Below are 57,671 nucleotides of genomic sequence, written 5' to 3' on the forward strand. Positions count from 1 at the left end.
GAAAGGGAAACATTGCTCCCTTTCATGGGATATGCCACTTACCAATCTTATTTGAAAGCCCTGCGGCTTCGTGCAGGCATCTCGTTTCCTTTTACCACACATACGGCAAGGCACACATTTGCCACGCTCATCACGCTTGAACAGGGTGTACCGATTGAGACCGTTAGTAAGATGCTGGGACATTCCAACGTGAGCATGACCGAGCGTTATGCAAAGGTAACACCGCAGAAACTCTTTGAGGAATTTGACCGTTTCCTTTCTTTCACCGAAGAGATGCAGTTGGCTATCTAATCCTTATTAAGTCATTTGATTTCTTATCTATTCATTTAATTAACTTCAAACCACCAAGACAATGAGAAGTACATTCAAGATACTGTTCTATATCAACAGACAGAAGACAAAGGCAGACGGCAATACTGCCATTCTCTGCCGTATCACCATTGACGGAAAGAATACCGCCATTACCACAGGAGAAGAGTGTAAATTCTCCGAGTGGAACACCAAGCAGGGTTTGACAACCAACAAGAAGACCAATCAAAGAATTAATGAGTTCAGGGATTTGGTGGAAAAGACTTATCGGGATATTCTTGTAAAGGATGGAGTGGTAAGTGTGGAGCTTGTAAAGAACTGTTTATAGGGTATTGCCACCAATCCGACCACGCTCCTTGCCATGAGCAGGGCGGAACTCCAAACAGTCAAGGAAAGTGTTGGCAGATCAAGGGCAGAGGGAACTTATCTGAACCTGTTCTATTCTGACAGAAATCTCCGTGAATTTGTAGAAAACAAAGGAGTACAGGACATACCCATCGGAACAATTACAGAGGACTTGTTTGAGGAATACCGCTTCTTTCTCAAAAAGCGTGGACTGAAAGCATCTACCGTCAACAGCAACCTCTGCTGGTTGAGCCGATTGATGTTCCGTGCGGTCAGCAAGAGGATTATCCGCTGCAATCCGTTTGAGAATGCCAAGTATGAGAAAGAGGAAAAGAAGATACGCTTTTTGCAAAAGAGCGATGTGATGAAACTTATGGCAATGAAGATGAACGACAAGGAAGCGGAGTTGGCAAGACTGATGTTTGTCTTTTCCTGCTTCACAGGCTTAGCTATCTCAGATATGGAGAATTTGGAATACAAGCATATCCAAACGGCAGCGGACGGACAGATGTACATAAGAAAGGAACGTCAGAAGACCAAGGTTGAGTTCATCGTGCCGTTACATCCCATAGCGGAAACCATCATCAGTCATTGCCGGAAAGAGCCGGAAAGAAGCGAGGTACAGCAGACGGTGAAAGAAAAAGATGACCACCTTGTCTTTCACCGTGATTGCAGCCGCAGTGTCATGGATACCAAACTGAGTATTGTGGGAAAGGCTTGCGGTATCTGCCAAAGACTTTCCTACCACATGGCAAGACATATATTCGGCACGATGAGCCTAAGCGCAGGAATACCTATTGAGAGCATAGCCAAGATGATGGGACACGCCTCCATATCAAGCACTCAAGTCTATGCGCAGGTAACGGACAGGAAGATATCAGAGGATATGGACAGGCTTATTGCCAAGTACAAGGCAAAGGACAAAAATTCTGGAAATGCAGATGTGGAAGCAGCAACGGACACAAAGACAATCCCATTGGTTGTCAATTCAAATGGCAGAAAGGAGGAAAGGGCATGAAGGTAAACAATAGCTGTCAAAGAAAGGCAGGCGTAACCAATCAGCGTAGTTATTTTGATTGGGGCAGCAATATGCAAGTCATTCGCAAAGGAAACGGAGAGATAGCCATGACAGGGAGTGAACTTGTGAGGTTCTTCGGGGTAACATGGAGGAAACTCAACCACAGGTTGCAAACGATAGTAAAATCCTCCAACCTGCACCCCGATGAGAGGGTTGCAGGTGAAGAGCCAGTTTTCATCAGCGGACAGTTGAAAGGCTGTGCACCACTCTATCCGCTTCCTGTCATCATCGCCCTGTCCTTCCTGCTGGACAGCACCGAAGCTCATCTATTCAGAAAGTACGTCTGTCGAACTTTGCAGAAACTGACTATCACTGTAATGCCAATCTTCTTGTTAGGCAATACTAAGAACTGATGGATATATTTCCTTTTTCTTTCACCGATTATATCTTACTACATGACTACAATAGGAGTTAAATCGGTGAAAGAGAAAGGATTGCATTGTATTTGATAGCAGTTTAAATGTGTTGCTACGATATAACTACATACTACCTGCATGAGAATAAAAAGGATAGATCTTATATAGCTTTTTTTATAAGATATCATTGCTTACATATTGTAATTACTTACTTGATATTTTTCAAAAAAGTAACAAAGATGCAATTTCAATAAATCGCAAAAAAAATTACAGAATAATTGGAAATACATTTTTTTTTGTTTTACTTTGCAGTATCTAACTATAAAACATATTGAAAGTATAATCCTTCTAATTAGCAAAATAAGAAAGGATAAGAATTTATGGGAATGAATTTCTCATTTTTGTAAATCAGAAAAAACAACAATTTCATGAATAATAGATTCCTATTTTTAAGTATATCTGCTATAATGCTATTGACGGGTAACGTTTGCTCTGCGCAAGTTACAGGCACAATAGTTAATAAAGAGAAACAGCCAGTCGATGATGCCTCTGTTACACTGACCTGCAAGGGGAAACCAGCTAAGAGTATTTCTACTTCAAACAAGAAAGGATTTTTTAGTGTGGAAACAAAAATGCTCGAAGGGCAAGACTGTATTCTTGAAATTAAACATGCAGCCTATGCTCCCTACTTACTTTCTTTACAGAAAATACCGAAAGCGATAGAGCTTGATACAATACGATTGGAGGAGAACGTTCTCGAAGAAGTGACGGTCAAGGCTGATAGATTTATCAATAAAGTGGATAGAAAGCTATTGTTTCCATCCCAAGATGACATTAAGCGTTCAAACTCTGGCTATGATCTCATAGATAAAGTTAATTTACCCGGTATTTATGTAGATATGGCTAACAAAAAGATAGAGAAGCGTGGATCGGGAAGTGTCCCCATTTTTATCAACGAAAAGCGTGCTTCGCAAGCCGATGTCGTTGCCCTTCGGCCAGATGAGGTTGTACGTATAGAGTACATTGATAATCCCGGTGTTGAATTTGGACTGGAGACACATGCTGCCATTATCAATATTGTCGTTAAGCCTCGCATGAATGGTATGTCTATCGGTTTTAACCTGAATGATGCTGTAACTACTATGAATGGACAAAATTATATCTATGCTCAATATAATCACCGTCTGTCCAAATGGGGTATTTACTATCAGAATGATTTTTCAAAGTTAAGTCGAAGACACATTGACCAAATGGATACCTATACCTTAGCTGATGGAAACCTACACGAAATACGCCGTGAGGGAATCAATACAAAGCTGGCATACGCAAACCATGACTTCGGCATTACCTATGATTTGACAAAGAAGGGACAGTATAGCTTTATAACACAGGTAAGCTCTCACTTCTATAATAGCCCAAACAGAGGTCACCGTCAGCGAATTTTTGAAACGGGTAAGCCTACATATTACGCTTTGACTGAACCTACAGAACATTATTTCTCGCCTATAATAGATTTGTTCTTTAGACGCTATTTTAAGAATAATCGTACATTGACCTTCAATTTAGTAGGTACCATGTATGACACGAAATATGGATATAGCTTTAAGACCTTCGATAATGAAGATTTTGACTTGCCGACATCACAATACGGCTACGATACAGACGGCAAACGCTATTCTCTTATTGGCGATATCAAGTATAGTCAGCCTTTGGGCAAGTCCAACTGGACTTCTGGAATCAGTCATCTGCAGGGCTATACCAAAAATAAATATGCGGGAACTTCCGACATCATCAATGAAATGCACAACAGCAGTACCTATCTTTATTCCCAGATTTCAGGAAGATTCAGCCAGTTACGTTATATGCTTGGTGTAGGAGGCAGCTATCAATATTATTCGCAAGGGACAGAGAGTTATTATTACTTTCTTTTGCGCCCATCCCTAAGTCTCAGCTACCCTATATTGGGCAAAGGAAATATACGATACGTCTTCAACATATCTCCCAATGCACCGTCTTTGGCTAATCTGAGCAATAACAGACAACAGTCTAATGAATACGAATATCATGTAGGCAATCCTAACTTAAAATCCTACAGCAGATACACACAGACGCTAACCCTTTCTTACAAGCATAAATACTTCTATATTGAAAATACAACGGGGTACACGTATAGCCGAAAGCCTATCTTAGAAGAAATAACAAGAAACGGCAACACAAATGGGAGAACATGGTTTGATTTTGGCTATGAGCAGCAGAAATCAGCAGCCGACTTTTGGAATTATACAAATGTTCAGTTCTATGTCATACCCAATGTTCTGACGTTGGATGGTGGATTCTCGTACCTGCTATCTCGTTACGTAGGAAACAATTATACCCACAATTTCCATCGCCTATGGGGATATGTTGGCTCGAAACTGTTTTTAGGCAAATGGAACTTCAGAGCTTCTTGGTCTGCAAAGGAAAGAAACTTTAATGGAGAAAGTGAGAACACCACTGGTCAAAACATAGAAGCACAAGTGAATTATAAACTGACCCAAGACCTTTCCATCGGTCTTTATGGCTCTCATCTATTCATAAAAAATGGCTCTACTTTCGAGGAGGCTACGCACTCACAATTCATCAAGAAAGATTTGACTGTATATATTCCAGAATGGGGAAATATGATCTCCTTGAATCTAACATGGAATCTTTCACGCGGACGTAAATATCAATCAGATCAAAAGGGAGTATGGAATCGTGACAGCGAAACAGGAATATTTAGAGGTAAGTAACAATGTTTGTTACGAAGAGTCAGAATAAATGTTACCAATGTGATGCAATGGATTGCGGTTTTACTTTTTTGGGGGCACCGTAGGTCTCCCTACGATTGTGGTAACCATGTATAACCGCAAACAGGATTAAAGACTGGAAGACATGATGTATGCGTAAAGTTTCATACGCGCAAATTTCTATCGCACTCAGACGTTTCTTGAATCCAGTCAAGTTGTCTTCATTCATTCTTTGCTCCCCATTCTTGACTCTTCACTCCTTATCCTGCATTTTGTAAAATATAATTACTGTTTTTTGATCATTATTTTCGAGTCATCCAGAGCAAAAAGGGCTATCTTTTTTTGTCAAAACCAAGTTGAGCATTACCAAAAATCATAAGAGTGCCGCGATTAGTGCTTTCTCATAGCATGATTAGGCCTTATTGGCAGCGCGGAAGAGCCTCAATCACGCTGCGATTACAACCTTATCATCATGCCATTTGATACTCAACCGCAGACCACAAAATAGAAGAATAAAGGCTGTTTTTTAAAAGATGCTGAATGTCAGCTATTTACAAACTATCGCATATTTTGCGTATTTCGGACGAAGGCAAACTTATTTTTAAATAAGCGAATTTGAGAGGGTTGTTTGTTCAAATAATTGACTATTTCTATTTTTTCAAAAACTGTGTTCGGGACAAGCAGGTTTTTAAAGAGATAAAACCGAAAATGCGTAAACATTCTGTCGTCATCTTGAAGCGTACACACGCCCCATTCGCCCCCCTGTACATGGTGAGCATCTCTTCAAAAAACATACAAGCATTTATTGTACCAATGGATTAATCTCAATAGCAACATGAAACTCCATACTTTTTCTACTGAGCAAAAAAAATCTCCGCTACCCAAGAGGATAGCGGAGATAGATGTTTTTTGTTTTATAGTTCTGTCAAGTATTACTGAATGTACACTACTGCCAATCGGTTGGAGGTTGTGCCCTGCACGCCCTTGCCAGTGGCTTGGTCAACAATAACGCCCTTGTTGGTCAGATACTTGGCTACAACGTCGGCGCGAGCCTGCGACAATTTGTCGTTGATTTCCTTAGAACCCTCTGGAGATGCTGTTCCGACCACTTCCACGTGGCTACCGGCCTTCACGTTGTTAAGTGCTTTCTTGGCACTGTATGTCAAATCGGCCTTGCCCTGTGCGAATGTGACAAAGATAAGATTTTCCACTTTCACGGTCTTGGCTACAGGTTGGGAAACCTTTTTCACCACCTCTTTCACCACGGTCTTAGGCTTCTTGGCCAATTCGTTGCGAAGGTCGTTGATGGTGGCGTTCAAAGCGTCGATCTCGTTTTGGTCGCGCAATTTGGCGATGGTGAAGTTGTGTGTGCCGTTAGAGTTGGCGAACTTGTAAACGAAACCAGCGTTGAGTTGAACGAAAGATTTATTGATATTGTATTCCACGCCATCGTATCCGAAGCCATTAAGACCCCATATCACGGCTGGCTCAACATAGAACTGCCAAGCCTTGTTCTCGCCAAAATTGAAAGCTAAATCCAATCCAGCTTTTGAGGTCAGGCTGTTTGTCCTAACAATATTTTGGCTCTTGGCAAGCAAATTCTCTGTCTTGTTCTTTTTGAAGTCAGAGCCTACATATCCATCGTGGTGGCCAAACACGTGGCCCCAACCAAGCCCATATATACCGCTTATTTCAAAAGCGCGAGGCTCGCCGGTGTAACCACCGAACCAGTTGCTCAAGTTTACGGTTCCCAAGAGGCTTGTGTTGATAGCGCGAGCGACTGTACCTACAGACTCCCAAGGTTTGTTGGAGAAATACACGTTGCTCTCAACTGCAAGGCCAAAGACGGGGGTGAAATAGCGACCGAGACGAAGACCGGCATTGGGATTTAAGTCTTTCATCCATGCGTGTCCTGTGGACTTGGTTGCTACACCACCATTTATTCCAACATAAACGTTATCAAATGTCTTGCTTTCGTTGACTGTCTGTGCAGTCATAGATGCTGCCACCATTCCGGCAGCCATCAATGTAAATAATCTTTTCATAATCTTCTTTTTAAGATTTTGCTTTATAGTCAAATGTATGAACTGTTTGCAAAATAACGGAAAAACTATCTTAACGCCAAATATTTTGCCTTGTCAGGGGTGATTTATATTGTAATTTAAATAAAAAACTGTTACATTTTGCATTTATTAACAAAATAATGATGGTAACCGACACAAAGGCTTTCTATCACTATTTGCGAGTTGGGGAGGAGTGAATGTATAAAGATAGGGGATTAGGCGGTCTGGCTATATAGGGAGTGTTTGATGGTAAAATCATCTCCACGGCCCAAAGATATTCTTTGGACTGTGGTTATGTTTAGCGTTGTGGATACTTGGTGTTTTACGCTTCAAGCTCCTCTGGTTTTATGGGCTTTGGTGCCCCATATGGAATGGTATGACTTTTTGGTGTCCCTTTACAGCTCTATAATACGCACGGTGTAGGGTGGCAATGTCATGTTTGGACCATCTACTTTGCTTTTGCTGATTTTGGCGTGTTTTTCGTTTACTTTTCCAGACAGTTCCTCGTAAGTGGCTCCTGCCGGTATAGGCAGTCCCTCAATGTTGAGAGAGAGTTGGGCTGGCAGGGCGTTGATGAGCTTGAGATAAGTTTTGCCGAGCTTGGTGTTTTTGACAATCGATGCGGCTACTCGATATCTAAGGTTGTCTTTAATTTTGAAATCTGACGCTATGTATCGGTCACCCCAATAGTTGCCCCATAATCGCTGTACGTGATAGCTTGGTGTGAGGTGGGTGATACTGTCATTATTAAAATATATCAGGTCAGGGTTCCAATTGGAATAACGCTCTTTGCAAAGTAGGGGTGCGTAGCTTGACATGACAACTACGTCGCCATTGCGCTCGAGCGAGCAGAGGTGCATGGCCTCGACCAGCGCACTTTCGTGCGTGGTGGAGCGTGAAGCCCATTCGCCTAAATAGACTTTTGGCCCCGTGCGGTCGTAGCTGTCATAATAGTCTTGATGGTGCATGAACCATCCCGTAGACTCGTAATAGTGCTCGTCCACCATGTCGATGATGTCTTTGTGGGCGTTGGCAAACTTCCATCCCTCGATGTAGTCGGCCGAAGGCTCGTGGGACGGACCCACCGTGCCGCAAATGACAATATCGGGATATTTGGCCTTGATGGCTCTACATATCATTTCGCAGCGTTCCTCGAATACGGTGGAGATGATATCTTCATTGCCGATACCTATATATTTGAGGTTGAAAGGAGCTGGATGCCCAGCGTCTGCCCGCATCTTAGCCCATTTGGAGGTGCTCGGATCGCCGTTGGCCCATTCTATCATATTGATCAGTTCTTGGCAGTAAGCTGGTATGTCTGCCATTGGTATGCCACCCATTTGACCGCCATATCCATCAGCGTTTGGGCGTGAGTTTTGGCATGGAACGCCCGCTGCGAGCACTGGCAGCGGCTCGGCGCCAATGTCCTCACAAAACTGGAAATACTCCAAAAAGCCCAATCCACGTGTTTGATGGTAGCCCCAGATATTAGGCGCGGGTTTGCGATCTTGCCAAGTACCTACCGTTTCGTTCCATCTATAGATGTTGTCCAATCCTTGCCCATGAGTCATGCAGCCTCCCGGGAAGCGCACAAATTTGGGGTGCAACGCCGCGATTGCTTCGGCAAGATCTTTGCGAAGGCCGTGCCCTTTGAATGTTTCGGATGGAAAAAGACTTACCATGTCAATATCAACATTGCCTGTCTTTAATGGCGTAAGAGCCAGTCTGACGTTGCCTTTCATCGCTTTTTTGTCAACGATGAGCTTGGCAGAGTATCGGTTCCAGCCTTGTCCCTCAGTCTTTATCTTGGTTTGCGCCACCACGCCTCGGTCTCCAATGAGCGCGACGAGCACTTGGTTTTTATCCGTGTTCTCATTGCGTATGTAAACAGAAAAATCGAATTGTTGTTGGGGAGTGGCCGTGATGCCATCCCACCCTATATTATATAAGGTATCGCGCCGGGCTAAAGACACATAGTTGGGATTGTTCTTGCTAAGCGGTATGGCTCGTTCGACGCGTATGGGGCTGTTTGATTGCCAAGCCGTGGTGGCGCTCCAGCCGTGGCGGTCGGTCTCTGAGTATTCGAAATCTCGGTTTTGAATAAGCTCGGCGTAGAGACCTCCGTCGGCCGCATAGCTTATGTCCTCGAAGAAAACACCTGTGAGTTTATCGCTGATGCGTTTGATTTGGTTGGTTTTGACGACGAGAGTGGCGTTCACGTTGTTGCCAATGGACGCAAACCTTGACGCGTCGTTGAGCATGGTCTCGCCACTGATGGCTACATCGTGTGCCAAGGCCATTTGGTAGTTGAGGATATAATCCAAGTGCACTTTTGGCACATCGAAAAGGTTGCCTTGATGTGTATGTCCCGCCACGGTGGCCGTATCGCGCATCCAAGCCACCTCGTCAATGGTGCTAAGGCCGGGTGTCTCGGTGAATTTTCGGAATTGCTGGTTGGCTTGAACGTAGTGACGCGAGCCATCCTTGCCTTTGTAATAGATGTCAAAAGTGCCATCATCCATCTGAAAGATGATGGGCTTGAGAGCCCCTTTCTGCGACACGCGCGGATAATCTTGTGGGCGCCATGTTACCAAATCCTCGCTATATGCGGCGGCGAAGCATGGAGAATAGTTGTTGACGCTAAACACTAACCGCCATGTTCCGTCTGTAGCATGCAGCACATAGGGGTCGTGCATCTTTTTTTCCGCACCCCATTGGGCGTAGTCGGAACCGCAAACTTTGCCGGCGTCGCACCATGACTGAGTGTCGGTGAGATAGGCCACATGCAGTCCTGCCGTTTCGCCGGGAGAATAAACAAATATTTGGCAGGTGGTATCGTTACCCAAAATTTGATATGCTGGCTGTTGGAATTGCGCATCAACAGACATTGAGAGTGTAACGCACAATACCAATAAAAAGATTTTTTTCATACTTAGGAAGTTGTTGTTTGGATATGCAAAGATAGCCTTTTCTTAATAAAAGGCAAAAAGAAAAGTCTTGAAAACGCTTAAAACAAAATCCTTTGGCAAGATGCTTTTATGTGCCTATGGCCTGCGAGCGTGCGAGTAACTGCATGATGTGGGCACATGCGCTGGAAAATGGGGATGCCGTAGTTCAAAAGTTTCTTAAAACCACGACGTTTGACATCATTTTTAATATACTTTAGTAAGTATGTTTGCCTGCTTTTGATATAAAGTTGTATTTTTGCATCACAATAGAAATAAAGAAAAAACAAGATATTATGGCAGAATCAGTGGATATTCGCGAGTTAAACATTAGAATTGAGCGACAAAGCAGTTTCGTGACCAACTTGGTATCAGGAATGGATCAAGTGATAGTGGGTCAGAAACATTTGGTAGACATGTTGCTCATCTCCCTGCTTAGTGACGGGCACATCTTATTGGAGGGCGTGCCCGGATTGGCCAAGACTTTGGCCATAAAAACATTGGCACAGCTTATAGACGCAGATTTCAGTCGTGTGCAGTTCACGCCCGATTTGCTGCCGGCGGATGTCATAGGAACAATGATCTACTCGCAGAAAGAAGAGAAGTTTCAAGTGAAAAAAGGCCCGGTGTTTGCCAATTTCGTGCTTGCCGATGAGATAAACCGTGCCCCGGCCAAGGTGCAGAGTGCTCTTCTGGAGGCCATGCAAGAGCACCAAGTGACCATCGGCGAGACCACGTTCGGTTTGCCCAAGCCATTCTTGGTGATGGCTACGCAAAACCCCATCGAGCAAGAAGGCACCTATGAGTTGCCCGAAGCCCAAGTGGACCGTTTCATGTTAAAAGTCATTATAGATTACCCCACGTTGGAAGAGGAGAAACTTATCATACGCGAGAACTTGCGCAGCAACCTACCCGAGGTGCGCCCGGTGGCCACGGCAACCGAGATTATGGACGCCCGCGAGGTGGTGGGACAGGTTTATATAGACGAAAAGATAGAGCGCTATATTGCCGACATTGTTTTCGCTACACGCTACCCAGACCGCTACGCGCTACCAGAGCTCAAGGAGCTGATCACCTATGGCGGCAGCCCACGCGCCAGCATCAATCTGGCCAAGGCCGCACGTGCCTATGCTTTCATCAAGCATCGTGGCTACGTGGTACCAGAGGACGTTCGCGCCATAGCCCACGACGTGCTGCGCCACCGGGTGGGGTTGAGCTACGAGGCAGAGGCCGCCAATGTGAGTGGCGAGGAAATCGTTAGCAAGATCATCAACAAAATAGAGGTGCCCTGATGCGACGGGCCCTGTGAGTGAGTGGCTTTCAAGCTGCTCGTTAGTCTATAGAACGACAAGGCTTGGCGCTCGGACAATGCTCGCCAAGCACGTTTCAAGCGCAATGATTACCGAATGGAGACAACCGAGATATTAAAAAAGGTACGAAAGATAGAGATTAAGACCCGTGGTTTAAGTCAAAACATCTTTGCCGGGCAATACCACACAGCCTTCAAGGGTCGTGGCATGGCGTTTTCCGAGGTTAGAGAATACCAATTTGGCGATGATGTGCGAGACATAGACTGGAATGTGACGGCGCGTTTTCATCGCCCATATGTGAAAGTCTTCGAGGAGGAACGCGAGCTCACCGTGATGCTACTCATTGACGTTTCTGGCTCGCTGGAGTTTGGTACTTCACGGCAGATGAAGCGAGACATGGCCACGGAGATAGCTGCCACCATTGCGTTCTCTGCCATACAAAACAACGACAAGATAGGTGTGATATTCTTCTCGGACAGGATAGAGAAGTACATTCCGCCCAAAAAAGGTCGCAAGCACATTCTTTACATCATTCGCGAGTTGCTCGATTTCCACCCTGAGAGCTGCAAAACCGATATAGGTATGGCTGTGGCTTTTTTGACTCGCATGATGAAGCGGCGTTGCACCTCGTTTGTGATTAGTGATTTTTATGACCGGAAGGATTTCTCCAAAGAAATTGAAATAGCCAATCGTAAGCATGATTTGATGTCCATTCAGGTGTACGACCCTCGGGCTAAGCAGTTGCCAAACGTTGGTTTGATGAAGGTGGTGGACGCTGAGACCGGGCATGAGATGGTGATAGACACCGCTAACGCCAAGCTGCGTAGAGCTCACACGAGCTATTGGCTGAGCCGCGAGGAGTCGCTCAAGCAAGTGTTTTCTCGTAGCCGTGTAGACTGGACGTCCATTGCCACGAACCAAGACTTCGTCAAATCGTTGCTCATACTGTTCAAGCAGCGGACTTAGCGGTTTCGGAAGTAGAACTCAATGGCTTGATGATAAAGCAATATAAGAAAATGAATAAAACTGTTCGCGACATATTGATACTGTTGGCTCTTGCTGTCTCGCTGCCTGTAGGGGCGCAGGTGGTTGTTGAGCAGACGGTCGACTCCGTGGGTATTCTCATTGGCCAGCAAGCACATTTGCGGCTCGGTGTGACTATGCCCAAAGGCTCGAGATTGGTTTGGCCTGCCTTGAAGGCCTCCCAATATGTCGTACCGGGGGTAGAGGTGGTGAGCGTGGTGGATGGTGACACATTGACCGCTGACAACAATCGGGTAAGGTTGGAACGCACCTACACCATCACTTCATTTGATGAAAATCTCTACGCTATACCAGCTTTGACCGTCAAAGTGAATGGCAAGGCGTATCAAGGTGGTACGGCCGCGCTCAAGGTCATTACCATGGACGTAGACACTTTGCACCCCAATCAATTCTTTCCACCAAAGGATGTGCAGAACAATCCTTTTCAATGGTCAGAGTGGAGTCCTTTTTTCTGGCTGTCGTTATTGGTGATAGTATTAGCGTTGGCAGTTTTTTACCTCGTCATAAGATTGCGTGACAATAAGCCCATTATCACTCGTGTGCGCATTGTGAAGCATGAGCCACCTCATCAGCGCGCACTCAACGCTATTGAAAAAATAAAAGCCGAGCACATGCAAACAAGTGAGGACCAGAAAACTTACTATACAAGGCTTACCGATACGCTTCGCCAATACATCCGAGATAGATTTGGCTTTAATGCCATGGAGATGACGTCTCGAGAGATTATAGAGCGTCTGCAGATTGCGGGGGATTCCAAAATGCTCGATGAGCTGACCGAACTGTTCACCACAGCAGACCTTGTCAAGTTTGCTAAATACTCGACATTGATCAACGAGAACGACCTCAATTTGGTGAATGCCGTGAACTTCATCGACAGCACGAAAGTGGAGGGACAGGCTACCGAGGAAAAAATTATGCCACAACTATCGGATGACGATAAACGAAAACGACAAGGACGCCTTACCATCAAGGCACTGCTTTGGCTGTTGGTGATTTCTATCACCGGACTGCTTGCTTACATTATATATAATGTGTATTTGTTGATGATTTAGCTGCAACGCCATTCGTAGCGCCTGATTAAAAGTAAATTGTGTAAATGGAATTTGCAAACAAGGAATATTTTTTATTGCTCCTGCTGCTCGTGCCCTACGTGTTGTGGTATTTTTTGTATCGCAAGCGTAAGGAACCCTCCATGCGTATGAGCGACACTTATGCCTATCTCGCAGCTCCTAAGAGCTGGCGTGTTAGAATGCTGGCCGCTCCCATGCTGCTACGATGCTTGGCGTTCGTGTCTATAGTATGCGCTCTCGCACGCCCACAAACACACAACTCATGGGGCAACAAGACCGTGGAGGGTATAGACATCATGCTCGCCATGGATGTGTCCATGTCCATGTTAGCTGAGGACCTCAGACCCAATCGCATGGAAACGGCCAAGGAAGTGGCGTCGGAGTTTATATCTGGCAGACCCAACGACAATATAGGCCTGACAATATTTGCGGGTGAATCTTTTACACAGTGCCCGCTCACCACCGACCACGGGTCATTGCTCAGCTTGCTGCATAACGTGCGTACCGACATCGCCGCTCGCGGACTTATACAAGACGGCACCGCCGTAGGCATGGGCTTGGCCAACGCCGTGTCGCGTCTCAAGGGCTCCAAGGCCAAGAGCAAGGTAGTGATCTTGCTCACGGATGGCAGTAACAACATGGGCGACATATCGCCGCTCACCGCCGCCCAGATAGCCCACTCCATGGGAATAAGGGTCTATACCATTGGCGTTGGCACAAATAAGGTGGCACGTTACCCCATGCCGGTGGCCGGAGGAGTGCAGTATGTGAACATACCTGTAGAGATAGACACGAAAACATTGAGCGAGATAGCAACCCTTACCGAGGGCAATTTCTACCGCGCCACAAACAATAAAGAGTTGAAACAGATTTATCGCGACATTGACCAGCTGGAGAAAACCAAGATGAATGTAACAAAATTCTCCAAGCGTTACGAGGCTTATCAGCCTTTCGCGCTTGCCGCAGTGCTGTTCCTCTTGTTAGAATTACTTCTCCGCAATACGATATTCCGCCGTATTCCATGATGAGAATGGCATGCCATAAAGTGGCATTGGTTGATAAAAAAGAATTGATATGCTGAGATTTGACACTCCTATATATTTATGGATGTTATTGATTGTCCCCGTGCTCATGGTCATCAGAGTGATTGTGAACCGGCGACAGCTCAAACGACAAAAGCGGTTTGGCGATCCCAAATTGCTCAAATTGCTGACGCCCGATGTGTCGCGCTTTCGCCCATTGGTCAAGTTCAGCTTGCTGCTTGGCGCTCTCGCAGTGGTGATTATCATGTTGGCGCGACCACAAATGGGTTCGAAAATTCAACACGAGAAACGCAATGGCATAGAGGCTATCATCTGCATGGATATCTCAAACTCCATGAAAGCCGAGGATGTAGTGCCGAGCAGGTTGGATAAAAGCAAGATGCTTGTGGAGAACTTGGTGGACCATTTCACCAACGACAAGATAGGCTTGGTGGTCTTCGCTGGCGATGCTTTCGTGCAATTGCCTATCACGAGCGACTACGTTTCGGCCAAGATGTTTTTGCAAAATATAGACCCTTCGCTTATTGAGACACAGGGAACGGATATCGCCCGAGCCATAACGGTGGGCATGCGCAGCTTCACGCAACAAGAAAAAGTGGGGCGGGCCATCATCGTCATCACTGATGGCGAAGACCATGAGGGCGGTGCCGCCGAGGCCGCTGCCGAGGCAAGGAAGCGCGGCATCAATGTGTTCATCCTCGGCGTGGGCAGCGTGAAAGGGGCCCCCATACCTACTGGGAATGGAGGATACATGACCGATGCCACTGGGCAAACTGTTATGTCTGCGCTCAACGAGCCAATGTGCCAAGACATTGCCAAGGCTGGTAGTGGCACATACATACATGTGGACAACACCTCAGATGCGCAAGAGCAACTCAATGACGAACTGACCAAGCTGCAAAAAGGTGAGACAAACTCGGTGATATACAGCGAGTATGATGAGCAGTTCCAAGCGTTTGGCATTCTTGCCGTACTTCTTCTCATTGCTGAGATATGCGTGATGGAAGCCAAGAATCCCTTGTTGAGGAACGTGTCGCTGTTTAAAAAGAAGTGAACCATCTTATGAAAACTATTCAATACATACTCATGGCACTTTTCTTGTCGCTTTGTGCCCAAACTGTGGATGCGCAGAGCGACCGGCAATTCGTGCGCAATGGCAATAAGTTCTATCGTGAACAGAACTATGCCAAGGCCGAGGTTGAGTACCGCAAGGCGTTGGGGAAAAACGCTTCCAACACCCAAGCAATGTACAATCTGGGATGTGCGCTGTTGCAACAACAAAAAGATTCGGCTGCCATCACGCAGTTTGAGACTGCCGGAAAGACAGAAAAAGCTCATCTGCGCAAGGCTATGGCTTATCACAACATAGGCGTTATCTGTCAGAAACGACAACTGTATGCTGAGGCTATCGAAGCGTATAAAGAGAGCTTGCGCCACAATCCCAACGATAATGCCACACGATATAATCTGGCCCTGTGCAAGCGTCTTGCCAAAAAGCAGCCCCTCAAAAACAACAACAATAACAAAAACGACAAGAACAAAAAGGACAAAGATAAGAAACAACAACAACAAAACAAGCAAAACCCTAACAAAAACGAACGGAATGAGCAGCGTCAACAGAACAAGGAACAGATGAGCAAAGACAATGCTGAGCAACTGTTGAATTATGCCATTCAAGAAGAAAAAGCAACACAGCGACGCTTGAAGCAACAGCAACAACAGCCGCAGCGCCGACGGTTGCAGAAAAATTGGTAAAACATCAGCAATGACACGTTGTATATTACATATTTTTCTCACATGCCTGTGCTTTGTATGCGGAATAACGAATACGCAGGCACAAATTTCTGTATCGGTGCCCTCACGGGTCTCGACGGGTGAGAATTTTCGACTTTCGTTTACCATCAACACACAAGATGTTGAGGGTTTCAGAGTTGGAAATATCCCCGGAGGATTAGAAGTGATAGCCGGTCCATACACATCGCAACAGTCAAGCTATCAGGTGGTTAATGGACACACGAGTAGTTCGTCGTCTATCACTTATACCTATACGCTTTATGCCGACAAGCCTGGCACCTATACCATTCCTGCCGCCCACGCCAAAATCAACGGCAAGGCTGTGTCGTCGCGTGCTGTCCGTGTCACGGTTTCTGGCTCGTCACGCTCCAATGGTGGCGGTGTTCCGCCTATGCACCAAGACGATGGGGGAGACAACACTATGCGCTCGGCTGGTTCGCCAATATCTGGCAAGGACCTGTTCATCAAAGTTTCAGCCAGTAAACGTAGGGTGCACGAACAAGAACCAGTGCTCCTTACCTATAAAGTCTACACCCTCGTCGACCTTACGCAGCTTGAGGGCAAGATGCCCGACTTGACGGGTTTTCACACCCAAGAGGTGCCGCTGCCTCAGCAGAAGAGTTTTAAGATGGAGCGAGTTAACGGTCGGGCATACCGCTCCGTGACATGGAGCCAATATGTCATGTATCCGCAGATGACCGGGAAGTTAGAAGTTCCAAGCATCACTTTCAAGGGCATCGTGGTGCAACAAAACCGCGCGGTGGATCCATTTGAGGCATTTTTCAATGGTGGTTCTGGTTATGTAGAGGTCAAACGAGAAATCAAGGCACCCGGACTCACTATACAGGTAGACCCTCTACCCAAAAAACCGGAAAACTTCTCGGGTGGCGTGGGCAGGTTTAACATCTCTTCACAACTAAGCAAAACCGATGTTCAAGCGGGCGATCCTATCACCATGCGTGTGGTGGTTAGTGGCGTAGGCAATCTTAAACTTATCAAGGCTCCAGACATAAACTTACCCAAAAACTTTGACAAGTACGATCCAAAGATTACTGATAAAACCAAACTCACGGCCAAAGGCGTGGAAGGAAACATGGTATACGATATTCTGTTTGTGCCTCGCCAACAGGGGCATTACACAATTCCTGCCATCGAGTTTGTGTACTTTGACGTGCAAACCAACGCTTACAAGACGCTTAGAACCAAAAGTTTCTCTATCAATGTGGCAAAGGGAACAGGAAAAAATGCCACTGCGGTCTATGACAATCCAAAGGATAACGATATACACGATATTAAGCATGGTGAGGCTTCCTGCTCTGTTTCTGGCGTGCGATTTGTTGGCAGTGGCACCTACTGGGTGTGTTTGCTGTTGCCACTAATAGGCTTCATCGTGTTGCTTATATTGTTCCACAAGCGTGCCGTGGAGCGCGCGGACATCATCAGTTTACGTAAAAAGAAGGCTGATAGCATAGCTCGCGCTCGACTGAAAAAGGCTTCACAACTCATGCACGCTGGTCGTGGCGATGCCTTTTACGATGAGGTTTTGCGAGCGTTGTGGGATTATGCTGGCAGCAAGCTCATTATGCCCGTGGAACAACTATCCCGTGATAACATAGCCGAAACCTTCGCTCAACACGATGTTCAGCAAGAAACAATCGAAAAATTTCTCTTGGCACTCGACGCCTGCGAATATGAGCGCTACGCCCCCGGCGACGCTTCTGGCAACATGGGCAAGACCTATACAGCCGCCGCTGTGGCCATCAGTGAGATAGAGGATGTAATGAAGAAGAAACGTAAACTATGACAATATATCATTTTAAAGTATTAAACAATAGGTTCAGAAGTATTTTTCTGACGTTCATCCTGTCGTTGTGCTTGCCGCTTTTCGCGTCGGCAGTCACCAAGCAAATGGCAGATTCTGCTTATCAAAAGGGTGATTACCAGCAAGCGATCATAGACTATCAATACTTGTTAAAACAGGGTACTTCTGCCGAACTTTATTATAATCTTGGCAATGCCTACTATCGTTCTGACAGTCTTACCATGGCTATCTTGGCCTATGAGCGAGCGTTGTGGCTTTCGCCCGGCGACAAGGATATTAGGTTCAACTTGCAGTTTGCGCGCTCAAAGACCATTGACAAGCTCACGCCAGAGAGCGAGGTGGTGTTTGTCACGTGGTATCGTGGCTTGGTCAATCTAACCAATGCCAACGTTTGGGCCTACATCAGCATTGTGTCCATTATCTTGGCATTGTTGCTTGTGTTGGTATATCTGTTTGTACCCCACATGCTTTGGCGCAAGGTAGGTTTCTTTGGTGGCATGACTTTCTTCGTCTTTTTCATATTTTCCACTCTTTTTGCTTGGGATCAACACCATGCCTTTGTCAATCGTTCTGGTGCCATCATCATGGCCCCTTCGGTAAATGTGAAGAAAACGCCCTCTGCAAATGCCGAGGATGCTTTCATACTGCACGAGGGCACACGGGTGGATGTCACTGACACTAATATGAAATCATGGCGTGGCATACGTCTGCCCGATGGTCGTGAGGGATGGATACCCCCTGAACAATTGGAAATGATCTAAGGAGGATGGCTCTACTATCATCACAGTATAACATAATATCAACAATGTGGGCGGCGTCTTGTCAAGGTTAATGCTCCAGCCCCACCTTAACGCAGAACATAGTCGAGATGACTTTAGAATCTATTATTGAGTTCGACCAGCAGCTTTTGTTATGGTTTAATGGTAGCGATTCGCTGTTCTTGGACCGTATGTCTGACATGCTCACGTGGGGCTTTACGTGGACACCCCTCTTCTTAGCGTTGTTTTTTCTCGTTGTCAAAAACAACGAGACTATGCCGCAAATTGTGCTTGTGACATGTTGCGCTGGCCTATGCATACTCCTTGCTGACGGTATGGCCGACGGCATCGTGAAGCCTTTGGTGGCGCGTCCGAGACCGGCAATGGACCCTTACCTCAAGTATCTTGTCGATGTGGTGGACGGTCATCGAGGCTCAGGCTTCAGCTTTTTCTCTGCCCATGCCGCCAATACTATGTCATTAGCGGTGTTTTTCAGCATGTTGGTGCGTAACCGACTGTTCACTGTAGTTATGGTGTTGTGGTCGCTACTCAATTGCTGGACACGTCTTTACCTTGGCCTGCACTATCCTGTCGACATCGTCTGTGGTTTGCTGTGGGGCATCGTGTCTGGCTTAATCAGTTATATGGTGTACCACAAATTTTATTATAAAATTAGTCCAAAGATCAACTATATATCTTCACACTACACGTCATCTGGCTATTCTATGGCCGATATTGACATGGTGATTGTTGTCGTGGCTGGAACGTTGGCTATTGTGACGGTGCTCGCACTCACTGTCATTTGACACTTCGGACTATAGCATAAATTTATTTCTATGGATACAAAAAATATTCACATTTCCGACTTCAATTATGAGCTCCCCGACGAGCGTATCGCTAAATACCCATTGCCACAGCGTGATCACAGCAAACTCCTTGTCTACGATCGTGGCGAGGTGAGCGACGATGTGTTCCGTAACCTGCCTGACCATTTGCCCAAAGGCTCGCTGATGGTGTTCAACAACACCCGCGTGATACAGGCGCGCATTCATTTTCGCAAGGATACAGGTGCACTTATCGAGGTGTTCTTGATGGAACCCACGTTGCCAGCCGACTACGAACAAATGTTCCAAACCACACACAAGTGCAGTTGGCTTTGCATGGTGGGCAACCTAAAAAAATGGAAGGAGGGTGCGCTGAATCGCTCGTTTGAGATAAAAGGGCATTCGTTCACACTCTCGGTCACTATGAATCGTGATAAAACCGCGGAGAGAGTGGGGGGTAGCAACTATTGGATAGACTTCGAGTGGGATAACAACGACATTAATTTTGCGGATATATTGGAAAGCGTGGGTGAGTTGCCTATACCGCCATATCTCAATCGTGAAACGCAAGAGAGCGACAAGACCACCTACCAAACCGTTTATTCTAAAATAAAAGGTAGCGTGGCCGCTCCTACAGCTGGGTTGCACTTCACCGACGAGGTGCTCCGACGCATTGATGCTAAGGGTATCGTGCGCGACGAGTTGACGCTGCATGTGGGCGCCGGCACGTTTCGGCCTGTCAAGTCGGACACCATCGATGGGCACAACATGCACAGTGAATATGTTGTGGTGCACCGCCACACACTCGAGCGCCTGCTCAATCACGATTGCCGCGCCATAGCCGTGGGCACCACCAGCGTGCGTACGCTCGAGAGCTTGTACTATATGGGCGCAAAGCTCGCCGCCAATCCAAATCTTTCTGAGGAGGAACTGCACGTTAACCAGTGGGAACCTTACGACCTACCGCACGATGCAGAGGGATTGGCGATTGTGAACGGAAAGTCCTTGCCCGTGCGCCAAGCCATCCAAAACATCTTGGACTATCTCGATCGCGACAAGATTGACGCGCTGCACTCAGGCACGCAAATCATCATAGCGCCGGGCTACACTTACAAGGTCGTGAAGATGCTTATCACCAATTTTCACCAGCCCCAGAGCACGTTGTTGCTTCTCGTGAGCGCCTTCCTCAAGGGCGATTGGCGCAAGGTTTACGACTATGCACTTGGGCACGACTTTCGCTTCTTGAGCTATGGCGACTCGAGTTTGCTCATTCCGTAGGTGTGTCATAGCTGTCGCAATTAATTTTTATTACCTTTGCACTTATTATGGAATTGAATTTATTAACAGACCAGCAAGCACATGATTTAAGAGAAATGATTGCCTCTGCGCATCATATACTGATTACCGGTCACTCACGGCCAGATGGTGACGCACTTGGGGCTTGCTTGGCTTGGAGTTATTATTTAGCTGATTGTTTTGGCAAGGAGTCCACGTTGATCGTGCCCAATGGTTACCCCGATTTTTTACATTGGCTGCCTGGCAATGAGCGTATTGTGCGGTATGACAAACGTCCCGACGATGTGAAGGCGATGTTTGACAAGGCTGATCTTGTTTTTTGCATAGACTACAATGCCCTGAACCGAGTGGACGAGATGGAGCAAACCCTGACAGAATGCAACGCACCAAGGGTGATGTTAGATCACCATCTCAACCCTACGCTGCCAACAATTTTATCCGTTTCAAAGCCAGACTTAAGCTCTTCTTCCGAGGTGGTGTTTCGTGTGGCATGGCAATTGGGCGATTTTAACAAGCTTGACAAGAAGTTTGCCACATGTGTTTATTGTGGTATGATGACAGACACGGGTGGATTTACCTTCAACTCCACGCGGCCAGAGATATACTTCATAATATGCCAACTACTCACCAAGCATATAGACAAAGACAAGATTTATCGCAATGTGTACAACAATTATAGCCAATGGGCCATCAGGCTGCGTGGCTATCTCATGTCACAGAAACTCAATGTCTTTGAGGATTTGCATGCGTCATATTTCACTTTGACGCGTAAAAACATACGAGATTACCATTATGTACGTGGAGATGGTGAGGGCTTGGTGAACGAGCCGCTACGTATTAAAGGCATGAAAGTTTCGGTTTCACTGCGTGAGGACGACCGTGTAGACAACAAGATTTGGGTGAGCTTGCGGTCTGTAGACAACTTTTCCGTGGAAGATATGGCCAAGCGTTTCTTTAATGGTGGAGGACATTTCAATGCCAGTGGTGGCCAGTTGGACTGCTCCATGGATGAGGCAGAGAGGATAACCCGTTCTGCATTTATGTACTATGCCGATATACTCAAGTGATGTCAGGGGTTTGATAGGTGTATCATCAAGCAAATAGTATAAGATAAGCAATTAATCAAGGTCCTCTCGCAGTGAGATGTCATGTCTGTCTTTAGGCTCAGTAGAAAAAGCATGGCTTTTCATTTTGCTATTGAGATTAACCCCTTGGTACAATAAATAGCCGTATGTTTTTTGAAGAGATGTTCACCATGTACAAACATAGGTGGGGGCGAATGGTGTGTGTGTACGCTTCAAGATGACGACAGAATGTTTACGCATATTCGGTTTTTTTCTTTAAAAACCTGTTTATCCCAAACGCAGTATTTGAAAAATTAGAAATAGTCAATTATTTGAACAAACAACCCTCTCAAATTCGCTTATTTAAAAATAAGTTTGCCTTCGTCCGAAATACGCGAATTCTGCGATAGTTTGTAAATGACTGACATTCAGCATCTTTTAAAAAATAGCCTTTATTCTCCTATTTTGTGGTCTGCGGTTGAGTATCAAATGGCATGATGATAAGGTTGTAATCGCAGCGTGATTAAGGCTCTTCCGCGCTGCGAATAAGGCCTAATCAGGCTATGAGAAAGCACCAATCGCGGCACTCTTATGATTTTTGGTAACGCCCGACTTGGTTTTGACAAAAAAAGATAGCCCTTTTTGCTCTGGATGACTCGAAAATAATGATCAAAAAACAGTAATTATTTTTTACAAGATAAAGAATAAGGAGTAAGGAGAGAAGAGTGGGGAGCAAAGAAAGAATGAAGACAACTTCGCTGGCTTCAAGAAGCGTCTGAGTGCGGTAGAAATTTGCGCGTGTGAGCTTTTACGCCTGCGTCATGCCTTCTTGTCTTTAATTCTGTTTGCGGTTATACATGGTTACCACAATCTTAGGGGGACCTACGGTGCCCCCAAAAGTAAATGCCTACTGAGCCTTTAGCTCCCCCATTAAATATCAGCTGAGCCTGTCTTTACTGTCAGATATACCTTTTTTAATGATTTATCTGCATGGCTTTGTTTGGTTTTTATTATCTTTGCACCATATTAATAAAATATTACGACAATGAGAAGATTGCCTTATTTGCTTTTGCTACTTTTCGGATTGTTCTTTCTGATGGCTTGCAAAAACCAAGTAACATACGCTGATCAAAAAAAACATGAGCGTGCCGCTATTAATAAATATATAGAGGATTCAGCTGTAACCGTTATCTCCGAGGAAGAGTTTGCTCGCAAAAACTACACCACTGACGTTCGCAAAAATGAATTTGTACTGTTTAGTGCAAATGGTGTTTACATGCAAATAGTAGAGCAAGGCTGTGGCGAGAAGGTGAAAACTAACGAGACTCTCACGCTGCTCTGTCGCTATACCGAACGAAATCTTATCACCGATAGTATAGAAGCCTCAAACATGCTGTTGCCGTCAATGGGCAATTGGGTGGACAAGATATCACTCACCAATAAGGCGGGGACATTTACTGGCTCGTTTCTTAAAAATCACAGCACATTGGTATGGGCACATAGTCTTACGACAACGGCTGTTCCCGAGGGATGGCTCATGCCGCTTACATACATCAATGTGGGAAGATATAAAGAGAAAGAAGACGAGTTGGCTCGTGTGCGGATCATTGTGCCGCACGACATGGGGCATCAGGGAGCTACGGGGCGTGTAATTCCCTATCTCTATGATATAACTTATGAACGTGGCAACTAAAAACAAAATTATAACTTTAAAACTGTAATACAATGACTCTAATCAAATCAATATCGGGTATTCGGGGCACGATAGGTGGAACCGTTGGCAACACTTTAAATCCATTGGATATCGTGAAGTTTACCTCGGCTTACGCCACATTTATTCGCCGCAGTGGCAAGTCAAACAGCAACAAGATCGTCGTTGGGCGAGATGCGCGCATATCGGGCGAGATGGTAAAAAATGTAGTTTGTGGCACCTTGATGGGCATGGGCTATGACGTGCTGAACATAGGCTTGGCCACCACGCCTACAACCGAGCTGGCCGTGCGTATGAGCGAGGCCGCGGGAGGTATTATTATCACCGCAAGCCATAATCCTCGCCAGTGGAACGCTTTGAAACTACTTAATAATGAGGGTGAGTTCCTTACGGCCGCCGATGGTAAGGAGGTGCTGGATATAGCCGAAAGAGAAGACTTTGAATATGCAGAAGTTGATCATTTAGGACATTACATCGAGGACAATACGTTCAACCAAAAACATATTGATGCAGTGCTAGCACTTGACTTGGTTGACGTTGAGAGCATCAAAAAAGCCCATTTCAACGTAGTCGTGGATACCATCAATTCGGTTGGCGGTGTTATTTTGCCCGATTTATTCAAGGCGTTGGGCGTGAAAGCCACGTTTATCAATGGCGAGGCAAATGGTGATTTCGCCCACAATCCGGAGCCCATTGCTAAAAATTTGGGCGAGATCATGGGCAAATGCGCTATGGGTGGTTATGATTTGGGCGTGGTAGTGGATCCTGACGTGGACAGATTGGCCTTCATATGCGAGGATGGAGAGATGTATGGCGAGGAATACACGTTGGTGACAGTGGCCGACTATATTCTCGATCATGATAAGGGAGCCACGGTGAGCAACTTGAGCTCGACGCGTGCATTGCGTGATGTCACGGAGAAACACGGTTGCAAATATTACGCGTCGGCTGTGGGAGAGGTGAACGTTACGACAAAAATGAAAGAGGTAGGTGCTGTTATTGGCGGTGAGGGCAATGGCGGTGTCATTTATCCCAAGAGCCATTACGGTAGGGACGCACTTGTTGGTATAGGTCTTTTCTTGAGTTCGATGGCTCAAAAACAGATGTCTGCGTCTCAGCTTCGCGCCACGTTCCCCAATTATTTTATCGCGAAAAACAGGATCGACCTTACACCTTCCACCGATGTGGATGCCATCCTTCTGAAAGTTAAAGAACTGTTCAGCCATGAGCCTGAGGCGCAAGTGACAGATATTGACGGCGTGAAAATTGATTTCCCCAATAAATGGGTGCACCTTAGAAAGTCGAATACCGAGCCTATTATTCGAGTATACAGTGAGGCGTCTACCATGAAAGAAGCCGATGAATTGGGCAAAAAACTCATGCAGGTGGTGTACGATATGCAATAAAACATAAGTTAATGGCGTAGACATTTGGCGCATAATACGCCATTTTAGTTATCCCAACCATGCGAGGGCCATCCCTACTCATTTGAGAGAGGATGGCTCTTTGTTATTTGAATTTTTTTGTAAACAACGAACAAAGGTTGATATATAAGATGACAAAGACGAATGAATTAGATATGTTGCATGGCCCATTATTGGGTAAAATATTGAAATTTGCCATGCCGTTTGCGGCAAGCAGCGTCTTGCAACAGCTTTTTAATTCGGTAGACGTGGCTGTTGTGGGACGGTTTGCGTGTAGCGAGGCGTTAGCCGCCGTGGGTGCCAATACATTCCTGATAAATCTTATGATCAATTTCTTCGTTGGCATATCCATTGGTGCGAGTGTCATAATCGCCAACCATGTAGGCCAACGTGACACGCAAAGCATTCGCCATGCTGTCAGCACCTCGGCGGCGTTGGCTATCGTGAGTGGCGTTTTCCTGCTATTTGCAGGACTTATTTTGTCTCGCCCTGTATTGCTTTTAATGGAAACGCCACACAATATCATCGACGATGCCGTGCTCTATCTACGTATCTATTTTCTTGGCGTGCCATTCGTGATGATCTATAATTTTGGTGCTTCTATTTTGCGTAGCAAGGGCGATACACGTCGGCCGCTTTATGTGTTGATGGTGGCGGGGGTAATTAACACTGTGCTGAACTTAATTTTAGTCATTAATTTCCACATGAGTGTGATGGGAGTGGCTATTGCAACCGATGTGTCCAATCTTTTTTGTGCGGCTATTATAGTGTGGATACTGAGAAAAGAGGATGGCGCTTTTAAATTGAACATCAGAAAAATACACATTTACAATATAGAGTTAAAGCGCATTTTGCAAATCGGAGTGCCTGCGGGAGTCCAGAGTATGGTGTTCTCGCTGAGCAATATCTTTGTGCAAAGTGCCATCAATGGTTATGGATCAAGTGCCGTTGCAGGTGCGTCGGTATCGCAAACTTTTGATAGCTATTGTTACTTTTTGCTGGGTGCGTTTAGCAGTGCGGCAGTGACGTTCATAGGGCAAAACTATGGAGCCGGTCATTTGGATCGTTGCAAGCGAGTGTTTCGAATTTGCTTAGTGGGTGGTTTTTTGGTTTGTTTTGTTTCAAACATGCTATTCATGCTATTTGATGATGAAGTGTTATCGTTGTTTACAACCGATCCATCCGTGATATATTATGCCAAGCTCAGAATGCAATATGTACTTGTTTTCCAATCTATAGCTACATTTTATGACATTCCCTCGTCTGCATTGCGTGCATACGGACACTCGTTAGAGCCGGCCTTGCTCACAATTTTTGGCACCTGTGTCATACGAGTGGTTTGGGTAATGCTCATCTGCCCAATATGGCCTGGCTTTGTGCACCTGATGATTTGTTATCCTGTCACTTGGATTATTACAAGTATATTGGTGTGCCTTAGCTATTATTTTCATACATATAAAATACGGTGATAGCTAATTTTTTATATTTTTTGTTGCGAAAGCGTGCATATATGAAGTGGCGGCGTATGATGTTTTCCTTTAGAAATGGGTATAGTCATTTCTTCAAGTTTTTAATTTTAGGACAAAAAAAATGGAGTACCGCCGTACTCCAACCTTGTTAACCTTAAATCTAATACTATGAAAAACACATCGCAAAGTTAGTAAGTTTTTATAATAAAGAAACTGTTTACGCACAAAAGGTGTGTTTTATAACTTAAATTACCACTTTACGCTCGTCAGTTTAGATTTGTTAACATTGTTGGCGTGGTCCTTTTCTATATTTGGTGTGGTTGTTAATAGTGACATGAGTGGTTGATATGAGCTATCAAGTTTACTATTTTTTAAATTTGCGATACAGTTTCCATCCCAAAATAATAGCATCTAAAAGTCCAGCCCCTGTGGTCATTAAGCCACCAAAACGTTTGGTAGGCGAAGTGCTTTTAGTGATTTGTCGTGACTTTGCGAAAAGCGAGTTCCAATGGCCTTTTATTTTGTGGTCATCTTTTTGGATTTCTTTTTGGATCATGGCTTTACGCAGTTGGATTTGCTCCAACTTAGTATAGATGGTATCCGAGGAATTATTTTGGGACATAATTTATTTGCTTAATAATAATGATGCAAGAAACTTAACGAGTGGCTTTTCTATCCATTGCTTCTTAAACATGATGAGAAGTAAGAGTATAAGAAGATAGATACCCGCAATGATGGCGTAACCTGCCACGATGCCAACTAATGGTTCGAGAGCGTGTGCGCCAGCAAAACCTAAATAGATGAGCATGAGCATGGACAGCAACGAGATAATGGAGATGATAGCGAAGGCTGTTAATATTTTCACCACTTTCTCCACTATGTCCAACTTTAAATATTCTCCTTGCAGGGAGGCGTAATGCTTTAAAGTCTCAATGAGTTGGCCAATGGTTTCTACATTTTGGTCGTTTGAAAACATGATAGCTTAGATATTGGGTTTTAAAACAAGGGGTTGTGAGTTTTCACAGCCCCTTGCATATAATTCCGATTGATTAGAGTTTCTTGCCCACGGCTTCTTTAATATCCTCAACGAAGTCTTCCGCGTCTTTGGTATTAAGTTTGATGTCGTGTTTTTTGCAGAAGTCATCTACAGTGTCATTAATTTTTGAGCGGGTTTCTGAACCTTTTTCAGGAGCCATGAGAATACCTAAAACAGTTCCTGCGATAGCACCACCTAAGAATGCGCTAATGTAACCTAATGTTTTCATAATCGTTTTATTTTGTTAGTATTATAATTTTTCCTATTTGCAAATATAACATTTTCATTGTAAAAAACGAGAAAAAATGCTGTTTTTTTTTGTAAAAAAACTTCTGTTATGTTGATTTAACAAACTTTATGCGGATAGCTATTTCCATTTTGTAGATTATTTCGTAATTTCGCCAAATATAGAAATATAATAGTCATTTAAGAAATAAATGTTTTATCTATAAATAAACAAATGATATGAAGAAATTATTCGTCATGGGTTCTGCCTTGTGTGTTGCTATGGCATTCACGAGTTGCAAATCACAGGAGAGTGCTTATAAGAAAGCCTACGAGAAGGCTAAGGCGCAAGATGAGAAATACCAAGCCCAGCAGCCTACCCAAGAAGCTGCTCCGGTAGTAACGCCGTTAACAACACAGCCAGCCACTCAAACTACCGTCTCTAACGTTGACAACGCTACTGTTCGCACAGAGGATGTTACGGTTGTTAGTGGCGCTGGCTTGCAAGCATACAGTGTAGTGGTAGGCTCTTTCGGCTTGAAGGCCAACGCTGAGGGGTTGCAAAGCTCTTTGGTGCAAGGTGGATACGATGCCCAAATAGTTTACAACTCAAATTTCAATATGTATCGCGTGGTAGCCACTACCTATGCCGACAAGAGCAAGGCCGTGGAGAGTCGCGATGCCATTCGTGGCAGCCAGTACAATCCAAAGGGCGACGCTTGGTTGCTGTATAAGAAATAAATTTGGCAAGAATATTATCAATAGACTATGGCAAAAAACGCACGGGATTGGCTGTGACCGATCCCTTGCAAATTATTGCCAATGCGCTAACTACGATAGATACTAAAGACTTGTTCGACTTTCTCTCCCTGTATGTTCAAAAAGAGAAAGTCGAACGTATTATTATTGGCAAGCCCTTGCAGCTTAATGCCAATCCATCAGAGAATTTTTTAAGGGTGGAAAACTTTGTGAATAGGTGGAAAAATGCTCACCCTGAAGTACCTATTGTGTATTATGACGAACGTTTCACTTCGGTGATGGCCCAGCGCGTAATACTACAGTCGGGAGTGAAAAAGAAAACAAGAAGGGAGAACAAGGGCTTGGTAGATGAGATTAGCGCCACTATTATACTTCAAGATTACATGAGTTCAAGAAGATGATTTTACCTATTTACACTTACGGGCATTCCGTATTAAGGAAGGTTGCTCAGGATATTCCCACAGATTTTCAAGATTTAGACAAGCTCATCCATGACATGTATGATACGCTTGACGCTGCCTCGGGCGTGGGCTTGGCGGCTCCGCAAATAGGAAAGTCTATACGTGTGGTGGTAATAGACCTTGACGTGTTGAAGGATGACCTTCCCGAGTATGCTGGATATCGTCATGCGTTTATCAATTCTCATATTATAGAGGTGGACAAGTCGTCAGACAAGGTCACGATGGAGGAGGGCTGTTTGTCCATTCCCGGCCTGAACGAAAATGTTGAGCGCTACTCTCGCATACATGTGAAATATCTTGATGAGGCACTACAGCCGCATGATGAATGGGTAGAAGGATTTCTCGCTCGGGTAATGCAGCACGAGTTTGACCACCTTGAGGGAGTGATGTATGTAGACAGAATTTCGCCGCTACGCAAGCAACTTGTTAAAAATAAGCTGCGTAACATATCGCAGGGCAAATTCAAATGTTCGTATAGAACGAAGATAGCCCATAAATAATACGATGATGAAGGGCAAGCTAATCTTGTTGCTCATAATGCTGTTGCCAGCTCACCGGATGAGTGCGCAATACAATATAGACCGACTGATTACCAGCGGTGAGGTGGCCTTGCATTACGAAGATTACGTGCTCTCCATACAATATTTTAACAAAGTATTGGCCCTGAAGCCTTACCTTTGGTTGCCTTGGTTCGACCGATCGGTAGCTAAGTTCTATTTGGAAGACTATGTAGGCGCTGAACATGATGCCTCGAAAGCTTTGGAGCTCAATCCTTATATTGAGCAAATTTACGACTTGCGCGCCATCAGTCGCATTAGGCAAGAGAAATACCACGATGCCATCACCGACTATACGCATGCCATTGGCTTGAACTCCACTATTTCAAGTTTTTGGCTCAACAGAGCCATTTGCCGCATGAACGTCAAGGATTACGATCGTGCTATATTGGATGCAGACTCCATTATCGCTCGTTGGGCCAATACTGCGGCGGCTTATTCGCTAAAGGCAGATATTTTTTTGAACAAGAAAGATACCGTCGAGGCAGATGTGTGGCTATCTAAAAGCCTTAAAATAGACCCATACAACGCTGACGCTTGGATGACACGCTCGTACATCGCGCTTAACAGACGAGAATGGAGAGGTGCCGATTCTTGTTTAACAAAAGCCATTCACTTGAGACCAAAAGTGGTAAACAACTATATAAACAGAGCCCTGGCCAGACTTAATTACAACAATTTGCGAGGTGCGATGGCTGATTATGACATGGCCATCGACCTTAACCCCAACAATTTTTTGGCTCACTACAATCGTGGTTTGCTGCGTGTACAGCTGGGCGACGATAATCGTGCCATCGAGGATTTCGATTTCGTAATCAAGATGGAACCACACAATTTTATGGCCATCTACAACCGAGCTATTCTCAATGACAAGGTTGGAAACCTGCGTGAGGCCATACGAGACTATACCGCTGTTATCAAACAATTTCCGAATTTTTGGACAGGTTTGAGCGCAAGAGCCAATTGTTATCGTCGGTTGGGCATGACATCAAAAGCCGAGCAAGATGAGTTCCGCATCTTTAAAGCGCAGATGGATAAACATATAGGCGTTCAAAAACGATGGAGTAGAGAAAAAATCAAAGAAACACGAAAACGTTCCGAGATTAATCTTGACAAATATAATGATATTGTAGTTGAGGACAAACCAGAGCAAATACAACATGAGTACAAAAGCCAGTATCGTGGAACTATTCAGAACCGTGAAGTTGACATAGAGCTATTGCCCATGTATCAACTATCCTATTTTGCTTATTCTGATGATATTTACAATTATAAAGCATACGACGCGTCGGTCGATTCTTTTAATGCCAAGCGTGATCCTATACGCAAATTGAACCTTACGTGTAATCACAAGCGCAACAAACTGACGGTCGTAAGGTCTAAACAGATATTTCAACTCATAGACGCGCTGTCTGTTGGTATTGGCGCTGAGCGAGACCGCAACATACAGGCGGATCTGCTTTTGCAGCGTGCCGTGGCATACGCCGACGCTCAAAACTATGCCAGTGCCATCGCGGACCTTGACGATTTCTTATCAATGAGAAAAGGCTCACTTATGGGACACTGGATGAGGGCGGTGTGCCAAGCCTTGCAAAATAGCTATGATGCGTCAAAAGGACAAAACATAAGTTTGAAGATTGCGCAAGCAGAGGGCGATTTTGCGGAGGCTATCAAGCTCGCCCCCAAGAACGCATATCTCTATTTTGACCGAGCAAACATGTTTGCCGACATAAAAAATAACGATCGTGCCATAGCCGATTATACCCGTGCTATACAATTGGATGGGCGTTTGGCAGAAGCTTACTATAACAGAGCAATTGTTCATTATCGTGCTGGCAAACTCAAAGAGGCGCTTGTAGACTTGAGCAAAGCTGGTGAATTGGGGCTTTACGATGCTTATGCATTGAGCAAAAGACTATCGGCTGAGAGCAAGTAGACTTGGACGTTAAGCTACAAACGTTTTTCCTGCATTGGCTATAGAGGGAGAATGGCGTATATGCGTTGAGTTCCTCTCATAGCGATTGTTACCGAAAAAAACAAAGATGACAGGACATCATCTATATTTCTTTTTATATTATATATGGTACTCAATGTTTAGAACCAATCTTTAACGTGTTTGTAAGTTGTTGATGCACATTTTAAATCATAACTTTGCGCATTATTATTATATTTTAGTGTTTTTATTATTGGGTTCAAAAAATATGTATTAATTTTGCTATGATTTAAATAAAACTAATTTGTAATATGGTTAAAATCACTTTTCCAGACGGCTCTGTGCGTGAGTACGAGCAGGGCGTAACTGGACTTCAAATCGCAGAGAGCTTATCACCGGCTCTCGCCCGTGACGTTGTATCTTGCGGGGTAAATGGTGAGACTACAGAGTTGAACCGTCCAATCAATGAAGACGCATCGATTGAGCTCTATAAATTTGAGGACGAAGAGGGCAAACATACGTTTTGGCACACATCGGCCCACTTGCTCGCCGAGGCGTTGCAAGAGCTATATCCCGGCATCCAGTTTGGTTTTGGACCAGCCATCGAAAACGGATTTTTCTATGACGTGATGCTTCCAGACGGAAAAACCATCTCCGAAAACGACTTCCCCAAGATCGAGGACAAGATGCGTGAGTTGGCCAAGAAGAACGAGAAGGTAGTTCGGCGTGATGTCAGCAAAGCCGATGCCATGAAAGAATTTGAGGCCGATGGGCAGAAATATAAGGTGGAGCACATCGACTTAGACTTGAAAGATGGCACCATCTCCACATACACACAAGGACATTTCACAGATCTTTGCCGTGGCCCTCACTTGATGAGCACAGGCCATATCAAAGCCATTAAGATAACGAGCGTGGCTGGCGCGTTCTGGCGCGGAGACGCATCGCGCGAACAAATGGTACGAGTTTATGGTATCACCTTCCCTAAGAAGAAGATGCTCGACGAATACCTTGTTATGCTTGAAGAGGCCAAAAAGCGCGACCATCGCAAGATAGGCAAGGAGATGGAGCTGTTTATGTTCTCTGACAGGGTTGGCAAAGGATTGCCCATTTGGTTGCCCAAGGGAACCCAGTTGCGTCTTCGCTTACAAGAATTGCTTCGCGGATTGTTAAAACCTTATAACTATCAGGAAGTGATTACGCCCGGAATTGGCTCCAAAAACCTATATGTCACCTCGGGCCACTACGCCCATTACGGCAAAGATTCTTTCCAGCCAATACACACGCCAGAGGAGGATGAGGAGTACATGTTGAAGCCCATGAACTGCCCACACCACTGTGAGGTCTATGCCATGAAACCTCGGTCATATAAGGATTTGCCACTGCGCATCGCAGAATTTGGCACTGTCTTTCGCTATGAGAAGAGTGGAGAACTGCATGGATTGACCCGTGTGAGAACATTCACGCAAGACGACGCGCATATCTTTGTGCGTCCGGATCAAGTGAAAGCAGAGTTTGAGAATGTCATCGACATTATACAGAAGGTATTCAATGTCTTTGGTTTTGACAACTATGAGGCACAGATCTCTTTGAGAGATCCCAAAGATACCGAAAAATATATAGGCTCTGACGAGATATGGGAAGAAAGCCAAAATGCCATCCGCGAGGCTTGCAAGGAGAAAGGCATGAAAGCGCGCGAGGAAATAGGAGAGGCTGCTTTCTATGGCCCCAAACTTGATTTCATGGTGAAAGACGCCATTGGCAGGCGTTGGCAACTTGGCACTATACAGGTAGATTACAATCTTCCTGCCCGGTTTAAGCTTGAGTACACTGACACTGACAATTCCAAACAGGTGCCCGTTATGATACACCGTGCTCCGTTCGGATCGCTGGAGCGTTTCACAGCCGTGCTCATTGAGCATACTGCGGGTCATTTCCCATTGTGGCTTGCGCCCGACCAAGTGGCCATCTTGCCCATTTCCGAGAAGTATAACGATTACGCGCAAACCTTGAAAACATATTTCGACACCCAAGACGTGCGTAGCTATGTTGATGACCGCAATGAAAAAGTAGGGCGCAAAATTAGGGACAACGAGCTCAAACGAGTGCCCTATATGGTTGTCGTAGGAGAGAAAGAGGCCACAGATGGACTTGTCTCCATGCGTAAACAGGGCGGTGGCGAACAAGCTTCGATGAAAAAAGAAGAGTTCGTTCAACGTATCAAAGACGAGGTTGCTAACCAGCTCAAGGACATAGAAGGGTAAAAAACTCCTCCTATCAAATAGACAAGAGGGTATCAAGCATATCGGTTTAAGGCTGTATCATAGTTTTTAATTCGATTAGCTTGATACTTTCTTTTTTCCAATTTTTACCTTTTTTGCGGCATCAGCCATCATCATTTTGGCGGTGTTGTCAATAGCATGAGGGTTAATGACATTTTTTTTATAATTTTCTCATGTCTGTTCGTTTTATGTTTCATAAGAATACGTTATATTTGCATTAGAATAATAACCGATATATACAATGAAAACATTTCGAGGTTTATGTGTTTTGGCATGCGTTTCATGCTTGTTCTGTATGTCTTTCACCTCTTGTCAAAAGGCCGTTTATGATGATGTAGACACCCCAGTGGAAAACAAAGCCGGCATCCCCATCAAATTTATAGTGTCCTCATTCGAGCGAATGGATGCGCGGAGCATGTCCTTTTCACGAGGCACCGACGTGCGGTCTATCTGTTCACGGCTAAATCTTGCGGTGTATAACGGTACGCAGAAAATAAAGCAGATCAACCAGTTGTCCACCGATTCCGACTTTGGAACACTCCAACTAACACTGCCAGAGGGTAAATATAAAATAGTCGTTTTAGCGCATAATGGGGCAAAAAATCCTACGATGACTGACATAGAGAAGATAGGTTTTAACGGAAAACTCACAGATACATTTTACTATTGCACTAATATCACAGTTGGGAGCGAAGCTCAGTCTTTTGATGTTGATCTCAAACGTGCGGTTGCTATGGTGCGCTTTCAGACCAACAAAATACCCGCTAATGTCTCAAAAATGAAGTTTTATTACACGGGAGGAAGCTCGTCGCTCAACGCCTTGCTGGGCGGGGGGGCTGTCAAGTCGAGACAGACGGAGGAAATAGCCGTTTCTACCGACATGGTTGGAAATCCCGGAAGTTTTGATATTTTTTCTATTCCACGCTCTGACAGTAATCTGTTGACAATGGACGTTACGGCCTTTGATAACGAAAACGCTCAAATTTTCCATAAGCGAATAGATGGCATCCAGATCAAGAGAAATTTCATTACAGAGTTAAATGGCTCGTTCTTTGGCAATGGTGATGATGGGGGTGGAGAGATTGTCAATGGCCAAATCAAATTGAACCTCTTTTCCAATGACGAATGGCAAACCATTAAAATGACTTATTGACACTGCGATGGCACCCGTAACAGCTATTGTGTGAAGTAGGATCTTAATAGAGAAAGACTCTTTACTGTCATATTTTTATCACAAAAATGCGTGTGTTAGAACTCGTCGAAATAGAAAAAAAATAAGCATGAAAACATGATGTGAATTTGTTGCCAAAACGTTTCCTGTTGTGTCACATCTCGAAAACTATCTATTCGCGCTGCGATTAGTTCCTAAACGAGAGTTGTTGGGCGCTTAAACGCATGCGAATTAGTGCTTAATCGCGTCGTGAATAATATCCAATGACAGGCTCTCGAGAAAACTTTTTGACGGCGATGTTTTTTATGTTTGCGCAACGTTTTGATTAATACGGTGTTGGAGAAAACTCTCAATTTTCGTGTATTTCAAGCCAATGTTGTCGTCATTTGTAAATATGCGAGTTTTAAGAGCACGATTGTTATAATTTTTCGTAGTAATAAAATGTGTGGGATAGAAGAAAATGAATTTTTGATACATGTAAGATCGCTTTCGCATAATAAAACTGAAAATTTTATAATATAATGTGCGTTTAATGCGTTATTATCTAAATATACATCTAACATAACAAGTAATGGAGAATAGAAAAGTTGCTTTGATAACCGGTATAACTGGTCAGGATGGCAGCTACTTGGCGGAATTGCTTTTGGAAAAAAACTACGAGGTACATGGCGTAATTCGTCGTTCGTCTGTCGATTATAGGGAGCGCATAGTACATTTGGAGGGCAAAGAGCGCTTCCACCTGCATTATGCCGACTTGAGCGATTCTATGAGCATCGCGTCGTTAGTGGGCAAGGTGCGGCCCACCGAGATTTATAACCTTGCCGCCCAAAGTCACGTTCAGGTGAGTTTTGACGCACCTGAATACACGGCCGACGTTGTCGCCGTGGGCGTGCTGCGTGTTTTGGAGGCCGTTAGAATATGTGGCTTGGCAGAAACCTGCCGTGTATATCAGGCGTCCACGTCTGAGTTGTACGGCAAAGTGGAGGAGGTTCCTCAAAACGAGAGCACCCCATTCCACCCTTACAGCCCCTATGCCGTGGCTAAACTGTACGGCTATTGGATAGTGCAAGAATACCGTGCCGCATACAACATGTATGCGTGCAATGGCATTTTGTTCAATCACGAGAGTGAGCGCCGTGGCGAGACGTTCGTGACACGCAAGATAACGCTGGCGGCCGCACGCATCGCGCAGGGCAAACAAAAGAAATTGTATCTTGGCAATCTCTCCTCGTTGCGCGATTGGGGATATGCCAAAGATTATGTGGAGTGTATGTGGCTAATGCTCCAGCAGGACCGTCCGGATGATTTTGTGATAGCCACTGGCAAGCAACATAGCGTGCGCGAGTTTTGCGACTTGGCGTTCAAGCGCGTGGGCATAGAGCTGGCGTTCAGGGGCGAGGGCTTGGACGAAAAAGGCATTGACAAGGCGACGGGCGAAGTGCTCATCGAGGTTAGTCCCGATTTCTATCGTCCCACCGACGTGGTCAACCTGTGGGGAGACCCCACGAAGGCCAAGACCAAGTTGGGCTGGAACCCTAACAGGACCAGTTTTGAGGATTTGGTGCGTATCATGGTGGACAGTGACATGAAAAAAGTGGCCGCTGACGACGCGGCCTCGAGAGTTCGGGTCAATCTTGAGGAATACTTGGAAAAAGGTATTGTAAAGTAGGGCGTTTTGAAAATATGATAGACAAAAATTCCAAAATATATATCGCGGGCCATCATGGACTTGTGGGTTCGGCCATTTGGCGCAACCTTGAGGCAAGGGGCTACCATAACCTTGTCGGCCGCAACCACAAAGAATTGGACTTGACCGACCAAGTGGCCGTCAAACGTTTTTTTGACGAGGAGAAACCCGACGCGGTGGTGTTAGCCGCCGCCTTTGTGGGGGGCATCATGGCCAACTCGCTCTATCGGGCCGACTTTATCATGCAAAACATGAAGATGCAGTGCAACGTGATAGAGCAGTCGTATCTTCATGGTGTTAAGAAACTGTTGTTCTTGGGGTCGACATGTATATATCCCAAGAACGCTCCTCAGCCTATGAAAGAAGACGCCTTGCTCACCTCGCCACTCGAGTACACCAACGAAGAGTACGCCATAGCGAAGATAGCCGGGCTGAAAATGTGCGAAAGCTATAATCTGCAGTACGGAACCAACTATATAGCGGTAATGCCGACCAACCTGTACGGACCAAACGACAATTTCCATTTGGAAAACTCGCATGTGCTTCCGGCCATGATGCGCAAGGTGTATTTAGCCAAGCTGATACATGATGACAACAAAGAGGCCGTTCGTGTCGACATGGACAAGCGTCCTATCAATCCACCCACCGCCCTCGCCCAAGAGATAGGCCCCGAGAATGTTGATGGCAAAAGTGATTGGAACCGTATTTTGAGAGCGCTCGCTTTTTATGGTATAGAGAACAATAGGGTGACGCTCTGGGGTGATGGCAGTCCGCTGCGCGAGTTTCTTTGGAGTGAAGACATGGCCGACGCGTCTGTTCATATTTTGTTGAATGTGGACTTTAAAGACATTGTTGGCATTGAGAAATATTCATCCGTTTTCTATGGGGTAAAGACCGATGGGGCTGTAGATCGCAACAATTCCGAGGGTCGCGGTGGCGCCATTCCCGCTCTTGGCGAGATAAGAAATTGTCATATTAATATAGGGACAGGTGAAGAGTTGACCATAAAAGAACTTTCCAAACTGGTTGTGCAAGCAGTCCATTTCGATGGAGAGATAGCTTGGGACAAGTCCAAACCTAACGGAACGCCGCGCAAACTTATTGATGTGACCAAGCTGCACAGCCTGGGATGGAAACACAATGTGGAGATAGGCGACGGCGTGAAGAAACTTTACAATTGGTACAAGCAATCTCTTGAAAATTAAATCGTAAATAAAGAGGATAGTGTATTATGCGAAAATATAATATTGCGGTTGCTGGTTCCGGATATGTTGGACTGAGCATATCGACGCTCTTGAGCCAACATCACCATGTTACAGCCGTGGATGTGATGCCCGAGAAGGTGGAGATGATTAATCGCAGGCAATCTCCGATACAAGATGAGTATATCGAAAAATACATCAAAGAGAAAGATCTTGACCTATCGGCAACGATAGATGGAGAGGTGGCTTACAAGGACGCGGATTTTGTGGTGATAGCGACACCGACCAATTACGACTCCGTAAAAAACTATTTTGACACACGGCATGTGGAGGAGGTCATCAAATTGGTCATGCGTGTCAACCCTCGAGCCATCATGGTTATTAAATCGACAATACCCGTGGGCTATACGGCCAGCGTGCGCGAGAAATTTAAATCAGACAATATTATATTTGCCCCGGAGTTCTTGCGTGAGAGCAAGGCGTTGTTAGATAATCTTTATCCCAACCGTATCATCGTGGGGCGGCCCGAGGGCGACGCTCGCTTGGACGAGGTGGCGCATGTCTTTGCCGATTTGTTAAAACAAGGAGCCATCAAAGATGATATCCCTACCCTGTTCATGGGGCTCACCGAAGCCGAGGCCGTGAAACTTTTCGCTAACACCTACTTGGCATTGAGGGTGAGCTATTTTAACGAGCTTGATACTTACGCGGAGGTCAAGGGGCTCAACACGCGGCACATTATCGAGGGTGTAAGCCTTGACCCTCGCATAGGCGATTTTTACAACAACCCATCTTTTGGATATGGTGGCTACTGTCTTCCAAAGGATACCAAGCAGCTCTTGGCCAACTATGAGGACGTGCCCGAGAACCTTGTGCAAGCCATCGTGGAGAGCAATCGCACGCGCAAGGATTTTATAGCCGACCAGGTGTTGCACAAGGCGGGTTACTACGATTATTACAATCGTGGCGACTATGCTTCTTCAAATGAGCGGAGGTGTGTCATAGGCGTATATCGTTTGACGATGAAAAGCCATAGCGACAACTTCAGACAGAGCAGCATTCAAGGTGTGATGAAGCGTATTAAAGCTAAGGGTGCCGAAGTGATAATATATGAGCCAACGCTCGCTGATGGCTCAACATTTTTTGGAAGTAGAGTAGTAAACGACGCTGACGAGTTTAAAAGGCAAAGTCAGGTCATCATAGCAAATCGCTATGACATGTTCTTGGATGATGTGTCGGACAAGGTTTACACACGCGACATTTTCCAATGCGACTAACCATTGTAATGTTTTGAGGCGAGAGAAACACTTGTCGCTCGACACGTTTTTTGGACCATGAGTAGTTGTTAGACGCGCTCATTGCAAGCTGATGCCAATGCCTGCGTGCGTTCAGACTGTTTCAACGTGAGTGAGAAAATATCTTTAGATGGCAGTTTTGCGCACGCTAAATTGCTTGCTGTGCCGATAGAGCTAAAAATAATATGTAATTTTGCACGAAAGACTAAGGGGGTAACACGTTTTGAGAATACACAAATATATTTCTTTTTTTGTAGTTTTATCTGTTTGCGTACAGTTGATAGCAGGGTGCTCGGGCTGTTCAAATAAAACTAAATATAAGCCCTCGGGGCTCTCCAGAGGTAAAACTTTGGCGATAGATATGTCGTTGAGGCAAAGACTTTCGGAATTTTCCATCCAGCCAAGGACGAAAGGTCAGTTTGCCTTTTACGTCTATGACCTGACCGCGGATAAACCAGTCTATGGATATAACGAAAACCAGGCAATGTCATCGGCATCCTGTTTGAAATTGCTAAGCGGCGTGGCTGGACTGCATTTGCTGGGTACTGACTATTTCTACAAAACGTCTGTTTATGTGCGTGGCGACGTTAAAAGTGGTATGCTTTATGGTGACTTAGGATTTAAAATAGGCCTTGACCCACAAATCATGGCACCTGATTTAGCGCAATTTGCCAAGATAATTAAGAATAAGGGAATTGGTAAGTTGACCGGCAAATTATTGATAGACCTCACCATTACCGAACCGGTGCGAAGTGAGGAACATTGGTATCCGTGGGATTTGAGTTTTTCGCGTTATGGATTGTTTTACAAAGGGGAGGATCGTGTCGTCCAAGCCATCAAGTCGGCGCTGCGTATGCAGGGCGTCCAAGTGGTCGACAGCCAGGTGGTGATGGCTGTCATTCCCCGAGGGATGCGGTGCGTTTATCAATACAAAAGGTCTATAGGGTATGTCACACAACGCATGTGGAAACATAGTTCCAACACCCAAGCCACCGCGATGCTCTATACCATTGGTCATCATGTTAACCCTCATGCCGACCCTGTGTTGGCCGGAGTGGATTATTTGCGCACTTTCCTGCGTGACACGCTGAACCTCAAAGACAGCTCTCTTGTCGTTCATGATGGTTGCGGACTGTGCACATTCAATCGCCTATCGCCCCGTTCACTTACATCGATTCTGCGTTTTGGCTATCTGCACAAACCCATTTTCCAGCGTCTTTACAGTGACCTGTCAGTGTCTGGCGTGGATGGGACGCTGCTCCATAGTTTTCAAGGGCCAAAGACAAAGGGCAAGATCAGGGCTAAGACAGGCACGCTTTCACATCCTTACGGTATAAGTTCGTTGGCGGGTTACTGCCAAGGGAGCAACGGGCACCTATTGGCTTTTGCTATCATGGACACCGAGATGTCTGTCCTTGACGCGCGAGTGCTCCAAAGAAAACTTTGCGAGGCGTTGGTGGAGTGATGCGATAGCCCCCATACCGCTTGTTATATGACATGCCGCTTGTGGCAACGTTACGATGCTAAGGATAAGACCGTAGAACTGTAAAACGGATTGAAAACACATCGCAAGTTTTCAATCCGTTTCTTGTCCGTCACTCGTCAAGTTGCCGTGTGTTACAAATCGAATAGATGCTTGTAACTTGATGTGACATAATTGGTCAGCGTGAGGTATAATGATTCGAGCTCTTTAGTGTTAACTTTACCGTTCTCATACCATTTCATGGACACGGCGTTGGTCTTGTTGAAAATCTCTTTCTCAACAGGTTTCAACTTTTGCATAATTCCATCGCCCTGTTTATTGTGGAGCGCTTCCCAATTGAAATATCTGTCAGAACCAATTCCTTGGTGATAGGAATAAACCCGATCTTTCAGCGTGTCCACTTTCTTTCCGAAAGCGGTCACTTTCTGGCCTGCCCCGATCGTGTATAAAGTTGGCAGCAGTCTATCCGCATTTTTAACCCAAAAGGGAAACGCTGTGCTCACAGGTGGATAGCCAATGACGGTCCACATGGTTGTTAGCTCAGGGTTTTCGTGCGGTTTTACCCCTTCGATAACGCCCGAGCAAGCTGTTCCCACTCTTGAGATGAAATCGTGGTCAACAAACCATCCGGATGTGTTGGGAATGTTATGGGCGCCATCGTGTAGGTCTATGCCAAGTTTGGGGTTAAGGAAGGAGCGGTCTAAATGTTCGAATATCCAGTCGGGGGTGATAGCTTTGGCTTTTGCGGCTTGGCTTAAAGCATCATCGGCAGTTTTATAACGCACGTATCCCAACCCCTCATTGGGTTCTCCTGTGAAACTGAAATTTGTTCTCACGGCATATCCATTGGGTGCTATTTTGGGGTCGTTTACGTCAAAAAAATGATAACTTCGCGTGCTCACTTCCACCCACACGGCTCCACCCTCAGCATCGATTACACCAAAGTTGGCACACAGTCCTACGAGCTTAGTGGTATCGAGATAGTGCCTTAGGTCTTGTACGGTGGCGCAAACGCTAAGCGTTTTGTACATGAACTCACCATTTTTCCCACCCGGCTCTATACCGTTAACCGTTTTCTCAAGGTTGAATGATTGTGTATTTATAATGGAAAATCCAGCCGTGTTTGTTCCCAACCACACTTCTTCTTTTGATCGAGGTTGGCAATCTACAACGCCAATAAAGTCATATTTCTGTCCTTTAAAAAAACGCATGCAGTTTTGTAGAGCGTCTGTATCACGCACTTTCCATATCATAGGTCGACCGTCTTTGGTGGCTTTGCCCGTTATTACCGCGGCCGTGCAGGCATGCCCAGTCGCAACTATCATGCAAAAAATGTAAGTGATTAGTAGTGTTCTTTTCATATTTTCTTTAGGTTTGATATTGCAAATCTACATAATTTATTCTATATTTTGAACTTGAAAACCATAAAAATCAATTTTTTTTTTGCTTAAGAAAAGTAGTTTTCACATTCATATCAAAACAATACCTGCATTGGATTGGTAATGTTTTTAATGGATAGTCTTAACTCGTCTATACGCTTTTTAGTGATAGTTGTGTTATAGAAGATATGACATTCTGTCACGTTTTTGATGTTTATATAATTGATTTAGGCACAAATGTAGACAAAATGTCTTGTTTTTTACATTTGAAATAGCTTAAAACGGTTCGGCATATATCTTGCGATAGAGAGAGTGTAAGTCGACAGCACGCATGAAAGAAGTGCTTGAGATAAGACCAATACGAATAATAGTAATAACAAATAATAATAGGAGGTAAAGATTATGATGTTTCCAACATTACGTTCAACAGACAACTGGTTAGACAATTCATTTGGCGATTTCTTTAATGACAATTGGTTAGCCAAACCCAAGGCTACCACACCAGCCATTAATGTTAAGGAAAGCGAAAAGCAATATGATGTGGAAATTGCTGTTCCGGGGATGAAAAAGGATGATTTCGACGTGAATATCACTGAGGGTGGATGCCTTGAAATCAAAATGGAACACAAGGAAGAGAAGAAAGACGAAAACAAGGAGGAACACTATTTGCGTCGTGAATTTTCATACAGCAGCTATCATCAGGCACTGATTTTGCCTGACGATGTGGAGCATGACAAAATTGAGGCAAAAGTGGAAGATGGCGTGTTACACGTAACGTTGCCCCGCAAGGCCGAGACAGCTAAAGTTCAACGCAAGATAGATGTGATTTAATGACACATGAATGATAGACAAGGGCGACTGCCAATGGTGGTCGCCTTTTTCAGTTTTTGCTATTGGCGCAAGCATCTTCCAAAGTTTAGGTTTCCTCATTAAACCTTGATTTGAGATTAATGGGCGAGTGAAATAATATCAGAGAAAAGTAAAGGCAAAAGACCATGTATTATAGGTCTTTTGCCTTTGCTATTATAATTGTATTTCTGATATTATCAACTCATGGCCACGGTGAGACCAGCCATTACGATGCTTACCATTGACATCAGCTTGATGAGAATGTTCAATGATGGGCCAGACGTGTCTTTGAATGGGTCGCCAACAGTGTCGCCCACGATGGTTGCCTTATGGCAGGCAGAACCTTTGCCACCAAAATTGCCTTCTTCGACATATTTTTTGGCATTGTCCCATGAGCCACCAGCGTTGGCCATAAATACAGCTAAGGTGAAACCTGCTGCCAAACCGCCTACCAACAAGCCCAGCACGCCAGCTACGCCAAGCACAACTCCAACGATGATAGGAATGATGATGGCGAGAATGGAAGGAATAATCATCTCTTGTTGTGCACTTAAAGTAGAGATTTCCACGCATCTACCATAGTCAGGAGTACCTGTTCCTTCGAGTATGCCCTTAATCTCACGGAATTGTCTGCGCACTTCTTCTACCATCTTAGCAGCAGCGCGTCCCACGGCACCCATAGTGAGGCCGCAGAATAAGAAAGCTGCCATGGCACCTACAAAAGCGCCTACAAGCACCTTCGGGTTCATCAAGTTAACTTGGAAATAGTTCATAAAGTCGGGAATGGTGGCGTTGCTTGCGTCGATGGCGTCACCTGCCACGTTGGTCATCATTGTGCCAACTCGGTGCATAGCAATTTTGATTTCCTCGATGTATGATGCTAACAGAGCCAGCGCAGTGAGTGCGGCAGAACCAATGGCGAAGCCTTTTCCTGTTGCGGCGGTGGTGTTACCAAGTGCGTCAAGGCTGTCGGTGCGTTCTCGTACCTCTTCGCCGAGGTTGCTCATTTCGGCGTTTCCTCCAGCGTTGTCGGCAATAGGACCGTATGCGTCGGTTGCCAATGTGATGCCAAGTGTGGACAACATACCCACTGCTGCAATGCCAATACCGTACAAGCCTGTCTGTATGCTTTGAGCACTCATGCTCATGTCAAAGCCGTTGGCACAGAGATAGCTCAACATGATAGCCACCGAGATGGTGAGCACGGGTATGCAGGTGGAAATCATTCCTGTTCCAATACCCTTGATGATGACCGTGGCGGCTCCAGTCTTTGATGCTTCTGATATGGACTTGGTAGGCTTATATGTCTGCGAAGTGTAGTATTCGGTGGATTGACCGATGATGACACCAGCGAGCAAACCGCTGATAACGGAGAAACTCACGCCTAACCAATTCTCAATTTGGAGCAGGTATAGTATAGCGAAAGTGGCAAGTGCGATGAGCACCGCTGCGGTGTTGGTACCCAAACCAAGGGCGCGCAAGAGATCTTTCATCGTGGCGCCTTCCTTAGTACGAACCATAAAGATACCCAACAAGCTGAGGAACACGCCAACGGCAGCTATCAACATAGGTGCGATGACGGCGCGCATCTGCATATCTCCGGCAGAAGCGGCGAAAGCGGTGGCACCGAGCGCCGCAGTGCTCAGTATAGAACCGCAATAGCTTTCGTATAGGTCGGCGCCCATACCGGCCACGTCGCCCACGTTGTCACCTACGTTGTCAGCGATGGTAGCGGGGTTGCGTGGGTCGTCTTCGGGAATGTCGGCCTCGACCTTACCTACCAAGTCGGCACCTACGTCGGCCGCTTTGGTGTAGATACCACCGCCCACACGGGCGAAGAGCGCTTGCGTTGAGGCACCCATACCAAATGTCAACATGGTCGTGGTGACGATGATCAGCGATGAGCTGTCACCATTATAGAAATGATTAAGCACCAAGAACCATACCGCAATGTCTAACAATCCGAGTCCCACAACGACAAGTCCCATTACGGCACCAGAGCGGAATGCAATCTTGAGTCCATGGTCTAAGCTGTGTCGTGCGGCGTTTGCCGTGCGTGCGCTGGCATAGGTGGCGGTCTTCATTCCAAAGAAACCGGCCAAGCCGCTAAAGAAACCACCCGTGAGGAATGCAAAGGGCACCCAGGGGTTCTGGGCGTTGAAGCCATAGGCCATGATGGCGAATATAATCGCCAAGATGACGAAAACGATCAGTACAACCTTGTACTGCTGCTTGAGATAAGCCATGGCTCCGTGACGAATGTAACCGGCAATTTCAATCATACGAGGTGTACCCTCGTCAGCTTTCATCATGCTGCGAAAGAAAAACCAAGCCATAAATAAAGCACATACCGAGGCGATGGGTATGAGCCAAAATACCATTGGAATTTGTTCCATAGTCTTGTTAAGGTTTAAAGTTAATATAGTTATTAGTTAGCGACAAATTTAATAATATTTTCTCGATGCGCTAACATTTTATGTATTAAATATTAAATAATTTTTTAGAATTTAATTTTTGTCTTCATGTTTCTATTTAACGATATGAAATGCTATTTGATTTCTGATGACCATAATGATGAAATAAAATGCTATAGACATTTCGTACCATACATTTTGTAGTGCAAATTTATATCATTTTGCGTAAGGTTTTCGAAACAATTTTTTTTGGGGGAAAACGTAAATGCAATAAGGAAATGCAACTTTGGGAAATAAACAAAGGAGCAAAAAAGATTTTTTCAGAGAAAAGAGAGGGAGCACTCTCTCCCTCTTCGATGGAAAGTTTTGGAAAATTTGTATCCTTTTCTAAAAGTTATATAAGCATAATTGCAGCGAGCGCACGATGAAAAGTCACACCCATGTGCAGATGATTTAAGAGATGTGCGATGCTGTTTCATCCACATGTGCTATACTCTGTCTTGTAAGTGACATGTTGTAAAACGTGCCTATGAGCCTATCGGTGCGTGTTTTTTATTTTGTTGTGAGTAGTCTGTATGAATTATCAAAGGAACGAGGGTGATGTCCAAGCAGACAAACATTTACCAAACAGTTAGCAACCAACTCTATGTCTGACAAGTCCACACCATGGGCACGCGACACATTTTTGCCCAAGCAAACCTCCCATGTCGTATCAAAATTGCTATCTTCTGCTCCCATATATTGTTCGTTTGCCTTGGTTGAGGGCATGAGCTTATATTTTATTTCTTTATTAGATAGTACAGGTTCCATAGAGGCAAGAATATCATATCCTTCTCGTAACTGTTCTTGATATTTGCCAGTTCCTGGAAACATGTCGGCAATGACAGGCATAATTTCATCGAAATCATACGCATGAAGTAGTTCGTATAGTCTCATACTATTAATTTTATTTTAATGTATTGGGTGATTTTTCTTACTAATAATTTTATAAAAGGTTCATGGATAAGTTTTTCATACTATCCCGATGGATAAAAGTTAACCTTATATAAAAATGTGATGATAGTACGATTAATTTTTTTTATCTTATACTATCATCACATTTATGGTTTGGATGTGCGCTGTTGGGAAGAAAGTTGCCATGCTTTTATAAACATGGCGTGCGATAAAATCTAAAACTTAGCCATCTTGATGGCTACCACTGCACATTCATCGCCTTTGTTACCAAATTTTCCGCCACTGCGTTCTACAGCTTGTTCGAGATCGTTTGTCGTAAGCAATCCAAAAATCACAGGGATATTTTGGCTGGCATTGAGATATGAGATGCCGTGCGTAACTCCCTCGCATATATAATCAAAATGCGGTGTATCACCTCTGACAACGCACCCCAAGATAATGATAGCGTCAAATCCGTCGTTCTTACACATTTGTTGGGCGCCGTATACTAACTCGAAACTACCAGGCACAGTTTTCACGTGTATGTTTTCTGGCAGGGTGCCATGCTTTTCTAAAGTCTTGACAGCGCCGTCAAGAAGCGCACCAGTCACCTTGGAGTTCCATTCTGATACTACAATGCCAAAGCACATATTGCTGGCATCTGGTACCTTGGAAAAATCGTATTCGGATAGATTATGAAGTGATGTGGCCATTTATTGTTTTACCCTTTCGATATATTTGTCAATCTCTTGGCTTTGTACAAGCATTGAGTTAACATACTTGGACTTGATGCTCTCGTAGAGATTAAGCGCCTCTTCTTTTTTGTTTTGCGATTCCAACAATTGACCAGCTTGTAATAAAAATGTTGGTGAAAGGCTGTTGTTAATCCCATTTTCGCTCTTTTTGTCAGCTCTCTCCGCGGCAGATTTCAGTTTGTTTATGGCCTTGTCAATTTCGCCTATGTGTGCGTAAGCGTTGCCCAGTGCTTGAATTGCTGCTGGACTAACCATAGCATCGTCAGCGGGAGAGTAGTCTTCCAAATAATCCACGGCCTCTTTCCATTTGCCTAAGTTCGCGTAGCTCAAGCCTGCATATAGCTTAGCCAAATTTCCAGCGTCGGTGTTGCTATAGTCGCTTGCAATACTTAAGAATCCCACATAGCCCGCACCATCGCCATTAAGAGCCTTGTCAAACTGATCCGCATTAAAATAGTCTTGCCCTCTTGCAATGGCTGTATTGGCCTTTTCTTCACGTGGTTCACTGATAAATGATTTGTAGCAGAAAATACCTGCGATGACAATAACCACCGCTACTACAACGATGAGAACAGCCTTGCCATATTTTTGGAAGAAAGCCTCGGATTTAGATGCAACGTCGTATGTTGCTTGCTCTTTGTTGTTTGCCATTATTTTTGTTTATTTATTTACAATAACTTGTGACAAAATTAACCATTTTATCCCATATACTGAAATTTCTATGTTTTTTTTTTCGATTTTAAGGCTCAAAAGAACTATCTTTGTATTCTAAAGCATCAAAAGCTATGATTTTAAAGAATATTTCCATCCTTAATTATAAGAATATCAGAGCCGCAGAACTTACATTCTCTTCTAACATTAATTGTTTTATTGGTAACAACGGTGAAGGCAAGACCAATCTTCTTGATGCGATATACTATCTTTCTTTCTGTCACAGCAGGTTTAGCAATATGGACAGCCAAGTGGTTATGCACGGGCAGGAATTTTTTATGATAGAGGGAAATTATGAGTCTGGCAATGGTGACCAAGAAAACATTTATGCCGGTATGAAGAAAGGGAAAAACAAGCAGGTGAAACGTAATAAAAAGGCATATAAAAAATTATCGCAACATATTGGTTTTATTCCTTTAATATTCGTGTCGCCCTCTGATTCTATGCTTGTGGACGGTGGAGGAGATGAGAGACGCCGATTGATGGATATGGTCATTGCCCAATATGATAATGTATATATAGATGCGCTTAACAGATACAACAAGGCACTTCAGCAGCGCAACGCATTGTTGAAACAAGAAAATGAACCAGACACTACGCTTTTGGAACTGTGGGAAGAAGAAATGGGGCAGCAGGGCGAAGTGGTGTTTAAGAAAAGGGAGGAGTTTGTCACGGAGATGACGCCAGTGTTTCAGCATATTTACCAGCGTGTCTCCGGACAGCGCGAGACGGTCTCTCTGCGATATATATCGCATGCTCAGAGAGGCCCATTGATAGATATCATTCAGAGTGATCGTTTTAAAGACAGGGCAGTGGGCTACAGTTTACATGGTATTCATCGTGATGACTTGGAGATGCTTATTGATGGTTATCCAATGAAACGAGAGGGTAGCCAAGGGCAAACCAAGACTTTTGTATTGGCTCTTAAATTAGCGCAATTTGATTTTTTACGGCGTACCGCTTCTAACACGACCCCATTGCTATTGTTGGATGATATTTTTGACAAACTTGACTCGGACAGGGTGGAGCAAATTGTCAAGTTGGTCTCTGGTGATCATTTTGGTCAAATCTTTATTACCGACACCAATCGTGAGCACCTTGATAAAATTTTGAGGCACAGTGATGAAGACTACAAATTGTTCGATGTTAAAGGTGGCGCCGTAACAGAAAGGAGTTCGAACCATGTTCAAGCGTGATGTGAAGTCGCTCGGTGATGTTCTTCAACATTACTTGCGAAAAGAGGGACTGGAGACTCCTTTGCTGCAAATGAGAGTGGTGGATGCATGGCCTAAGATAGTGGGTGAGAGTGTCAACGGGTACACCGCCGAAAGATTTATCAAAAACCAAGTGCTTTTTGTAAAAGTCACCAACCCTGCGTTAAGGCAAAATTTGAGTATGATGCACACGCAACTAACCAAGCGTCTTAATGAGATGGTGGGGACATCTGTCATTACAGATGTGAGAGTATATTGAGTGAAAGCTTATTAATCAACCTAAATCAACTACCGTGATACCCGCTCCACCAAATTGCACGTGCTCGTCGGCATAATGTATGACAGCGGGCTCAGAAGATAAATAAGTCCTAACTATCTGCCGAAGCGTGCCATTACCCTTGCCATGAAGAATTCTCACGCGTGAAACTCCCATCAATATGGCATCGTCAACAAAGCGTTGTACAGCCAAGACGGCCTCGTCTCCACGCATGCCTCTAATATCTATGTCTTGTGTAAATTCCTTACGGTGGTCGTTGATGGTATTTTGTGTAACATGAGATATGGTATATTTTTGTAAACCCGTCTTAAGCTCATCCATCTTCGAAGGCGCTTGTTCTGAGTCTATCAGCTGTGTGTTCACCGTGCCGTCGTCAATGATCTCAAGGCGCTTGATTGGTATATTGGTCTTGATGTTGCCTATGACGACAATAGCATATTTTCCTTCTAAAGAAGCGATGCGCCCCTTGGTTCCCAGTCCCTTAATCCTGACCTCATCACCTACGTCAAACCCTTGCTTAATAGTCTTTGTAGACTTTAGAGCCAGCGCGCGCAAAGTTTGGGCAGCTCTCTCCTCGTCTCCTCGTTTGCTCTTTTTGCGTTCCTCTCTCCTTTGCTTGCGCGCTTTAATTTCCTCTACTTTCTTTTTAAAATCCTCTTCGTTCAGTATGCCTGGATGTTTCTTTTTGCTTTTTTTCCATTCATCTTGTTCTACATCTTGCTTAAACTCACTGAGCTCTGTGCGTAGCTTGCGTGTTTCTTCTTTTTCGGCTTGTTGTTCCCGTATCTCTTTAATGACATTTTCAATCTTTCTATTACTCTCCTCAAGTAGTTCGCGAGCTTTTTGCTTGGCCTCATTGATAATGCTTTTACGCTGTATATCAACTTCTGTTATTGAGTTTTCATACTCGTCAATGCGTTTTTGAAGATCTTTCTCTAATTGATGAACTGTTTGGCGTTTTTGCTCCCAATATCGTTTGTCACGCACAATATCTTGCAAATATTTGTCACTACGAATATAGTCGGAACCTACCAGTTCAGAGGCGTCCGCGATTACGTCTTCGGGTAATCCTATTTTACGGGCTATATCTATTGCGAACGAACTGCCTGGCCTTCCTATGGCCAATTGAAACAAGGGTTGCATCATATGTCGATCATAGAGCATAGCGCCATTGGTCACTCCTTTATGGGTGTCGGCAAAATGCTTGAGATTTTGGTAGTGGGTTGTTATGATTGCCCATGCGCCTTTTTCACAAAAACGTTTCAGCACGCTTTCGGCTATAGCGCCACCAATTTGCGGTTCTGTTCCCGTGCCAAACTCATCTATGAGAATAAGCGTGTCTACGGAAGCTTGACGCATCATGTTTTTCATGTTTAACAAATGGGAGGAATAGGTGCTTAGATCATTTTCAAGGCTTTGCTCATCACCTATATCTATCATCAGATCTTTAAAAACTCCACAGCTACTTCTGTCCCCCACGGGAATGCTCAATCCCATTTGTAACATGTACTGCAACAATCCTACGGTTTTCAAGCAAACCGATTTTCCTCCAGCGTTTGGCCCTGAGATAATTAGTATATGCGTTTCTGGCGTTAAAAGAACATCTAACGGGACTATTTTTTGCCCTTCGCGCAGATGAGCCTCAAGCAGCGGGTGTCTCGCTTGGATTAGGTCTAAAAACGGGCGGCGCTTTACAACAGGTTCGAAAGCGTTTGCCTTGATTGCCAATTTGGCTTTGGAATGGATGAAGTCTATTTGTCCCAGAAACTGGTAGGAATCGAGAATTTCTGCGACATGAGGTCTTATGCGTGACGCCATCTTCGTTAGGATGCGCACGATTTCTTGCCGTTCCTTACGTTCTAATTCTCGTATTTTATTGTTTGCCTCAACTACCTCGGAAGGCTCAATGAAGACAGTCTTGCCTGTCGAGCTCTCGTCGTGCACAATACCGGGTATGCGTCGTTTAAGAGCTGGGGCCACGGGTATGACTAAACGACCGTCGCGCACTGTTGGCGAGGTGTCTTTGTCCACCAATCCATCGCTCTGAGCGGAGCGCAATATTCCTGCAAGTATTCGAGAAACGGAGCCTTCGGCTTGTGCCAGCTCACGGCGTATATCGTGTAACTCGGGCGTGGCGTTGTCGCGAACGTGCCCAAATTTATCAATTATTTGGTCTATCTGTTGTACTAAAGTAGGGAAAGTGGCGACGCCATCCGCCAAGTCGTGGAGCGAGGGGAAATACCATTTTTTAATAACAACGGCATCGGATACAATTGTACCCGAATCTTTTGAGCCATCGTTTTCCGTATCATCCCCACGATAAAAAAACTTGACCAAATCATCAATGGTGCGTAAAGACCTTTTCATATCGTGCAACTCTTGCTCTTCCAACCATGTACCCTCTAAACGTACACGGCGAATGCTCTCGCGAACATCAAAGAAAAAAGCCAACGGAAAGTCTGTTTCTTCTTCTATGATACGTCTCATCTCTCGTATTTCCGACATCCATATGTTCACTTGGTCGGGATTGGAGGTAAACTCCATCTTGTCTACCATGTCTTTACCCAGGGTTGACAGACATTCTGTCTTAAGAGCGGAACGTATTTCCTCAAAACCTAATTTGTTTTCGAAATTTTTGGGGTATATCATAAATTTGTTTTAAAACATCAGTTTACAAAAAGGGTTTATGTTTTTATTTCAAAGGTAATAAAATGCGATTGCCATTACAACTTCGCTTCCTCTTCTTGAATGTCTACTATCCACCGCCAAGATATTGTCATTTTATCACTCGGTGTCACAATTTCTATATAACGCTCGTCAAAATTCATTTTTTTCAAAATTCCAACGGCTTGCAAATAGCAGCCGCCCTCTTTGCGTTTATCTGGGCAAAAATAACGTATCCTGACTACAGGTCTTTGATCTATCTTCCTCATCAAATTTGTCATTTTTTTATTGAGCGTTGCGTTGCTATCTTCAGACATGATGGGCTCAATCTCTGTAATTCTCGCAACTTCTTTTATTGCCTCTGCATGCCCTGTTATTGCCGAGAACGGCGCAAATTGAGCGGCTCGCTTGCGCATTGGCATTCGTGGATGACGTTTGGAAACGTGATGCGGCAAATGAATAATATCATCGTAATCTGAACTCATATTAATATCAAGTGTCTTATATCATTGTTGTCTTGGCACTTAAGCTCTATGTCCGCCTATCTGAATATTGCGCTCACGTGTCGTGGCTCCTTCTTCGAAGTCGATACCTTTAAGAATAGCGTTTTTGCCGAATTTCTTTTTAATGTTTAATAATGTTTGCTGCATACGTCGCTCCCGAGAGAGCGTCATGCGTCGCTCTGCTTCTTGCTGTCTCTGGGCTTCACCATTTGTAAACAAATTCAGTTGTATCGGAGCGTGCGTTTCTCGGCGGGCATTATCCTCCGACACTACATGGTTGGCAGTCACATTCATGCGGCGTATGAGTAGATTGCGACTCACTATTTGGTCAAATATTTTAATTACGGCTAACGTGATAAGTTTGGACGAGGAGTTGTGAAAACCTAAATTTGCGGAGCCATGCACACTCTTGGGTTTCCTCCTGCCATAGCCGTCTGTCGTGATAGGGCCATTGTAGGTGGATTGAATGGATGGATTGGTCAAGTTTTCTATGTCATATCCCACCGTAACCACAATTTGGTCTGTAACAAGATGTTTGTCCACAAGGTCGAGTGCCATGCTATCAGCCATTTCCTTGGCCACTACCCGCGCTTTCTTAAACGTATAAGGCTCTTGCAATACTTGTCCGGTGCAAAGCGAGTTTTCCTTTGGCCTGTAAGATTTTATCGCCTCTATGGTGCATGGTTCCCATCCCCAAGCATGGTCTATGAGTAATTCTGCGTTAACGCCAAATAGCTTGTATAGCAATTCCTCGTTGTTTATCGAGCATCGAGCGATTTGTCCCATGGTGTACATGCCGTAACTCTCCAGTTTCGCGGCCAAGCCATGTCCTACACGCCAAAAGCTTGTCAGGGGTTTGTGGTCCCACAGCAAGCGGCGATAAGACTGCTCATCCAGCTCCGCTATTCTTACACCATCCTTGTCTGCCGGCTTATGCTTGGCCACTATATCCATAGCTATTTTGGCTAAATATAGATTGGTGCCGATACCTGCTGTGGCAGTGATGCCAGTTTCTCGCAAAACTGCACGAACCATTTTCATAGCCAATTGATGAGCTGATAGATTGTAGATTTTAAGATAATTGGTGGCGTCAAAAAACACCTCATCTATCGAATACACATGGATGTCTTCTGGCGCTATGTATCGCAAATATACATTGTAAATGCGCGCGCTGTATTGTATGTAAAAAGACATCCGTGGTTTGGCTACGATATAATCAAGCGCGAGGTTATCATTAGCCTTGACTTCTGGGTCAGAATATGATTTCCCTACCAGTGCATGTGTAGCCACATGTCGTCTCCGAGCATAATTTACCTCTTGCACTCTCTGCACCACCTCAAACAGGCGCGCTCTTCCACTTATGCCGTAAGCCTTGAGTGATGGTGACACTGCCAAGCAAATGGTTTTCTCCGTGCGATCGATATCCGCCACCACAAGGTTAGTGGTAAGTGGGTCGAGCCCTTTCTCCACACATTCCACCGAAGCGTAAAACGACTTCAAGTCTATGGCAATATATACACGTTGTTCAGTCATCAACTATTGAAGAATATCTTAGGATATTTTTTTTCACTCATGCAAATATAGCTAAAATTCCTGATTTATATGCCAATAGGGATAAAAATCCTTTCGCCGTGCTTTTTGATCACTCGCCTCAACGAATGGCCAAAGCGATTCTCGTTAGTGCTATCAATGAGTTTTGGCTTGCCAAGGCGGTTAATATTTCATTGCATAAGCCAGTGCCCTTACCTTTGTCACCTTGACAAGGTCATGCAAAACACGCACAATGTTATAGATGGATAAAAGGTCCATCAATATGTATCATCTCTTCATTGGCGAGATACTCCAGAGCGCAATTCATCTGTTTGTTGGGTAATACAAGCTTGTTAAGCTCGGTAATTCTATGCCTTTCTTTATCAGCGAGCAATGATAATATCTGATCACAAGCTCGCCTTAGATCCAAATCAGAAACGCTATGAAATCCAGAGGATACACAAACGTCACAGACTTTGCAGTCCGTTGATCGCGTCTCCCCGAAATAACGCAGCAGTTGCCTACTTCTGCAAACGTAGCCGTTGGTGGCATAGTCTATCATGCTCATTATACGTCGGGTAAAATCTTCCTTTCGATCCTCGTACACATTTGGGGGTAGCACAACATCGGTGGCGTCGACACGGTCTTGTCTATAAGTTATAAATGGCGTCTTGCTTTGTGGTATGAAGTGGATGATTTGTTTCCGGCTCAATGTTTTCAGCACTTGGTAAGTCAACTCTCTACCTATCCCTGCGTCCATTGCGATAAGAGCCTCGTCTACATAATTGTAATCGGTGAACAGCCCTCCATAGTTTCGGAGCACAGAGGTTATTACCGCTTCCTCGTGTTTAGTGAGTTCTTTGAGTTTGTAAAGATCGTTTCTTCCCAACAAGAATATGAGTCTTGCCTTGCCGTCAGGATCGGTTTCGTACTTAAGATAACCTGCGTTTTGCAATAGCTTCAAGGCCGAGGCCACCTTTACCGGAAAATACTTGTAGATATAGGAAAACTTGTCTATCTCGAATGTGAACGTGTGTCCTTGCCCACTTCCCACACCTATTTCATAGTAATAGGCCAAGTGCTCATACACATCAGCGATATAATCTTTGTCAGGGAAGTTGTCGTCTATACGTTTGTTTAGCTTTCGTATATCGCTGTTATTCCACAGCAACACCGCATAAGCCTTTTTCCCATCGCGACCAGCGCGTCCCGCTTCTTGAAAGTAAGCCTCTATGGAATCCGGGCAGTCATAATGTACCACTAACCTCACATCAATCTTGTCTATACCCATTCCAAAAGCGTTGGTCGCTACTATCACGCGTTTTTGATTGTTTTGCCATTGTTTCTGTCGCTCATCTTTGGTCGCTAATTCCAATCCCGCATGATAAAATGTAGATTCTATTCCATTTTCTTCCAACATGACCGAGACGTCTTTGCTTCGACGCCTGCTACGCACATAGACAATAGCGCTGCCCTGCACGCTTGACAAGATATGTACCAACTCGGTTTGTTTGTCTGTTGCCGTCCTTACCACATATGCCAAATTCTTTCGCTCAAAACTCATGCGAAAAACATTTTTTTTGCAAAATGCCAATCGCTCTTGAATGTCCTCCACTACATTTGGCGTTGCCGTGGCTGTCAGGGCAAGGACCGGAACTCCGGGTAATAACTTGCGAATTTCGATTATTTGCAAGTATGCCGGACGAAAATCATATCCCCATTGGCTGATACAGTGCGCTTCATCCACGGTGATAAAGCTCACTTTCATGTGCTTGAGCTTTGTTTGAAATATGGCCGATCCTATGCGCTCTGGCGATATGTATAGCAATTTTGTTTGCCCCAAGACACAGTTTTCCAATATTTTTAATATTGCGGATCGAGCCATTCCGGCGTAAATTGCCGCGGCTACAATTCCCTGCTTGTTCAGCCTCTGCACCTGATCTTTCATCAAGGCAACAAGAGGTGTTATTACTATGCACACACCGTCTTGCGCCAATGCTGGCACTTGGAAAGTGATAGATTTACCGCCGCCAGTTGGCATCAGTCCTAAAGTGTCCTTGCCAGAGCAGATGCTTTCGATAATTTCGCGCTGAATTCCTCGAAAATTTTTATATCCCCAATACTGCTCCAGAATGTCCTGATACAGATCTTGCATTTCCGTCGTGTCAATTATGAGTTTTGAGGCTCTTCTTCCACTGGCTTGATATCTTCGATTTGCAGTTGCACTCGATTATGTTTGAAAATGTTGTCTTCAATGGTATAAGCTATGTCAAAAGCTCGTTTGGATTTGATATATCGAGCCGAGGCACTTTGCCCGAAAGCGATACCATTCACCACGGTGGGTGATAATGAGTCTACCAATTCAAGTTTGATGTGCTCTTGTGCTCGTCCCACCACTTTGCTTGTACCATAATCATATACGCCTTTCGTGCAAAATAAGGGTTTTGGATTGCCTGGTCCGAATGGAGAGAAACGCTTCAGGTCATTGTGCAACCGCTTGGATATGTCCTTGAAGTTTATCACTGCGTCTATTTCTATACAAGGCTCTATTTGCTCTGGCTCTATATGCTCTTCCACATAGCGTTGGAAACGTTTGATAAATTGTGGAATATCATCCCATCTCAGTGTTAAGCCTGCTGCGTAAGTGTGACCTCCGAAGTTGATCATCAAGTCGTTGCAATGTTTGATGGCAGAGTAAACGTCAAAACCCATCACAGACCGTGCCGATCCTGTGGCAAAGTCGCCATCGCGCGTCAATACTACGGTGGGGCGGAAGTAAAGTTCTGTTAGTCGTGAGGCTACAATGCCAATGACACCTTTTTTCCAATGCTCGTCATAAAGGACGATGCTCGATTGATATTTATGATCTTTCAGCCTGGCCACTATTTGGTTAGCCTCCTCGGTCATTTGCTTGTCTATATCCTTGCGCTGCTCATTGTATTCATTGATACGTTTGGCTTCTTTTAAGGCCACCCCAAGATCTTTTTCCACTAATAGGTCCACGCTTTCCTTTCCGTTTTCCACACGTCCCGAGGCGTTGATACGTGGCCCTATCTTAAAGATAATGTCGCTCATGGCTATTTCCCTGCCACTAAGGCCACATGTGTCAATAATGGCCTTCAGCCCTACGCTTGGGTTTTGATTGAGTTGTTTTAATCCGTGAAAAGCCAATATGCGATTTTCGTCAACCACGGGAACAATGTCCGCGGCGATGCTTACCGCACAGAAGTCGAGTAGGGGGATGAGTCGCGAGAACGGAATGCCATTGTTTTTAGCAAAAGCTTGCATGAATTTGAAGCCCACGCCACATCCACAAAGATGCTTGAAAGGGTATGGGTCGTCAGGCCTTTTGGGGTTAAGGATGGCTGCTGCCGGTGGCATATCACTATCAGGCACATGGTGATCGCAAATGATAAAATCTATGCCAAGGCTTTTGGCATAAGCTATTTCCTCAATAGCCTTGATGCCACAGTCAAGGATTATTATCAGTTTAACTCCAGTTTCATGGGCAAATTCCATAGCTTTCTTGCTCACACCATACCCCTCGTCGTATCGATTTGGAATGTAATAATCTATGTTCGAATAGAATTGTTGCAAGAATTTATAAACCAATGCCACTGCCGTACATCCATCCACATCATAGTCTCCATACACCATGACACGCTCTTTGCGCCCCATAGCGTCGTTCAATCTGTCCACGGCTACGTCCATATCTTTCATCAAAAAAGGGTTGATAAGGTCGGATAGTTGTGGCCTAAAGAAACGTTTGGCCGCACTTTCGGTGGTAATGCCACGCTTAATGAGCAGCCCTGCCAATATGGGGTTCATGTTAAGCTTCTCGCCTAATTCATTAGCCTG

The 57,671-nt window shown here is 44.8% G+C and carries 45 protein-coding genes and 1 pseudogene (1 of these 46 running past the window's edge); 31 read left to right on the forward strand and 15 right to left on the reverse strand.

Going from position 1 to position 57,671, the window contains the following annotated elements:
- The 4 genes and pseudogenes from C7379_RS09195 to C7379_RS09210 all read left to right on the forward strand — a co-directional run.
- Positions 1–291: tyrosine-type recombinase/integrase (locus C7379_RS09195; RefSeq protein ID WP_165815054.1), on the forward strand; the 291-nt coding region annotated here is incomplete at its 5' end.
- Between the two features lie 61 nt (positions 292–352).
- A pseudogene (locus tag C7379_RS09200) lies at positions 353–1,672 on the forward strand (tyrosine-type recombinase/integrase).
- Positions 1,669–2,085, forward strand: a complete 417-nt coding sequence (locus tag C7379_RS09205) for a hypothetical protein (protein ID WP_116617053.1) — start codon at positions 1,669–1,671, stop codon at positions 2,083–2,085. Before C7379_RS09200 ends, C7379_RS09205 begins: the two are co-directional and overlap by 4 nt.
- A 431-nt stretch (positions 2,086–2,516) precedes the next feature.
- Positions 2,517–4,859 carry a TonB-dependent receptor gene (locus tag C7379_RS09210; RefSeq protein WP_116617054.1) on the forward strand — a complete coding sequence of 781 codons (2,343 nt, stop codon included), beginning with the start codon at positions 2,517–2,519 and terminating at the stop codon, positions 4,857–4,859.
- 929 nt (positions 4,860–5,788) lie between these two features.
- Here the strand turns inward: C7379_RS09210 and C7379_RS09215 are convergent.
- Positions 5,789–6,901, reverse strand: coding sequence for an OmpA family protein (locus C7379_RS09215; protein ID WP_116617097.1), 1,113 nt, complete (start codon positions 6,899–6,901; stop codon positions 5,789–5,791).
- Between the two features lie 413 nt (positions 6,902–7,314).
- Positions 7,315–9,849 (reverse strand): alpha-L-arabinofuranosidase C-terminal domain-containing protein, encoded by a 2,535-nt coding sequence (locus tag C7379_RS09220; protein WP_116617055.1) that lies wholly within the window; start codon positions 9,847–9,849, stop codon positions 7,315–7,317.
- Positions 9,850–10,160: 311 nt separating this feature from the next.
- Here C7379_RS09220 and C7379_RS09225 point away from each other — a divergent pair, with 311 nt between their 5' ends.
- The 14 genes from C7379_RS09225 to C7379_RS09290 all read left to right on the forward strand — a co-directional run bounded on the left by C7379_RS09225 (position 10,161) and on the right by C7379_RS09290 (position 26,493).
- The gene (locus tag C7379_RS09225) at positions 10,161–11,156 is read left to right on the forward strand and encodes an AAA family ATPase (RefSeq protein ID WP_116617098.1); all 996 of its coding nucleotides are present in this window, start codon (positions 10,161–10,163) and stop codon (positions 11,154–11,156) included.
- 114 nt (positions 11,157–11,270) lie between these two features.
- On the forward strand, positions 11,271–12,140 hold the full coding sequence (locus tag C7379_RS09230) for a DUF58 domain-containing protein (protein ID WP_116617056.1): 870 nt from the start codon (positions 11,271–11,273) through the stop codon (positions 12,138–12,140).
- Positions 12,141–12,190: 50 nt separating this feature from the next.
- Positions 12,191–13,270: a hypothetical protein gene (locus tag C7379_RS09235; protein ID WP_116617099.1), complete on the forward strand. Its 1,080-nt coding sequence runs from the start codon at positions 12,191–12,193 to the stop codon at positions 13,268–13,270.
- 44 nt (positions 13,271–13,314) lie between these two features.
- Positions 13,315–14,313 carry a vWA domain-containing protein gene (locus C7379_RS09240; protein WP_116617057.1) on the forward strand — a complete coding sequence of 333 codons (999 nt, stop codon included), beginning with the start codon at positions 13,315–13,317 and terminating at the stop codon, positions 14,311–14,313.
- Between the two features lie 49 nt (positions 14,314–14,362).
- Positions 14,363–15,385 carry a VWA domain-containing protein gene (locus C7379_RS09245; RefSeq protein ID WP_116617058.1) on the forward strand — a complete coding sequence of 341 codons (1,023 nt, stop codon included), beginning with the start codon at positions 14,363–14,365 and terminating at the stop codon, positions 15,383–15,385.
- An 8-nt stretch (positions 15,386–15,393) separates the two neighbouring features.
- The gene (locus C7379_RS09250; protein ID WP_116617059.1) at positions 15,394–16,086 is read left to right on the forward strand and encodes a tetratricopeptide repeat protein; all 693 of its coding nucleotides are present in this window, start codon (positions 15,394–15,396) and stop codon (positions 16,084–16,086) included.
- A gap of 10 nt (positions 16,087–16,096) precedes the next feature.
- A complete protein-coding gene (locus C7379_RS09255; RefSeq protein ID WP_116617060.1) occupies positions 16,097–17,929 on the forward strand; it encodes a BatD family protein in 1,833 nt (610 codons plus the stop codon).
- Complete coding sequence (locus tag C7379_RS09260) at positions 17,926–18,708, forward strand: tetratricopeptide repeat protein (protein ID WP_116617061.1); 783 nt, start codon at positions 17,926–17,928, stop codon at positions 18,706–18,708. Before C7379_RS09255 ends, C7379_RS09260 begins: the two co-directional genes overlap by 4 nt.
- Before the next feature lie 107 nt (positions 18,709–18,815).
- Positions 18,816–19,511, forward strand: a complete 696-nt coding sequence (locus C7379_RS09265; protein ID WP_116617062.1) for a phosphatase PAP2 family protein — start codon at positions 18,816–18,818, stop codon at positions 19,509–19,511.
- Between the two features lie 24 nt (positions 19,512–19,535).
- Positions 19,536–20,807, forward strand: a complete 1,272-nt coding sequence (locus tag C7379_RS09270) for an S-adenosylmethionine:tRNA ribosyltransferase-isomerase (protein ID WP_116617063.1) — start codon at positions 19,536–19,538, stop codon at positions 20,805–20,807.
- A 47-nt stretch (positions 20,808–20,854) separates the two neighbouring features.
- Positions 20,855–21,892, forward strand: a complete 1,038-nt coding sequence (locus C7379_RS09275) for a DHH family phosphoesterase (protein ID WP_165815055.1) — start codon at positions 20,855–20,857, stop codon at positions 21,890–21,892.
- A 1,042-nt stretch (positions 21,893–22,934) separates the two neighbouring features.
- Entirely contained in the window at positions 22,935–23,582 is a 648-nt protein-coding gene (locus C7379_RS09280) for a BamK family beta-barrel-assembly machinery protein (RefSeq protein ID WP_116617065.1), read from the forward strand.
- A 32-nt stretch (positions 23,583–23,614) separates the two neighbouring features.
- On the forward strand, positions 23,615–25,006 hold the full coding sequence (glmM, locus tag C7379_RS09285) for a phosphoglucosamine mutase (RefSeq protein ID WP_116617066.1): 1,392 nt from the start codon (positions 23,615–23,617) through the stop codon (positions 25,004–25,006).
- 149 nt (positions 25,007–25,155) lie between these two features.
- Positions 25,156–26,493, forward strand: coding sequence for an MATE family efflux transporter (locus C7379_RS09290; protein ID WP_116617100.1), 1,338 nt, complete (start codon positions 25,156–25,158; stop codon positions 26,491–26,493).
- A gap of 364 nt (positions 26,494–26,857) precedes the next feature.
- Here C7379_RS09290 and C7379_RS09295 read toward each other — a convergent pair whose 3' ends face one another.
- The 3 genes from C7379_RS09295 to C7379_RS09305 all read right to left on the reverse strand — a co-directional run bounded on the left by C7379_RS09295 (position 26,858) and on the right by C7379_RS09305 (position 27,758).
- The gene (locus tag C7379_RS09295) at positions 26,858–27,115 is read right to left on the reverse strand and encodes a hypothetical protein (protein WP_116617067.1); all 258 of its coding nucleotides are present in this window, start codon (positions 27,113–27,115) and stop codon (positions 26,858–26,860) included.
- A gap of 3 nt (positions 27,116–27,118) precedes the next feature.
- Positions 27,119–27,469 carry a phage holin family protein gene (locus tag C7379_RS09300; protein WP_116617068.1) on the reverse strand — a complete coding sequence of 117 codons (351 nt, stop codon included), beginning with the start codon at positions 27,467–27,469 and terminating at the stop codon, positions 27,119–27,121.
- A gap of 73 nt (positions 27,470–27,542) precedes the next feature.
- The gene (locus tag C7379_RS09305; RefSeq protein ID WP_116617069.1) at positions 27,543–27,758 is read right to left on the reverse strand and encodes a YtxH domain-containing protein; all 216 of its coding nucleotides are present in this window, start codon (positions 27,756–27,758) and stop codon (positions 27,543–27,545) included.
- A gap of 236 nt (positions 27,759–27,994) precedes the next feature.
- On the opposite strand from C7379_RS09305, the gene C7379_RS09310 reads away from it, so the two are divergent.
- The 10 genes from C7379_RS09310 to C7379_RS09355 all read left to right on the forward strand — a co-directional run bounded on the left by C7379_RS09310 (position 27,995) and on the right by C7379_RS09355 (position 40,566).
- Positions 27,995–28,495, forward strand: coding sequence for an SPOR domain-containing protein (locus tag C7379_RS09310; protein ID WP_116617070.1), 501 nt, complete (start codon positions 27,995–27,997; stop codon positions 28,493–28,495).
- Positions 28,496–28,497: 2 nt separating this feature from the next.
- Positions 28,498–28,914, forward strand: a complete 417-nt coding sequence (gene ruvX / locus C7379_RS09315; RefSeq protein ID WP_116617071.1) for a Holliday junction resolvase RuvX — start codon at positions 28,498–28,500, stop codon at positions 28,912–28,914.
- Positions 28,911–29,474: a peptide deformylase gene (def, locus tag C7379_RS09320; protein ID WP_116617072.1), complete on the forward strand. Its 564-nt coding sequence runs from the start codon at positions 28,911–28,913 to the stop codon at positions 29,472–29,474. The genes ruvX and def overlap by 4 nt, the downstream gene beginning before the upstream one ends.
- A gap of 7 nt (positions 29,475–29,481) precedes the next feature.
- Complete coding sequence (locus C7379_RS09325) at positions 29,482–31,467, forward strand: tetratricopeptide repeat protein (protein WP_116617101.1); 1,986 nt, start codon at positions 29,482–29,484, stop codon at positions 31,465–31,467.
- Between the two features lie 308 nt (positions 31,468–31,775).
- Positions 31,776–33,728, forward strand: a complete 1,953-nt coding sequence (thrS, locus tag C7379_RS09330) for a threonine--tRNA ligase (RefSeq protein WP_116617073.1) — start codon at positions 31,776–31,778, stop codon at positions 33,726–33,728.
- A 259-nt stretch (positions 33,729–33,987) separates the two neighbouring features.
- Positions 33,988–34,899, forward strand: a complete 912-nt coding sequence (locus C7379_RS09335; protein WP_116617074.1) for a FimB/Mfa2 family fimbrial subunit — start codon at positions 33,988–33,990, stop codon at positions 34,897–34,899.
- Positions 34,900–35,488: 589 nt separating this feature from the next.
- Positions 35,489–36,586 (forward strand): GDP-mannose 4,6-dehydratase, encoded by a 1,098-nt coding sequence (gmd, locus tag C7379_RS09340; RefSeq protein ID WP_116617075.1) that lies wholly within the window; start codon positions 35,489–35,491, stop codon positions 36,584–36,586.
- Positions 36,587–36,603: 17 nt separating this feature from the next.
- Entirely contained in the window at positions 36,604–37,809 is a 1,206-nt protein-coding gene (locus C7379_RS09345) for a GDP-L-fucose synthase family protein (protein WP_116617102.1), read from the forward strand.
- A gap of 26 nt (positions 37,810–37,835) precedes the next feature.
- On the forward strand, positions 37,836–39,083 hold the full coding sequence (locus C7379_RS09350) for a nucleotide sugar dehydrogenase (protein WP_116617076.1): 1,248 nt from the start codon (positions 37,836–37,838) through the stop codon (positions 39,081–39,083).
- 241 nt (positions 39,084–39,324) lie between these two features.
- Positions 39,325–40,566: a D-alanyl-D-alanine carboxypeptidase/D-alanyl-D-alanine-endopeptidase gene (locus tag C7379_RS09355; RefSeq protein ID WP_116617077.1), complete on the forward strand. Its 1,242-nt coding sequence runs from the start codon at positions 39,325–39,327 to the stop codon at positions 40,564–40,566.
- Between the two features lie 152 nt (positions 40,567–40,718).
- Here C7379_RS09355 and C7379_RS09360 read toward each other — a convergent pair whose 3' ends face one another.
- Positions 40,719–41,945, reverse strand: coding sequence for a hypothetical protein (locus tag C7379_RS09360; protein WP_165815056.1), 1,227 nt, complete (start codon positions 41,943–41,945; stop codon positions 40,719–40,721).
- 420 nt (positions 41,946–42,365) lie between these two features.
- Here C7379_RS09360 and C7379_RS09365 point away from each other — a divergent pair, with 420 nt between their 5' ends.
- Positions 42,366–42,794, forward strand: a complete 429-nt coding sequence (locus C7379_RS09365; protein ID WP_116617078.1) for an Hsp20/alpha crystallin family protein — start codon at positions 42,366–42,368, stop codon at positions 42,792–42,794.
- 215 nt (positions 42,795–43,009) lie between these two features.
- Here C7379_RS09365 and C7379_RS09370 read toward each other — a convergent pair whose 3' ends face one another.
- The 4 genes from C7379_RS09370 to C7379_RS09390 form a co-directional block, all read right to left on the reverse strand.
- A complete protein-coding gene (locus tag C7379_RS09370) occupies positions 43,010–45,208 on the reverse strand; it encodes a sodium-translocating pyrophosphatase (protein WP_116617079.1) in 2,199 nt (732 codons plus the stop codon).
- Positions 45,209–45,778: 570 nt separating this feature from the next.
- A complete protein-coding gene (locus C7379_RS09380; protein ID WP_116617081.1) occupies positions 45,779–46,162 on the reverse strand; it encodes a hypothetical protein in 384 nt (127 codons plus the stop codon).
- A 233-nt stretch (positions 46,163–46,395) separates the two neighbouring features.
- Positions 46,396–46,872 (reverse strand): 6,7-dimethyl-8-ribityllumazine synthase, encoded by a 477-nt coding sequence (gene ribH / locus C7379_RS09385; RefSeq protein ID WP_116617082.1) that lies wholly within the window; start codon positions 46,870–46,872, stop codon positions 46,396–46,398.
- Positions 46,873–47,565, reverse strand: coding sequence for a tetratricopeptide repeat protein (locus C7379_RS09390; RefSeq protein ID WP_116617083.1), 693 nt, complete (start codon positions 47,563–47,565; stop codon positions 46,873–46,875).
- A gap of 134 nt (positions 47,566–47,699) precedes the next feature.
- Here C7379_RS09390 and recF point away from each other — a divergent pair, with 134 nt between their 5' ends.
- Complete coding sequence (gene recF / locus C7379_RS09395; protein WP_116617084.1) at positions 47,700–48,821, forward strand: DNA replication/repair protein RecF; 1,122 nt, start codon at positions 47,700–47,702, stop codon at positions 48,819–48,821.
- The gene (locus tag C7379_RS09400; RefSeq protein ID WP_116617085.1) at positions 48,808–49,098 is read left to right on the forward strand and encodes a DciA family protein; all 291 of its coding nucleotides are present in this window, start codon (positions 48,808–48,810) and stop codon (positions 49,096–49,098) included. Before recF ends, C7379_RS09400 begins: the two co-directional genes overlap by 14 nt.
- A 15-nt stretch (positions 49,099–49,113) precedes the next feature.
- Here C7379_RS09400 and C7379_RS09405 read toward each other — a convergent pair whose 3' ends face one another.
- The 5 genes from C7379_RS09405 to recJ form a co-directional block, all read right to left on the reverse strand.
- A complete protein-coding gene (locus tag C7379_RS09405; protein ID WP_116617086.1) occupies positions 49,114–51,765 on the reverse strand; it encodes an endonuclease MutS2 in 2,652 nt (883 codons plus the stop codon).
- Between the two features lie 74 nt (positions 51,766–51,839).
- Positions 51,840–52,265, reverse strand: a complete 426-nt coding sequence (locus C7379_RS09410; RefSeq protein ID WP_133241887.1) for a hypothetical protein — start codon at positions 52,263–52,265, stop codon at positions 51,840–51,842.
- A gap of 39 nt (positions 52,266–52,304) precedes the next feature.
- Positions 52,305–53,816 (reverse strand): Y-family DNA polymerase, encoded by a 1,512-nt coding sequence (locus C7379_RS09415; RefSeq protein WP_116617088.1) that lies wholly within the window; start codon positions 53,814–53,816, stop codon positions 52,305–52,307.
- Between the two features lie 253 nt (positions 53,817–54,069).
- Positions 54,070–55,968 carry a RecQ family ATP-dependent DNA helicase gene (locus C7379_RS09420; protein ID WP_116617089.1) on the reverse strand — a complete coding sequence of 633 codons (1,899 nt, stop codon included), beginning with the start codon at positions 55,966–55,968 and terminating at the stop codon, positions 54,070–54,072.
- A gap of 14 nt (positions 55,969–55,982) precedes the next feature.
- Positions 55,983–57,671, reverse strand: the 3' portion of a protein-coding gene (gene recJ / locus C7379_RS09425; protein ID WP_116617090.1) for a single-stranded-DNA-specific exonuclease RecJ. It continues 48 nt past the right edge of the window; 1,689 of the gene's 1,737 nt are visible here — the last part of the coding sequence; its start codon lies off the right edge, out of view; the stop codon is at positions 55,983–55,985.

Origin of the sequence: Hallella colorans (assembly GCF_003096815.1) — a bacterium.
Taxonomy (GTDB): domain Bacteria; phylum Bacteroidota; class Bacteroidia; order Bacteroidales; family Bacteroidaceae; genus Prevotella; species Prevotella colorans.

Coding starts and splice junctions, on each gene's coding strand:
- C7379_RS09305 (WP_116617069.1), bottom strand. CDS start 27,758: ATGAAAACATTAGGTTACATTAGCGCATTCTTAGGTGGTGCTATCGCA.
- C7379_RS09390 (WP_116617083.1), bottom strand. CDS start 47,565: ATGGCAAACAACAAAGAGCAAGCAACATACGACGTTGCATCTAAATCC.
- C7379_RS09350 (WP_116617076.1), top strand. CDS start 37,836: ATGCGAAAATATAATATTGCGGTTGCTGGTTCCGGATATGTTGGACTG.
- C7379_RS09335 (WP_116617074.1), top strand. CDS start 33,988: ATGAAAACATTTCGAGGTTTATGTGTTTTGGCATGCGTTTCATGCTTG.
- C7379_RS09400 (WP_116617085.1), top strand. CDS start 48,808: ATGTTCAAGCGTGATGTGAAGTCGCTCGGTGATGTTCTTCAACATTAC.
- C7379_RS09370 (WP_116617079.1), bottom strand. CDS start 45,208: ATGGAACAAATTCCAATGGTATTTTGGCTCATACCCATCGCCTCGGTA.
- C7379_RS09235 (WP_116617099.1), top strand. CDS start 12,191: ATGAATAAAACTGTTCGCGACATATTGATACTGTTGGCTCTTGCTGTC.
- C7379_RS09225 (WP_116617098.1), top strand. CDS start 10,161: ATGGCAGAATCAGTGGATATTCGCGAGTTAAACATTAGAATTGAGCGA.
- C7379_RS09265 (WP_116617062.1), top strand. CDS start 18,816: ATGACTTTAGAATCTATTATTGAGTTCGACCAGCAGCTTTTGTTATGG.
- C7379_RS09290 (WP_116617100.1), top strand. CDS start 25,156: ATGACAAAGACGAATGAATTAGATATGTTGCATGGCCCATTATTGGGT.
- C7379_RS09410 (WP_133241887.1), bottom strand. CDS start 52,265: ATGAGTTCAGATTACGATGATATTATTCATTTGCCGCATCACGTTTCC.
- C7379_RS09230 (WP_116617056.1), top strand. CDS start 11,271: ATGGAGACAACCGAGATATTAAAAAAGGTACGAAAGATAGAGATTAAG.
- C7379_RS09295 (WP_116617067.1), bottom strand. CDS start 27,115: ATGTCCCAAAATAATTCCTCGGATACCATCTATACTAAGTTGGAGCAA.
- C7379_RS09275 (WP_165815055.1), top strand. CDS start 20,855: ATGGAATTGAATTTATTAACAGACCAGCAAGCACATGATTTAAGAGAA.
- recF (WP_116617084.1), top strand. CDS start 47,700: ATGATTTTAAAGAATATTTCCATCCTTAATTATAAGAATATCAGAGCC.
- C7379_RS09220 (WP_116617055.1), bottom strand. CDS start 9,849: ATGAAAAAAATCTTTTTATTGGTATTGTGCGTTACACTCTCAATGTCT.
- glmM (WP_116617066.1), top strand. CDS start 23,615: ATGACTCTAATCAAATCAATATCGGGTATTCGGGGCACGATAGGTGGA.
- C7379_RS09280 (WP_116617065.1), top strand. CDS start 22,935: ATGAGAAGATTGCCTTATTTGCTTTTGCTACTTTTCGGATTGTTCTTT.
- C7379_RS09245 (WP_116617058.1), top strand. CDS start 14,363: ATGCTGAGATTTGACACTCCTATATATTTATGGATGTTATTGATTGTC.
- C7379_RS09210 (WP_116617054.1), top strand. CDS start 2,517: ATGAATAATAGATTCCTATTTTTAAGTATATCTGCTATAATGCTATTG.
- C7379_RS09260 (WP_116617061.1), top strand. CDS start 17,926: ATGACAATATATCATTTTAAAGTATTAAACAATAGGTTCAGAAGTATT.
- C7379_RS09420 (WP_116617089.1), bottom strand. CDS start 55,968: ATGCAAGATCTGTATCAGGACATTCTGGAGCAGTATTGGGGATATAAA.
- def (WP_116617072.1), top strand. CDS start 28,911: ATGATTTTACCTATTTACACTTACGGGCATTCCGTATTAAGGAAGGTT.
- gmd (WP_116617075.1), top strand. CDS start 35,489: ATGGAGAATAGAAAAGTTGCTTTGATAACCGGTATAACTGGTCAGGAT.
- C7379_RS09300 (WP_116617068.1), bottom strand. CDS start 27,469: ATGTTTTCAAACGACCAAAATGTAGAAACCATTGGCCAACTCATTGAG.
- C7379_RS09240 (WP_116617057.1), top strand. CDS start 13,315: ATGGAATTTGCAAACAAGGAATATTTTTTATTGCTCCTGCTGCTCGTG.
- C7379_RS09405 (WP_116617086.1), bottom strand. CDS start 51,765: ATGATATACCCCAAAAATTTCGAAAACAAATTAGGTTTTGAGGAAATA.
- C7379_RS09205 (WP_116617053.1), top strand. CDS start 1,669: ATGAAGGTAAACAATAGCTGTCAAAGAAAGGCAGGCGTAACCAATCAG.
- C7379_RS09365 (WP_116617078.1), top strand. CDS start 42,366: ATGATGTTTCCAACATTACGTTCAACAGACAACTGGTTAGACAATTCA.
- C7379_RS09310 (WP_116617070.1), top strand. CDS start 27,995: ATGAAGAAATTATTCGTCATGGGTTCTGCCTTGTGTGTTGCTATGGCA.
- C7379_RS09255 (WP_116617060.1), top strand. CDS start 16,097: ATGACACGTTGTATATTACATATTTTTCTCACATGCCTGTGCTTTGTA.
- C7379_RS09415 (WP_116617088.1), bottom strand. CDS start 53,816: ATGACTGAACAACGTGTATATATTGCCATAGACTTGAAGTCGTTTTAC.
- C7379_RS09215 (WP_116617097.1), bottom strand. CDS start 6,901: ATGAAAAGATTATTTACATTGATGGCTGCCGGAATGGTGGCAGCATCT.
- ribH (WP_116617082.1), bottom strand. CDS start 46,872: ATGGCCACATCACTTCATAATCTATCCGAATACGATTTTTCCAAGGTA.
- thrS (WP_116617073.1), top strand. CDS start 31,776: ATGGTTAAAATCACTTTTCCAGACGGCTCTGTGCGTGAGTACGAGCAG.
- C7379_RS09250 (WP_116617059.1), top strand. CDS start 15,394: ATGAAAACTATTCAATACATACTCATGGCACTTTTCTTGTCGCTTTGT.
- C7379_RS09380 (WP_116617081.1), bottom strand. CDS start 46,162: ATGAGACTATACGAACTACTTCATGCGTATGATTTCGATGAAATTATG.
- C7379_RS09325 (WP_116617101.1), top strand. CDS start 29,482: ATGAAGGGCAAGCTAATCTTGTTGCTCATAATGCTGTTGCCAGCTCAC.
- C7379_RS09360 (WP_165815056.1), bottom strand. CDS start 41,945: ATGAAAAGAACACTACTAATCACTTACATTTTTTGCATGATAGTTGCG.